Source organism: Tenacibaculum larymnensis (assembly GCF_028829235.1).
GTDB lineage: Bacteria > Bacteroidota > Bacteroidia > Flavobacteriales > Flavobacteriaceae > Polaribacter > Polaribacter larymnensis.
In genome coordinates this window covers 346030-403700 of sequence record NZ_JAIWJY010000003.1, presented here as the reverse complement: position 1 = coordinate 403700, position 57671 = coordinate 346030, and the positions used below count along the sequence as shown (strand labels likewise).

Here is a 57671-nt window from a genome sequence, read left to right as displayed (position 1 = left end):
AAAATATGGACGACTTATACATGCGTATAGGTGAACTTGAAAACTCTGACTGGTATTCTACGTTTTTAAATAGCGTAGTAAGCGGTTTTGACCCACATACAACTTATATGTCTCCTCGAATTAAAACACGTTTCGACCAAGAAATGTCTGGTAAATTAGAAGGTATTGGAGCTCGTTTACAGAAAAAAGGAATTTACACTCACATTGTTGAATTAATTTCTGGAGGACCTGCATGGAAACAAGGTGAATTAGAAGCTGATGATATTATTTTAAAAGTTGCTCAAGGAGATGAAGAGCCTTTAGATATTGTTGGAATGCGTTTGGATGATGCTATAAAGTTTATCAAAGGAAAAAAAGGAACAGAAGTTCGTTTAACTGTAAAGAAAAAAATTGACGGTTCTATTAAAGTTATTCCAATTATTAGAGATGTAGTTGAGCTTGAAGAAACTTTTGTAAAGTCAAGTATAGTTGAAAAAAATGGTAAAAAATATGGAGTCATTAACCTTCCTAGGTTTTATATAGATTTTAATGACTTAAGCCGTAGAGATGCAGCAAAAGACATGGAAAAAGAAATTGAACGTTTAAAAGAGGAAAATGTTCAAGGTTTAATTGTTGATTTACGTGATAACGGAGGTGGTTCTTTAAAAACAGCTATTGAAATTGGTGGTTTATTTATCAACAAAGGACCAATTGTTCAAGTTAAATATCGTGGTGAAGATCCTTTAGTAAAGGTTGACACTGATCCAAAAATTCAATGGGAAGGGCCATTAGTAGTGATGGTAAATGAATTTTCTGCTTCTGCTTCTGAAATTTTTGCTGCAGCAATGCAAGATTATAAACGTGGTGTTATTATTGGTGGTAAGCAAACTTACGGTAAAGGAACTGTACAAAATGTGTTACCTATAAACCGCTTTTATGAGCAATATCCTAATGATTTAGGAGCTTTAAAAATGACCATTCAAAAATTCTATAGAATCAATGGTGGTTCTACTCAAATTGAAGGAGTTTATTCTGATATTTCTTTACCTACCAGATATAGTTATATGGATTTTGGAGAACGTGATTTAGATGGTGCTTTACCTTGGGATAAGGTACAACAAGCTAAATATACCACTACCAACTCATATAGTAATTTTGCAGATGTTGTTTACAATAGTAAGCAACGTGTAATGAACAACGAAAAGTTTAATAAAATAAATGACTATGCTAAGTGGTTAAAGAAAAACCAAGACGAAAGAGTCTATTCTTTAAACTATGACGCTTTTAAAAAGGAAAGTGAAGCTAAAACTAAAGAAGGAGAACAATTTAAAGATATCTTTAAATTTGATTCACACTTAACATTTGTTTCTCCTAAGTACGAATTAAACCTATTTAAAAAGGATACTGTTCTAGAAGAAAAACGTGTTGCATGGCATAAAAATCTTCAGAAAGATATATACATAAATGAAGCACTAAACGTACTAAGCGAATTAAAAATGAACAACAACCATGTTGCTGTAAAACATTAAAAAAAGGGTTCAAATGAACCCTTTTTCTTTTTTACTCATTTTATGCTAAAAAATACTTTTTTAAACCTGTTAGCTACTTACTCAAACGATAACAATCTTAACATCCTGTTATGGCAAGAAGTTGTTGAGAGTTATTCTGATAAAAAGAGATACTACCATACATTGGAACATCTTGAGAGTTTACTTTTTCAACTTACTCCAATAAAAACTGAAGTAAACCATTGGAACACAATTTTATTCACGTTGTTTTATCATGATATTATCTACAACTCTTTAAAAAGTAACAATGAAGAAAAAAGTGGAAAGTTAGCTTCTAAAAGAATGAAACAACTTTCAGTACCAAACGAAATTATAGAAAATTGTTATTCTCAAATATTAGCTACTAAATCTCATAAAACCTCTGAAGATTCAGATACTAACTTTTTTACTGATGCTGATTTATCTATCTTAGGGCAAGACTGGGAAGTATATACTCAGTATTATAAAAATGTACGAAAAGAATACGCCATTTATCCTAATATGGTATATAACTCAGGGAGAAAAAAAGCATTACAGTATTTTTTAACGATGAAAAATATATTTAAAACAGAATATTTTTATCTAAAGTTTGAAGAAACTGCTCGTATAAATATTCAAAGAGAAATTGAGCTGTTATAAAATCTCAATTTTAACTACTAACCCTTCATTAGAACGAACATTAAACACTGTTTCATCCTCAAATATTAAGTATTGTCCTTTAACACCTACCAGTTTACCAGTGTATGTTTCTTCCTTTTCTAAATTTAAACTTTTAGGTTTTTTAGGAAACTTTTCAACTGGAAACTGAATATTCGTTTCAGTATTATTAGCTATATAGTATCCTTTAGCTTCATCAGGAATAAACTCTTGTAACTTTTCTCTCCATTCTACTAAGTTTTCATCCTTAATATCATTCTTTAGCATGGTTCTCCAATTTGTCTTATCAGCAACATGCTCTTTTAAGGCGACTTCGGTAATTCCTGCTAAATAACGATTCGGTACCTCAACAATTTCAATGGCTTCATGTGCCCCTTGATCTATCCAACGAGTTGGTACTTGTTGTTTTCTGGTTACTCCCACCTTTACGTTACTTGAGTTTGCTAAATACACTATATGTGGTTGCAATTGTACCTTTTTTTCGTACTCCAAATCTCTATCCTCTTCTCCTAAATGCGCTTTACTTAATTCAGGACGCATTATCCAATCACCAGCTGTTGGAGTTTCAAAAAAGCATTTTTTACAAAAACCTTGACGGTAGATTTTTTTTTCTAAATGGCAGTTTAAACACTCGTAAGTAACAAAACTTAAGGTTAGCTCCTTATTCAATAACTGATTCATATTCAAAAAATCACCTCTCATATCTAAATAGTATTGAACTGTACTTAAATTTTCAGTAGGCATTTTTTTTAAAACTCCTTGGTATTGCATGTCTTAAATTTTGTTACATTTAGCTTCACAAAATTACAGTAAAAAAATTGAATTAAGAGTTAATCTATGACGTTTCCATTTATAAATTCCATCATTTCTTGGTTCTTAAAAAAGCGTAAACATCAAGTAGAATTGTTTTTAAAATATCCTATTGATGTTCAGAATGAGCTATTACTAAAGCTTGTAAGCGCTGCTAAGAATACCGAATTTGGAAAACTGCAAGATTTCTCTTCAATTAAAAGTTATACTGACTTTGCTAACAATGTTCCTATTCAACGTTATGAAAGTATTGAACCACTTATTGAGCGTTGTAGAAAAGGAGAACAAAATTTATTTTGGCCTACGCCTATACGTTGGTTTGCAAAATCAAGTGGTACTACTAATGCAAAGAGCAAATTTATTCCTGTAAGTGATGAAGCTATTGAATATTGCCATTTTAAAGCAGGAAAAGACATGTTATGTTTATATATAAACAATAACGAAAACGCAAAGCTTTTTACTGGTAAGGGACTACGTTTAGGTGGAAGTTCAGCAGTATATGAAGACAACAATACTTATTTTGGTGATTTATCTGCAATAATTATTGAAAATATGCCTTTTTGGGCAGACTTTAGCTCAGCTCCAAGGCAAGAAACTGCTTTAATGAGTGAGTGGGAAACAAAAATGGAAGCTATTATTAATGAAACTATTCATGAAAATATTACAAGCTTAGTTGGTGTTCCTTCTTGGATGTTAGTTTTATTAAATAGAGTACTTGAAAAAACAGGAAAGGATAATATTTTAGAGGTTTGGCCTAACCTAGAGGTTTATTTTCACGGAGGAATAAACTTCAATCCATACAGAGAACAGTATAAGAAACTCATTCCAAGAGACGATTTTAAATATTATGAAACCTATAATGCATCGGAAGGTTTTTTTGCTATTCAAGACCGAAATGATTCTGATGAAATGCTATTAATGCTAGACTACGGAATTTTTTATGAGTTTATTCCAATGAGTGAATACAATGGAGAAAACTCTAAAGCTATTCCTCTTTCTGAGGTAAAAAAAGATGTTAATTACGCCATTATTATTACCACAAATGGTGGTTTATGGCGTTATTTGATAGGAGATACTGTTAAGTTTACCTCAACTGATCCCTATCGCATAAAAATTACTGGACGTACTAAGCATCATATTAATGTTTTTGGCGAAGAGTTAATTATTGAAAATGCCGAAGATGCTTTAAAAGTAGCGAGTGATAAAACTAACTGTGAAATTAAAGAGTATACCGTTGGTCCTATTTTTATGAATGGTAAAGAGAATGGTGCACATGAGTGGATTATTGAGTTTAAAAAGGCTCCTGAAAACCTTACCTTTTTTACTGAAGAGTTAGATAAAGCTTTAAAAAACTGTAATTCTGACTATGAGGCTAAACGCTATAATAATATGACTTTAGCAATGCCTAAAATACATTTAGCTCGTAAAGGTTTGTTTTACGATTGGATGAAGGAAAAAGGAAAATTAGGTGGACAACATAAAATTCCTCGTTTATCAAATAGTCGTGATTTTGTTGAGGAACTTTTGAAATTATAAACGTACTACTCTGTTTTAATTTTAATAGGCAATTGATATTTTGTTACTACTGGAATCCCCCTTTTAGTAGCAGGACTTATTCTTGGGAGTTTTTCTATTGCTAACTTTACAATACTATCTAATTCTGGTAATTGATTGGTAACAGTATCAGATGTAGTTAGTTCAACTAAAACAAACTCCCCTTCCTTATTAATCAGAATATCAATTAAAATTTCTTCATCTAAGTTGTTTTTAGTAACAAAATTATATTGTTTTAAATCCGTCGTTATTCTTTTATGAATTTCTTTTCTAAAACAATTCGCTTTGGCTTCATCAAGTAAATCTTTACACCTATTAAAAGAGGGATATACATCTACTTTTGTAAAATCTACAATAGTATCCAAAGCTTGTGCACTATTCTTTTTTGGGTATGAAAAGAAGTCGCAAGAAGAACATAGCAAAGCACAAATTAAAAAAGCCACATAGCGAAAACTCATCTTATTGATTTTAAGATGAATATACAAAATTAAATACTATTGTAAAATCTCTCCTTGTAAGAAATAGTACTTTTTAATTTCTTTTAACCTTTCTTTAGCATGCTTAGTTAATACAGAATCTTTTCTTTCAAAACGGTTTACATAATTTTTATAATGTTTGTAAGCTATTCGTTTATCCTTGTAATAATCTTCACTAGTTTTTGCTAGTTGATACAATGCTTTATAATTCTTTCTATTCTCTTCAAAAGCTTTTTTATATGATTTAAGTTCTTCTTTAGGGTTACCTAATTCTTTATAAACTCTTGCCAATTGATAATATTCAACATCTCTGGGTTCTTTACCAGCAAAAGTTGCCACCATATAATCTAACTGAGCTTTGTAAAATTTTTTCTTTTCAAAATTAATATCACCTAGATAGGTATAGGCTTTAAAATCTGATTTATCTATTCTTATGGCTTTATTAAAATACTTTTTTGCCTCTTCGTATTTCTTTAGATTAAAGTAACTACGCCCTAACATTTTTTGCGTGTAATGTTCGTTGGGTTCTATAGTATCTATTCTTTTTAAAAATTGAATAGCCTCAGTAAACTTTTCTTCTCTATATAAATTATTAATTTTTAACTTATTTAAATTAATATGATTAGGGTTTACTACCAAGCCTCTATTTATAAATATGTTTGCTGAATCTTTATCATGTAATAAAGTGTAAGCTAATGCTAAGTGATGAATAGATTTAATGTGGGTTGTATCATTTTTATAAGCCTCTAAAAAACTGTTTATTTTTAGATTTCGTTTTTTCAACATTCCGTAAGCAATTCCCAATCGGTAATGATAATTTGCATTCGTGCTATCTTGTTTAATAATGTTTTTAAAAGTATCAATCGCTTTGGCTGGTTGTTTCGTTTGTACATACAATTTTCCCAACTGATACTTAATAAATAAGTTTTCAGAATCCTCACTTATAATACCTTCATAAACATCTATAGCTTTTTGTAGCTTTTTCTCTTTTTTATATGCTTTTGCCAACCTTACTTTTACTGAATAATCATCTTTTAACTCCAATGCCTTTTCATAATATAAAGAGGCTTTTTTATAATTATCAATTGAAGCATAAATAGATGCTACTTTTGAAGTTGATTGAAAAGTAGTATCTAACTCATGTAACTTTGCTAATGCTGTTTGGTAGCGTCCTATATTTACTAAACTATCAATAGTTTTAAAAGTCGAAACTTGCGCCTCGACTTTTAAAAATGCTATTACAAAAACAATAAGTAAAATTTTATTTCTCACGTTTCTATTTTTGGTATTGTTCATTGGTTATTTGTGACCAATATAATTAATTTATTCTACGTTAAATGTGATTGGTAATACAAACCCAGTCGCCACAATTTTTCCATCTTTTTCTCCTGGTTGCATTTGAGGCAATTTATGTGCCAATTCTTCTGCATGTTGTTTTAATGTAGGATGCGGTGCTCTTGCCATTATGTCTGTCACATTACCTTTTTTATCTATTTTAAATTTAATATAAAGTCTTTTTTTACCTGAATCTAAACCTAATTCATTAGCTATAGATGTATCAAAATTCTCTTTTACAAATTTCTGCAAACTTCTATTAAAACAAACTTTATCTCCTTCAATACATCCAGGAAAAGTTGGTACTTTATCCAAAAGTGAAAAAGGTATATTATTTAAGTCAATCGATTTATTTTTTTGTTGAGACTTAAACTTTTTAAGTGAAGCTTGCATATCTAAAAACAACACTTTTCGTTCTTTATTTTCAATACCTTCAAAGACTCTAAGTTCAACATCATGTCCATTTTTCTTAAAACCATCGACCTTTTCATTGTATTCTGATAACTCTAAACTCGTTAAATCACTTAACTTAAGTTCTTTTGACTTTGGAGTTTCAAATCCCATATACATATCCATGTATGATTGTTTGGAATCAGAAACTCTTCTTTTCATCCCTTCAACTTCAGAATACATTACTGTATTTTCTTTTTTTTGCTCTAAACCACTGTTATCTTGAGAACACGACGTATACAAAAGCATAATTCCTAGAAGCGGTATTAACAGCAGATACTTTAGTTGTTTTACTTTTTTTGATTGTGTTTTTGTCATCATAATAATTCGTTTTTTGATTAATGAATGTTTGTAAAATTGATTAATGAATGAAATATGCTCGACCTGAAAAATATCAGCGAGTAAATGGTTTATATAGTTTTCTTTTTTATCTGATTTGCTGGCTATAGCATCTGAAATATATTCATGAACTAGAGAAATGCGGTTTTGATATACATACACCATCGGGTTAAACCACATGACTATTTTCAAGAACTCAAAAAACAACAGGTCTAACGTATGTTTCTGTTTGCTATGTACCAATTCGTGCTGAATAATTTTTTCTCTTTTCGAAGAAGGAATTTCGTTTCCTAAAAAAATATAATTGAAGAATGAAAATGCCTTAGTTTCATTTGGTAGTAATACCAATTTATAATTTTCTTTTCTAGCAACTCCATATTGTAAAACTAATCGAATAATACGTTCTAATTTTACTAAAAACACTACAAAAAATAATAAACATCCAATCCAAAATAGTACATCTAAATAATTAACAGATTGATACCAAGCAGCCTTTTCGATCACTTTTTGAGGTGATAACACTACCTCTGGTAATAAAGTGTAATATTCTTGAGGAACAACTTTTTGAACTGTCGAAATTTTAAATAAAGGCAACATAAAAGAAAGTAATGCAGTGCTTAACAAGTACCATCTATTTTTTGTAAAAAAGGTTTCTTTACTTAAAAAGAAATCATACACCGCTACAAAAAGAACTTGAAATAATACAACTTGAACAATGTAGTTTATCATGACTTCTTATTTTTATCCACCTCTTTTAAAATACTTTCTAGCTCTTGAATGTCCATTTTGTTTTCTTTCATAAAAAATGACACCATACTTTTAAATGAGCCTCCAAAATAACCATTCATTAACTTGTGTAAACTCTCATTACTATACTCTGACATTTCTACTAACGGATAATACACATAACCTCTACCCTTTGGCTCATGCCCTACAAACTCTTTCGTCTCCAAAATTCTTATAATAGTTGAAACTGTATTATATGCTGGTTTGGGTTCAGGTAATTCTGTTATTACTTCTTTTACTGAAGCTTTATTTAACCTCCATAACACCTGCATTATCTGCTCTTCTGCCTTCGTTAATTGTTTACTCATTATATATTTTTATGAAATGTTCTGAAACAAATATAACTAAAAAATTAGTTTAAACTAATTTTTTAGTTGATAAATATGTAACAAAGCTTTCATATCTTCGTCTTATCTATAAAAAAGTTAATGGATATATTTTTAGTTATACTCGGTTTTGTATTTGCTTGTCTAGGAATTATTGGCTCATTTTTACCAGTATTACCAGGTCCTATTACTAGCTGGGTAGGTTTGTTATTATTACATTTAACAAAAGCAGTTCCTCAAAATTGGACATTTTTAGGAATCACTTTAGCTATTGCGGTCATTATATTTTTTCTTGATTACTTTATCCCAGCAATGGGAACTAAACGATTTGGAGGTACGAAATATGGAGTATACGGTACCACTATAGGTTTAATTATTGGATTACTCTCTCCTATTCCTTTCGGAATTTTAATTGGTGCTTTCGTAGGTGCTTTGGTTGGTGAGTTAATTTATGATAGTAAAGATACTAACAGAGCTATCAAAGCATCGTTTGGTGCATTCTTAGGCTTTTTAGCTTCTGCTACAATTAAATTTTCAATATCTATGGTATTCTTAGTACTGTTTTTTGTTAAGTTCTGGGAGTATAAAGCCGCTTTTTTTTAAGAAAAAGTTTTTTTTATATTTTAATTCTAACTAATAACTCTAAGATTTCTCTCTTCGGTCGAAATGACAATTAATTATTTAGCCCCGATTGAAGCATTTGTTTGAGCTCCTCGTAGAGAGCGAGTGCGGAAAGCGGGAAATAGCTTCATAATAAACGTAAATAAAGTGCAAAAAAAAAGCAACCCATCTAAGGGAAGCTTTCCATTGGTTAACAAAACCATGATACTATTTAAAGTATCTAACAACACAACTAAATGCTGTCCTTTTAAAATTAGACAGCCTGCAAATATACATCCTTTTTTAAAACCTACAAATAAAAATTACTTTTTTTATAAAATCTATATGATACTACCGTTGTCTAATTTTGTAATAGATTGTATCTTTGCACCTTTAAACAAAAATTACTTAAAAATTAAGTCAATGCAATTATCAGAACAAGAAGTTGTACGTAGAGAAAAACTATCAAAATTACGTGAATTGGGTATCAATCCATATCCAGCAGATTTATTTCCATTAGATACGAATTCCAAACAGATTAAACAGGAGTTTAAGGAAGGTAAGAAGGTAGTTATTGCTGGTAGATTAATGTCTCGTCGTATTCAAGGAAAAGCTTCTTTTGCTGAATTGCAAGATAGTGAAGGACGCATTCAAGTATACTTTAACAGAGATGAAATTTGTACAGGTGAAGACAAAGCTTTATACAATGAAGTATACAAAAAATTATTAGATATTGGTGATTTTGTAGGTATTGAAGGTGAGTTATTTAAAACTCAAGTTGGAGAAATCACTGTAATGGTAAAAGATTTTAAATTATTAAGTAAATCTTTAAAACCACTACCATTGCCTAAAGTAGATTCGGAAGGAAATACTTTTGATGGTTTTACTGATCCTGAAATGCGTTACCGTCAGCGTTATGCTGATTTAGTGGTAAATCCGCAAGTAAAGGATGTGTTTGTAAAACGTACAAAGTTATTCAACGCCATGCGTCAGTTTTTTAACGATGCAGGATATTTTGAAGTAGAAACACCTATTCTACAACCAATTCCAGGTGGTGCAGCAGCAAGACCATTTATTACACATCATAATGCATTAGATATTCCATTATACATGCGTATAGCTAATGAATTATACTTAAAGCGTTTGATTGTTGGTGGTTTTGATGGTGTATATGAGTTTTCTAAAAACTTCCGTAACGAGGGAATGGACAGAACACATAATCCAGAATTTACCGCAATGGAAATTTATGTAGCTTACAAAGACTACAACTGGATGATGGAATTCACTGAAAAATTATTAGAGCACTGTGCTTTAGCTGTAAACGGAACTACTGAAGCTACTTTTGGAGAGCATAAAGTTGACTTTAAAGCTCCATATGCACGTGTTACTATGGCAGATTCTATCAAACACTTTACTGGTTTTGATATCAACGGAAAATCGGAAGATGAAATTCGTAAGGCTGCTCAAGACATGGGTATCGAAGTGGATGAAACGATGGGTAAAGGAAAGTTAATTGATGAGATTTTTGGTGAGAAGTGTGAAGGAAACTACATTCAACCAACATTCATTACCGACTATCCAAAAGAAATGTCTCCGTTGTGTAAAGAGCACCGTGACAATCCTGAATTAACAGAACGTTTTGAACTAATGGTATGTGGTAAAGAAATTGCCAATGCATATTCTGAATTAAACGACCCAATCGACCAACGTGAGCGTTTTGAAGCTCAGTTAAAGTTAGCTGCTCGTGGTGATGATGAAGCAGGAGAGTTTATCGATCAAGATTTCTTACGTGCGTTAGAATATGGTATGCCTCCTACTTCTGGATTAGGAATTGGAATGGATCGTTTAATTATGTATTTAACGAATAATCCGTCAATTCAAGAAGTATTATTCTTCCCACAGATGAAACCAGAAAAGAAAGCTCCTACTGTTGAATTAAACGACGATGAAAAAGCTGTATTAGCTTTGTTAGAAAAAGCTGAAAAAATTGGTTTAAATGATTTAAAATCTCAAAGTGGTTTATCTAACAAAAAGTGGGACAAAACTATTAAAGGATTAACCAAAAACAGTCTTGCTAAAGTTGAAAAAACTGAGGAAGGGTTGTTTGTTGAAATCGTATAAGTTATTTCTAAAACTGAATATAATTAAAAAGCAATCTCGTTTGAGATTGCTTTTTTTATTTGGTTTTTATGCTATTTTAAATAACTTAAAAAACATTAATAGATACTGTTGTAGCAACTCCAACTTGTATTTTACAACTCATTTAATGCAAAAAAGTTTAACTGTTATGAATAGACTTTAAGTGAAATAAAGGGTTAGGAGGTTCTGTCCAAATTAGCTAATCAATGATATAAACAAAAGAAACAGAAGTTGAATTTTAAAACCAAGTCTGAATTAATGCACAGCTGAAATTACAGCTATCTAATAGATTAATTTATTGACTTAGGTCAAATAGTTTCGTTTAAAAGAAGATTAGTTTTGTTGCCATATAAAAATTAAAAAACAATATGGTAATCGCAGATTTAGATAAACTAAAGATATTTGGTAACAATAGCCAAGAGCGCCTTGAAAGAGCATTAAAAAATCTTCAGAATGGTAATGGAATTATATTAGTTGATGATGAAGATAGGGAAAATGAAGGTGATTTGATATTCTCTGCTCACAATATGACTATTAATCAAATGGCCTTGATGATCAGAAAATGTAGTGGCATAGTTTGTTTATGCATGACAAACGAAAAAGCTGATTTTCTTAACCTTCCATATATGATAAAAGAAAATACTAGTAACTTTCAAACACCTTTCACTATTTCAATTGAAGCAAAAGAAGGTGTTACTACTGGAGTTTCTGCTAAAGACAGATTGAAAACTATCCAAGTAGCTTGTAGTGAAAATACTAAAAGTAGTGATTTAGCTAAGCCTGGGCATATCTTTCCTTTAAGAGCGAATAATAATGGTGTACTAACAAGAAAAGGTCATACCGAAGGAAGTGTAGATTTAATGAAGCTAGCTGGTTTAAAACCTGAAGCTGTTTTATGTGAATTAATGAATGATGACGGAACGATGGCAAAAAATGATTCTATTTTGCACTTTGCAAAAGAGCATAATTTAATTATACTATCAATTCAAGATATTATTCTATACCGTAAATTTGTAAGAGATTATAAATAGATGACTAATCATAAAGAACTTGCCAAGTTTATAAAAAGAAATATCAATATTGATAATGAAGATTTAAAAATCGTATTATCATATTTTAAAACAATTAAAAAAAACAAAAATCAAATTTTACTTCCAAGTGGAAAAAATAGTCAGGTTAGTTATTTTGTTATAAAAGGTTGTTTAAGGTTATTCTATATAGATGAAGAAGGGAAGGATATTACACGTTATATCGCATTTGAAAATCAATTTGCAACAGAGTTAGTTAGTTTTATAACAAATCAACCTGCTCAAGAATCTATTCAAGTCATTGAAAACAGTGAACTTTTATATATCACTCACAAGGACTTTAGATATCTCATGAAAATCATTCCAAAATGGAGAGATTTTTATAATATTTATTTAGAAAAAGCATATGTAAACAACTCTAAAAGATTAATTTCATTTACTACGCTAAATGCATCAGAGCGATATAAACAATTATTTAAAGTTAATCCAAATATTGTAAAACGCTTACCAAATAAGATTGTAGCATCTTATATTAATATATCACAGGAAACTTTAAGTAGAATCAAATCTAAATTCTTATCTCCATCACCAAATAAAACAAGTTAAAAAACAATATAAACCTATTATGAAAAGCACCAAAACTAACAAAATGTATCTTTAATTTCTAATTTAGTTCCGGGTTCCATCAACTAATCACAAACAAAAGATAACTGTTTTTTTCAAGTTCACTATTTTTTCATAACTTTAAAAGGCTATGAAAAAATTGTTAGAATACCCTCCTTTTCACTTTTTGGTGTGCCTTGTTATTGGCATAACATTCCAATTTCACACACAAATTTGGCAGTATAATTTTACATACTTGGCTTATTCTTTAATAGGATTTTTAATTATTCTTTATTTTTTAAAAAGAACTCAGGCACGAAAAGCATTTAGTATAGCCACTCTACTATTCTTTATTTTTATCGGAATTAGTACCGCGTATATTCACAATCCTAAAAGTTATTCAAATCATTACGAACATCAATTAGCTGAGAACTCTACTTCTATCCTCACTATACAAAAAGTATTAAAACCGGGAAATTACTATACAAAATATGTAGCTAAAGTTTCACAAGTTGATTCCTCTACAACCACTGGATATATTCTTCTGAACATTCAAAAGGACAGTTTATCACCTGTATTAAAGGTAGGTAATCGTATTTGTATTAAAACTCCTTTTAAAGTGCTGATTCCACCTTTAAATCCGCATCAATTTGACTACAAACAGTATTTAGCCAAACAGTATATTTATCATCAAGTGTTTTTAAGCAAACATGAGTTTAAACAACTTAACAATGCTAGTTTTTCTTTAATCACTTTATCGGCTAATATTCGAGAAAGCGTACAAACCTCTTTAAAAAAATATCACTTTACCAATGATGAGTTCGCCGTAATAAATGCTTTATTACTAGGTCAACGACAAGAAATTTCAAAAGACTTGTTAGAAAGCTACACAAATGCTGGTGCTATTCATATTCTTGCCATTTCTGGGCTGCATATTGGTATTTTACTACTACTTTTTTCCTATTTACTTAAACCCATAGAAAAGCTTCCTAACGGAATACTCGTAAAAACCATCTGTATTGTATTACTCTTATGGTGTTTTGCCTTTATCGCTGGTTTATCAGCCTCAGTAGTTCGTGCAGTAACGATGTTTACTTTTGTTGCTATTGGACAATCATTCAAGCGGAAAAAGATTATTGAATATTCATTAGTCAGTTCGATGTTCTTCTTACTCTTAATAAAACCGATGTTTTTATTCGATGTTGGATTTCAATTAAGTTATTTAGCTGTTTTTGGTATTGTTTGGGTACAACCATTACTCTACAATCTATGGAAACCTAAGTTTTGGTTACTAAATAAAGGTTGGAGTTTATTTACCGTTTCAATTGCTGCACAAGCAGGTATATTACCAATAAGTTTGTATTATTTTCATCAATTTCCAGGTTTATTTATTTTATCTAACTTAATCATCATTCCTTTTTTAGGAGTAATTTTACTCTTCGGAATTGTAATTATTTTATTAGCTACACTGAGCATACTACCTCAATTTATGGCTGATGGTTACGGATTTATAATCTCAATAATGAATTATTTTGTTGATTGGATTTCTCACCAAGAAGGTTTTTTATTGAAAGAACTCTCAATGTCTTTTGAAGCAATGCTAGCTTGGTATGTTTTTATTATTTTCTTGTATCTGGCTTGGATTCAAAAAACTTATAAACGTGTATTTTTACTTTTGGCTTCTACTCTCCTACTTCAGGGAATTTATTTTTATGAAAAGTTTCAAATTAACAGAAAAAGTGAATTTATTGTATTTCATAAAAGTAGACATTCTATTATAGGAAAAAGAAATGGTAACGAAATAAACATTTTTAGCTCTTTGAATGATTCTGTTCTTCGTCATCAAAAGCTACTACAATCTTATAGAGTTAATGAAGAGGTTTATTCTAAAAATACTGATTCAATTTTAAATATAACCTCCTATATGAACAAACATGTTTTGATTGTAGATAGTCTAAGTGTTTATCAAATAAAAGAACTTGAAAACCCAATAGTTATTCTGAAAGACAGCCCTAAAATTAATTTAGATAGACTTATTACTACCTTAAAACCTCAACAAATTATTGCTGATGGTAGTAATTATAAATCATATATTACTAGATGGAGAGAAACTTGTTATAAACAAAAAACACCATTTTGGTATACTGGCCAAAATGGTGCTTATATTTTTAAAGAATAGATTTTACATCGCGCTTTTAAAGTTTTTTTCAAACTCTTTCCATGGTGTATTCTTGTAATTATCCTTGTTAAAATATGCTAGTATTTTCTCAAACCTTTTTTCTTCTAAGTAACCAGGGACATTTTGTAACAACTGTCTTTCTGTATTAAAAAAAGCTGTTGAAGGATAACTTAACTGTCCTTTCATTATAGCAGCTGCCAATTGATGATACCCTCTTCTTCCTTGAGCTTGGTACTTAAACGTTTTTCCTTGAAACGTAATATCATCTTTTGTTTCCCCGTTTAACTTTACTGGATAATAATGTGTATTGATATACTCAATAATTACCTTGTTTTTATAAGTCGTTTTATCCATTTTTTTACACCAACCACACCAATCAGTATAAATATCTACTAAAATTGGTTTTGGTTCTTTCTCACTCATTTCCATCGCTTGCTCAAAGCTTAACCAATTTACTTTATCTTGTGCCTTGATCCCTAATGAAATAAAGGTTAAAACTGCTACTAATATTATTTTTTTCATACTTCTTAAGTCTCAATAAGTGTTCCAAATTTACAAAAAAACCTGCCAACATTTAAAATTGACAGGTTGTAAAAGATTGTTTTAACGTTTATTTAGAGTTATTTAACTCCATGCATTAATTTTTTTAGTAATGGATGTAGTAACAACGAAACAATACCTAATGCAAAAGGTATAATTGTAAATATCAAGAAGAAACCTGATAAACTATACTCTTGCGTGATTTTTTCAATGTCTCCTCCTACATAATGTGCTAGCTTGTTACCTATTGCAATAGCTAAATAATAAACTCCAAACATAAACGCAATCATACGAGTTGGAATTAACTTACTTAAGTATGATAATCCCATTGGAGATAAACATAGCTCACCTAACGTGTGGAATAAATATGCTAAAACTAGCCAAACCATACTTAAACTTGCTCCTTCTGCTCCTGCAGCTACATTTCTTGCTCCGAATGCAAGAAAACCAAAACCTAAAGCTAACAATGCTAATCCTAAGAAATATTTTACAGATGCTGGAGGGTTATATCTACTATCCCACCACTTTGTGAATAATGGGGCAAAAATAATAATGAATAATGAATTTAATATAGCGAACCAAGTTACTGGAACTTCTGTATTTGGGTCATTAAACTCTACATAAAGCTTATACAAAACAATAGCCCATACAATCAAGAAGCTTGTTCCTAATATAATATTTGCTAATCCTATTTTGCTAAATGTTTTTCTAAACAAACTAATTAATACGTAAGTAATTATACCTAATGGTACTACTGTTACTAATAAGTCAACTACTTTAAATACTGTTCCTGCAGTACCTTCTAAAATTCTATTCGTAAAGTCTCTGGTATAAATTGGAAGTGATCCAGCCGCTTGTTCAAATGCAGCCCAGAAAAATATTGTGAATAGAGAAAAAATAGAAAAAGCTATCATTCTATCTCTTTCTATTCTTGTATACCTAGGAATTCTAACAATTAACAAGACAATGAAACTAATTGCAGCCAATAGCGCAAAAAACAAAGAATCACTCATTCCTGCTACGGTAAAGTTTAATGTCTGTATGTTTCCTATTTTACTTAAAGGATCATTAAAAATAAAGATTAATGCTGATACGGTAAAAACTGCTATTAAAGCATAGTCTACTATTGAAAAAGGGTTTCTTTTTTCAGTATCAACATCAACCACTTCCTCAGTATTTTTCACATCTTTCTTTGCTGGCTTGTCTCCTAAACTTCCAAAAAGAGGTTGCGCAAAATAAAACTGTAACATACCTAATAACATAAAGATCCCTGCTAAACCGAATCCCCATGACCATCCTATTTTTTCTCCAACCCAGCCACAAAGCATTATTCCAATAAAAGCTCCAGCGTTGACTCCCATATAAAAAATGTTGTAAGCACCATCTTTCTTATCATCTTTACCTGCATACATTTTTGAGATAATCGAAGTCATATTAGGTTTAAAGAAACCATTTCCTACAATTAATAAAGCAATTCCTATATATAGAAAAGTAGGTGTTTCAACAGCCATTGCTGCATGCCCTAATGTCATTAGCAATGCACCAATAACTACCGCCATTCGATAACCAATTTTATTATCAGCTAACCAACCTCCTAAAAGAGGTGTTAGATAAACAAATAGTGCATATGTTCCTAAAAGTGATAATGCTGCTGATGTACTCCAGCCCCATCCAGGGTTGTTTCCTGTTATAGCTCCTGTTAAAAAGATAACTAAAATAGCACGCATTCCATAGTAAGAAAAACGTTCCCACATTTCTGTAAAAAACAAAACGAACAAACCTGCTGGATGCCCTAAAACTTTGTCTTTAAATAAATTTTCGATATCTGTACTCATTCTTTTAATGTATAGTTTATAATAGAACAAGCCTTGGAGTAACTATTATTATACTACCAAGGCTTTATTTTTTTAGTTATTGTCTGCTAATTCGAATCCTTCAGCTTCTTCATGTGAAGTTCCATTTAGTTCTTCTGCTCCATGTGTTAATCTCTTCAAAGGTTTTAAAATAGCTAAGATTAACAATCCAAAAACTGTACAAAAAATAGCAATCCCAGTAAACACTTGGAATTCTCCTGCTCCTTCTGAAAGTTCACCTACAAAACCAGCTACTTTATTTCCTAAACCTGTTGCTGCAAAATAGGCTCCCATCATAAATGAAGCATATTTAACTGGTGCCAATTTAGTAATAAATGATAATGCTACTGGTGAAGCACATAACTCTCCAACTGTATGGAATAAATATGCTAAAACTAACCATATCATTGCTGACTTTTCTACTATTTCATCTCCATCCATAACAACTTCCATACTAGCTTTACTCATAAAGAAAAAACCAAAAGCCATAATAATAACTCCTATAGCCATTTTAAATAAAGAAGATGATTCTTTACCTTTTTTCCCCCACTTGTACCAGAAGTTAGCCACTAAAGTTCCTAGTGTAATGATGAAAAATGCATTTATTGATTGAAAAACAGCTGCAGGAACTTCATTTCCTATAAGTGGTAATGAAAAAGAAAGTGCTCTATCTGTTTTCTGTTCTGTATATAAACTCATCAAACCTCCAGCTTGCTCAAACGCTCCCCAGAAAACAATGATAATTAAGAAAGATAAAAACATAACTAACATTCTATCTTTCTCTACTGCAGTAAGAGGTTTCTTCATTAAATCTTTATCTGGAGAATCTTGTTTTCCTAAAAAGTCACCTACTCCTTCTAAGTATTTTAGACCAAACATGTATACTACTTGCCCTAAAGCCATTCCTATACCTGCTAATCCAAAACCATAATGCCATCCCCATTTAGCTGCCACAGCTCCTACAATTAAAGCTCCTAAAAAAGCTCCTAGATTAATCCCTATATAAAAAATATAAAATCCTTTATCTCTTCTGTCATCTCCTTTTTTATAAAGTCCTCCAACCATTGTTGATATATTTGGTTTTAAAAAACCTACACCAATAACAATTAATATTAACCCTGTAAAAAACGCCCACTGAGCATCAATTGCCAAAATACCGTGCCCTAGACAAAGTAATACTCCGCCAAGCATAACGGCTTTTTTCTGACCAATAAATTTATCTGCAATCCAACCTCCAGGAATAGACATTAAATAAACAAACATTGTATATGTTCCGTAAAATGATAGTGTTTCTGCGTTAGACCAACCATAACCTGATTGTGGATTACCTAAAAGAACTGGTGCCGCTAAAAAAAGTGTTAGAATAGCTCTCATACCATAGTATGAAAAACGCTCCCACATTTCTACGAAGAATAAAACATAAAGGCCCTTGGGATGCCCCAAAAACTCACTTTGATTTGTTTGTTTAAGTGTACTCATAGTTGTCGAATTTTATAGGTTATTTTTAATAAAGTTAGTCATTTTGGTATACAAGTGTAAACGAGTGTTCCCTCCATAAATACCATGATTCTTATCTGGGTACATACCCCATTCAAATTGCTTATTAGCCTGAATTAAAGCTTCAGCCATTCTGTAAGCATTTTGAACATGCACATTATCATCTCCTGTACCGTGAATTAATAAATACTTTCCTTTTAATAATTCTGGATAATTTAAAGGTGAATTGTCATCATATCCTGCTGGGTTTTCCTCTGGAGTACGCATATAACGTTCTGTATAAATAGAGTCATAAAAACGCCATGTAGTAACTGGTGCAACTGCAATTGCAGCAGCAAACACATCATTTCCTTTTAATAAACAGTTAGTACTCATATGACCTCCAAAAGACCATCCCCAAATACCTATTCTATTTGCATCAACATATGATAATTTTGCTAACTCTTTAGCTACAGAAATTTGATCTTCAGTTTCATACTTCACCAAATTCATGTAAGTAACTTTCTTAAAATCACGTCCTTTAAAACCAGTTCCTCTACCATCAACACAAACAACTATATAACCATTTTGTGCTAACATTTGGTGCCAATAATCATTAGAACTATTCCAACTGTTTTTTACATTTTGAGAACCTGGTCCTGAATATTGATACATTAAAACTGGATACTTTTTATTTGCATCAAAGTTTGCAGGCTTGATAGTATACATATTTAAGTCGTTTCCGTTAACATTAATTGTAGAAAACTCTTTTTTACTTAAATTATATCCTGCAATAGTTTCTTTTAAAGCTGCGTTATCTTTTATAGTTTTTAATACCTTCCCTTCATCGTTTCTTAACGTATACACAGGAGGTGTATTTACATCTGAAAAAGTATTAATGAAATAATGCATGTTTTTACTAAAAGAAGCATTGTTTGTTCCTGAAGCGTTACTTAATAATTTTTTATTATTTCCATCTAAAGAAATACTGTATACTCCTCTATTAATAGATCCATTTTCTACCGATTGATAGTAAATAGTTTTCTTGTTAGCATTGTATCCGTAGTAAGAAGTAACTTCCCAGTTTCCTTTAGTTACTTGATTCAATAACTTACCGTCTTTATCATAGTGATAAATGTGGTTGTACCCATCTTTTTCACTTGTCCAAATAAAACTATTATCGTCTAAAAAAGTTAAATCATCTGTAATATCTACATAAGCTTTGTCAGTTTCATTTAAAACTATAGAGCTATTAAAAGTAGTCGCATCAACAAAATACATTTTTAAATCATTTTGGTGACGGTTCAATGTTCTAACTGCTAAAATATTTGGATTGTTTGTCCAGTTAATTCTAGGAATGTATTCATAGTCTCCAACTCTAATTTCTGCAGTTTTGTTCGTTTCTAATGAAAATATACGTAATGCTACTTTTGCATTTTCTTCACCAGCCTTTGGATATTTGAACACATGCTGTGTTGGGTATTTTTCTTTTCCATATACGTCCATTGAAAAAGTTTTAACTTTACTCTCATCAAAACGTAAATATGCTAAGTTTTTACTGTCTTTACTCCATTCAAATGCTTTTACGAAACCAAATTCTTCTTCATAAACCCAATCTGTAATACCGTTTATGATTTCATTCTTTTTACCACTATTAGTAATTTGAATTACCACATTGGCATCTGAATAATCTTTAATAAATAAATTGTTGTCTTTAGCGTATGCTATTTTTTTACTATCAGGAGAAAAAGTTGGTTCTTGAATATCTGTACCAATTAAGTCTAATGATTTTTTAGCAATATCATACACATAAAATGTACCTAAATATGAGTGACGGAAAATTTGTTTGAAGTTTGTTCCTAAAATTAATTTAGTTTCATCATTATTAAAACTATATGATTGAAAATATTTTAATCCAGCTAAATCTTTACTATCAACTATCGTTGCAACTTTTTCTAATGTTTCATAACTGTACTTATCTACAGTAGAACTTCCATTTTCATAATTCAATAGCGAATAAAAATCTCCATTCATAGAGTTTAAAGAGTTCATATAATCGGCTCTAAATGTGCCTTTTTTCCATATATCCTCTAAAGAAATATCTTTTTTTTGAGCTTGTACTAGCGAAGATATTCCTATAAACAATAATAATATTTTCTTCATCTTAAGTTGTTGTTTATCTAAAAAGTTTGCCAAGTTTACGGAAAAATAGCCAAAAATCCCCTCAAAAAAATCATAAAAACCAAATAACATAACCATTTTAACAGGATTCACGTATCTTTGAACCATCAAAAATGAATTGAGAATGTCTAAAACGATCTCTGGTTTTTCTAAACTTACCAAAGAAGAAAAAATAGACTGGTTGGCAAAAACTTACTTTAATAATCAACCAGAAATTATACAAACTATTACGCAATATTGGAATGTAGATGATAAGCTACAACAATTGCATGATGATTTTATTGAAAATACCATTTCTAACTTTTATATGCCTTACGGTATTGCTCCTAATTTTATTATTAATGGGCGTAGTTATGTAATACCAATGGTAGTTGAAGAAAGCTCTGTAGTTGCTGCTGCTTCGTTAGTTGCAAAGTTTTGGAGTACTCGTGGTGGATTTAAAACTGAAGTAATCTCTACCAACAAAATTGGCCAAGTACATTTTATGTATGCTGGTGATAAAAATGAGTTAGAAAACTATTTTAACCAACATAAAACTGAATTATATGCAGCCACGGCACCCATAACTAAGAACATGGAAAAGCGCGGTGGTGGAATTTTAGATATTCAATTAGTTGATAAAACTGATAAGCTTGCAAACTACTATCAATTACATGTTACGTTTGAAACAAAAGATAGTATGGGGGCTAACTTCATTAACTCTTGCTTAGAAGCTATTGCAAAGGCTTTTAGAAAGGACGATATTGAAATTGTAATGAGTATTCTTTCAAACTATGTTCCTGAATGTTTAGTTAGAGCTGAAGTAAGCTGTAAGGTAGAAGAGTTAGGCGGAAAGAACCCTGAGAAGTTTGCTCAAAAATTTGAACAAGCTGTTAAAATAGCTGAAATAGAACCTTACCGTGCAGTAACCCATAATAAAGGAATTATGAACGGAATTGATGCCGTTGTACTTGCTACTGGTAATGACTTTAGAGCAATTGAAGCTGGTGCGCACGCCTATGCTTCAAAAGACGGCCAATATAAAAGCCTAACACACTGTGAAGTAAAAGACAGTATTTTTAAGTTTTGGATTGAAATCCCTTTAGCATTGGGAACTGTTGGTGGTTTAACTGCTTTACATCCGATGGCTAAATTATCGTTAGACATGATGCAAAAACCAAGTGCACGCACCTTAATGCAAATTATTGCTGCTGCTGGTTTAGCTCAAAATTTTGCTGCTTTACGCGCCTTAACAACCAAAGGTATTCAACATGGGCATATGAAAATGCATTTAATGAATATCTTAAATCAACATAAAGCAACTAATGAAGAAAAAGAAGTAGTAGTTGCTTATTTTGAAGACAGAACAGCATCACATAGTGCCGTAGTTGAAAAACTAAACGAACTACGTAAACCAAAAGTACAATGGGTAGATTTTTTTAACGAAGAAGAAATACGCAGTACACTAGCCAATTTAAAAGCTGATACTAAACCTTTGTTTGGAAAAATGAACGGACAGCAAATGGTAGAGCACTTAAGCGCGGTTACCCAAATTGCAAATGGAAACTGGAATGTAGACATCTATGTTTCTGATGAAAAAACAGCTCGTAGAAAACCTTTTTTAAATTCTGATAGTGAATTACAAATAGGTTTTAAAGCTCCGTTTTTATCAGAAGATCCAACTCCATTGAAGTTCAGTTCGAAGGAAGAAGCTATTGACGATTTAATTGAACAGGTTCAACTATTTGAACAAGTTTTTACCGAAAACCCAAATAGAACAGTTGTACACCCGTTTTTTGGTGAGCTAGATTACGAGTATTGGAAAAAATTCCAAGTGAAGCACTTTACACATCATTTTAAACAATTCGGATTGGTATAATGCGACACTATTCTAACGGAAAATTATTACTCACTGGAGAGTACGTTGTTTTGGATGGCGCAACCTCTTTGGCTGTTCCAACAAAATTTGGGCAAGATTTAGTAATTGAGCCCATTAAAGAACTACAACTTATCTGGGGAAGTTTTACACACACTGGAGATTGTTGGTTTGAAGCTTCTTTCGATTTACCTAAACTTAGATTAACCTCAGCTACTTTTAATTCAGATAAAGAAGGAAGCGCTGAGTTTATTGCTGAAACTTTACGAGATCTCTTACAAGAAGCAAAACGTTTAAATCCAGAGTTTCTAACTACTGAAAATGGTTATATTATTAAAACTAACCTGACATTTCCACAAAACTGGGGATTAGGAAGTTCTTCAACCTTAATTAATAATATTGCTACTTGGGCAAATGTAAATCCGTTTACCTTGCTTTGGAATGCATTTTCAGGAAGCGGTTACGATATTGCTTGCGCAAAGCATAACTCTCCTATCCTATATCAATTAAAAGAAAAACAACCTTTTGTTGAAGAGGTAAATTTCAACCCAAGTTTTTCTGAAGAATTGTTTTTTGTGCATTTAAACCAAAAACAAAACAGCAGAGAGGGAATTGCACATTATAAAAAATACAGAGAAGAAGCTTTACTATTAATTCCAGAAATTAACAGCTTAACTCAGGAGTTTTTAAACGCTAACACTTCAAAAGATTTAGATAAAGTAATTATTGAACACGAAAGAATTATCAGTTCTATACTAAAACTTAAAACGATAAAAGAAACTGGATTTTCCGATTATTTTGGTGAAGTGAAAAGTTTAGGAGCTTGGGGAGGTGATTTTGTTTTAGCTACTGGAAATGAAGACACAATAAGCTATTTTCAACAAAAAGGATTTCATACCATTCTTCCTTATAAAGAAATGATTTTATAATGAAAAAAGTAGTTATAATAGGTGGTGGAGCCGCTGGTTTTTTTACAGCGATTAACGCAAAAGAGCTCAATCCTGAATTAGACATTACCATTCTTGAAAAAGGAAAAGAGGTTTTACAAAAGGTGAAGATTTCTGGTGGAGGTCGCTGTAATGTTACTCATGCATGTTTTGAACCCAAAGAACTAACAAAATTCTACCCAAGGGGTGAAAAAGAACTACTTGGCCCATTTCATAAATTTATGACTGGTGATACTTTTGAATGGTTTGAAAATCGTGGAGTTCCTTTAAAAATTGAAGCAGATAATCGAGTATTTCCTGAAGCTAATACTTCTCAAGCTATTATAGATTGTTTTCAAGATGCTGTTGATAACCTCGGAATTACAGTGTTAAAAAACCATGGTGTAAACTCCATTTATCAACAAGATAAAAAGTGGTTTATCAACACAAAAAATCAAGATTTTGAAGCTGATTTTGTGGTTGTTGCTGCAGGAAGCAGTAAAAAAGTTTGGGATTTATGTAAAACCCTAGACCATACTATTATTGAACCCGTTCCTTCTTTATTTACTTTCAACATAAAAGACAAACGAATTATTGATTTAGGCGGAATTTCGGTACCTAATGCAGAAGTAAAAATAGCTAAAACAAATCTTGAAAACTCTGGTCCGTTATTAATTACCCACTGGGGTTTAAGTGGACCTGCTATATTAAAATTATCCGCTTTTGGTGCCCGTATTTTAGCTGACAAAAATTATCAATACAACGTATTGGTAAATTGGTTAGGACAAGATACAAGTACTGTTCTCGAAGAATTACAAGGACTAAAGAAATCACAGGCTAAAAAACAGATAATTTTAAAATCACCTTTTAGTGATATTCCACGCCGATTGTGGGAACGATTGGTTACAGCTTCAGAAATAAAAAACAATCTAAATTGGGCTGATATAAGTAATAAACAGCTTCAAAACTTAGCTAACGAACTTACCAAAGGGTTATTTAATGCTAATGGACGCACTACTTTTAAAGAGGAGTTTGTTACTGCTGGTGGTGTGGATTTAAAGGAAATCAACTTTAAACGTTTTGAAAGTAAAAAACATCAAAACTTATTCTTTGTAGGTGAAGTATTAAATATTGACGCCGTTACTGGTGGTTTCAATTTTCAAAATGCTTGGACAGGTGGTTTTATTTGTGCTAATGCAATTGCTGAATAAAAAATCATTTCGAACAAAGTTTTAAGAGTTCTTTCTTCGTTCGAAATGACTTTACTTTTTTTAGTCTTCGTCTTCTCCTTCTTCTTCGTAGCAGTTAAAAATGATAGAGTACCCATACTCTACAGCTTCTTCATACAATTCTTTTTGCTCATCATCTTCTACATCATCAATTGAATCTAACGTAAAATATTCGTCTTCTATTTCTACTACTTTCCAATCTTCATTTTTGATGTAAAATTTTGCTAATCGCATAGCTCCTTCAATATCTTTATAATCGATATATAAGCTTACGTAAGCTCCGATAACTTCATCGTAATGTTCAGAAGATTTTTTAGGTTTTGCTAAGGCATTAATTAAAAACATAGATCTATTTTTTTTGTGTTATATTATGCTAATTCTCCTCTATGAGGTTTTAATGCATCTCTAAAGGTTTTCATGTATTCCTCATCAACCACAATAAAAGCAATGGTGTGCATTTCGTTTAAAGATACAAAATTTACTTCATGATATGGTAAACTATCAATCTGAGCAAATTCTTTTAAATGGATACAATGATGCTTTGCGGTTTCAAGACCATCTGGACCTTTAAAATCCCAAATCAGTTTAATTTTTCTCATAAAACAAAAATACCCATTTCTGAAATAGAAACGGGTATTTTATAGCTAGATTGACTGTTTTACTTTTGTTCTATATTCCAAGTATAATTAATCATTCTTTTTAAATATTCTTCTTCCTAAAGGCATCGCCTTTGTTTTCTTGTTAACCAAACAAGTTATATGGAAACATTATAAAATATATTACACTTTTTTCATAGTCATTATTTCTTTGCTTCTGATGAAAGATAGGTTTGTAATATTTGAATAGCTGTTGGGGTTGTAGGTACATTAGTTGCATTGAATGTAAAAGCTATTGATATTTTTTGCACAGGCAGATACAGTGCTAAAGATTGGAACCCATCAATTCCCCCATCATGTCCGTAAATAATCATATCTTGAAAGTTTACTACAGATATTCCTAACCCCCATTCATTCTCTGGTGTTGTCATTTTTTTTATCATTTCATCTGAAATAATTTTACCAGTAAACAAAGCATTAAAGAATTCATTTACTTCTTGAGCGGTAGAAGATATACCTCCAGCTCCCATAGTTGACTTTAAGTTTGTCTCCTGATAAATTGGAGTCCAAACATTTTTATTTGAATAATAAGAAAAAGCTTCGTTTTTATTCGGGTTCAATTCAGCACCAAAAGAGGTTCTTTCTAAATTAAGAGGCTCAAAAATTCTTTCCTTCAAAACTCTTGCAAACGGTTTCTTTTCTATATCCTCTACAATATAAGACAGTAGTATGAAATTAGAATTTGAATACGCTGTTTGTGTTCCTACTTCAAATACCGTTCCTCCTTTTACAACTTTACCTATCATCTCTTTTCTATTTCTTGGTTTACGAATCCAAGTATCAAAGCCTTCTTCATCGGTAATGTTAAATAGTCCACTTTGATGGCTTAACAAATGTTTTATCGTTATCTTGTTTGAATTAGGTATTTCTGAAAAATATGTACTTAACCGTGTACTTAATTGCAACTTCTTTTCTTCAATAAGTTTTAGCACTATACTAGCTGTAAAAACTTTTGATATAGACCCTATTCTATATATAGTATTTTCATTAGCTATTTTATTTAAAGCTAAGTTTGCTTTACCAAATGACTTATTATATACCTCGGCTCCGTTTTTAAAAATAGAAACCGTACCCATTGCCTTATGCTCTACTTCAAAAGAATGTAAAAGTTGATCTAAATTTACTTGTTGTCCGTAGGTAATAATAGAGCATACCAATCCTATAAAAACAATTAGTTGTTTCTTCATTTTGTTTATTTAATAAGTTATTTGATTATTTTAAGCTTCTTTTTTCTTGAGAGTTAACCCAATTATACCTAATCTAGCGATTAAAAAAACTAACATTCCAAAAGACGGGGCTAACAAACCTATTTTTAAACCTGCTGCTAAAACAGGAGTTGCTATATCTCCTTGCATTGAACTAATATTATCAAACGCACCAATTAACCCAAAAAACAACCCTAAAAACCCATAGACTAAAGCAAATAAACTTATATGTTTAAGTAAGTTAATTGTTTTACCATTACTATCTTCCTTTAAGAATAGTTTTAATATCAATGCTATACAAATTAATAGCATTAACAGTATTGGATACATAAACATTGATCCTCCTTCATTTAAAAGGTTTGAGAATAAGAATTTCATAATTTTAATTTTTAAAGTTATTTACAGCACAAACCTATGTTTATAATTCATTTGAGTTTTGTAATATCGACAGTACCTCTTTTCTGTTCCTCAAACTACATATTAAATTCCCTTTTCAACCAAATAACAGAAAACCGTTGTTCGTCTACAATTTCAGGGATTTTACCGCAAAAACCTATCTCTTTATTCAAAAAATAAGATATTGCAACTTAATGAAAAGATTTACATCAATAGCTAAACGCTTTATATTCTTCTTATTCAATATTATATTTTGGGTAGGTGTTTATTTCTTTTACACCTACTTCCTAGGCTATGGAAGTTCTAACACTACTTATGTAAACACTTTTTCAGCATACTTAATGCCTGTAACCATATGCTTAAGTTATTTCATTATTTTATATTTAATTCCAAAATACCTACTTAAGAAAAAGTATTTTCTTTTTATTTTATATAGCTGCTACACCTTCATTATATCATTTACAGCTATTTTGCTCTCTATTTTCTTTGGCTTGGTATTTTCCTCTTTTTTAGAAGGAACCAACACAAAGACCTTAACTAAATCTTTACCATTAGTCATAATTGGTGTGTACTTTATTGTTATTATAGCAACCTCTTTAGGTTTAATTATTTACAATTATCTATCTAGCATAAAAAACGAAAACTTAAAAAACAAATTCCTGCAAACCCAACTACAGCTAAAAGAACAAGAGCTGAAATTTTTAAAAATGCAGATTCATCCACATTTTTTATTTAATACCTTAAACACCTTATACGGATTTACTTTAAAAAAATCAGAAGAAGCTCCTGATATGATTTTAAAGCTCTCTAATTTGTTAGACTATATTTTATACCAAGTAGACAAACCTTCTGTTCTTTTAAAAAATGAAATACAACATATTGACGATTATATCTCTTTAGAAAAAGTGCGCTTTCAAGAGAGTTTACAAGTTGAATTCTCTAAGAATTTATATAACGAAACCACCCAAGTATCTCCCATGCTACTATTACCTTTTGTTGAAAATGCTTTTAAACATGGTGTTCAGATTGACGGTGTATTAAGTGTTAATATCAACTTAAAAACAACTAAAGATTCCTTGTTTTTTCGTATTAAAAACACTTCCCCCCAAAAAAAAATAGATAAAAATGGAATTGGACTAGAAAACATTCAAAAAAGATTAAAAATGCTTTACAATAACCAGTTTAAGCTTCATTTAGCATTAGAAGAAAACCAATTTATAGTAGATTTAAAAATTCCTTTAATAAATGGCTAATAAAACAACTTGCGTAATTGTTGACGACGAACCCATAGCAAGGGAAATTCTAGAATCATTCATAGATAAAACCCCTAACCTAGAATTAATTTCTAGTTGTAAAAATGCTATGGAAGCACTACAAGTTGCACAAACAGAAAATATCGATTTATTTTTTCTAGATATTAATATGCCTGAAATTACTGGATTAAGTTTAGCTAAAATTATCAATAATAAATCACAAATAATATTTACCACTGCTTACAGAGATTATGCGGTTGATGGTTTTAACCTAAGTGTAATAGACTACTTATTAAAACCTATTGCTTTTGATCGATTTTTACAAGCAATTCAAAAGGTTACTAATAACAACATGAAAATTTCTATAGAAAATGATAACAAGAAGGATTTTATGTTTGTAAGAGCCGATAGGAAAATGGTTAAGATTAACTTTAAAGATATTTTATACATTGAAAGTTTAGGTGACTATGTTAAAGTTTTTACCAATAACGACACTGTAATAACTAGAGAAACTATTAGTAACTTTCAAACCACATTACCAAGTGATTGCTTTATAAGAGTTCATCGTTCTTATATTGTTTCAATATCTAAAATTTCCTCATATACTAACGAATATATTGAGATTGCTAAAAAAACGGTATCAATAAGTAGGAGCTACAAAGAAAGCGTCTTACAAAAATTAGCACAAGTGTAAGCGAAATTCTATCTTTACAGCAAAATTTTTACACGTTGAATACATCAGATTTCTTATTTCTTTCTCAAGATAAAAAAGTAGATAACTTAACTGTTACTTGGCAAACACCTAGTAATATTGCTTTAGTAAAATACTGGGGAAAAAGCGAACCTCAAATTCCTAAAAATGCCTCAATAAGCTTTACATTAAACAATTGTCACACAACTACAAAAATTGAGTTTACAAAGACACTCCCAAAAAATCAAGCAGAATTTGAGTTGTTTTTTGAAGGAAAAAAGAAAGATGATTTTAAACCTAAAATAGCCAAGTTCTTTGAAAGAATTCAAAAATACTGTACGTATATTTTAGAGTATAAGATGGTTATTTCTTCTGAAAACTCTTTTCCACATAGTAGTGGTATTGCTTCTTCTGCAAGCGGAATGAGTGCTATTGCCATGTGTTTAATGAATTTAGAAAAAGAGTTAAACCCGAATTTAACTGAGGAGTATATTAACAAAAAAGCTTCCTTTTTAGCTCGTTTAGGATCAGGGAGCGCTAGTAGAAGTATAGAAGGTCCATTAGTAGTTTGGGGAAACCACCCTAATATTGTGGGAAGTTCAGATTTATTTGGTATAAAATTTCCTTATACAGTTCATCCTATTTTTGAAGATTATCAAGATGCTATTTTATTAGTTGACAAAGGAGAAAAACAAGTTTCAAGTACAGTTGGACATAATTTAATGCACGATCATCCGTATGCAGAAAATCGTTTTACACAAGCTAATCAAAACTTGGAAAAACTTTCAAAGATTTTTCAAAATGGAGACATCAAGGCTTTTGTTAACCTTGTTGAAAGTGAAGCTTTAACATTACATGCCATGATGTTAACTAGTAATCCGTATTTTATTTTAATGAAACCTAACACTTTAGAAATCATTAATAAAATATGGGAATACAGACAAGAAAACAATAGTAATGTTTGTTTTACATTAGATGCAGGTGCAAATGTACACGTATTATACCCTCATTCAGAAAAGTCTGAAATTGAAGTATTTATTAAGGATATTTTGGCTGCATACTGCCAAAAAAATCATTATATTTGTGATAGTGTGGGTTTTGGCGCGAGACCTATTTTAACCTAAATTCCCAACTATTATGAGAACTTCAACATTAATAATTGCCCTTTTTATTGGTTTTATAACCAATTCTGTTACTGCACAAGACACTATTTGGTTCGATAAAAATTGGCACGAAACAACAAAAGAAGAGCATGTGTTTTACAGACCTGCTCCTAAAAGAATGAATAACGGTTTTTGGATTGTAGACTACTACAAAAACGGACAAATTCAAATGGAAGGTTTTAGTACAGTAAACATTCCTAACGAGGAAGTCTTTGACGGTTTAGTACTATATTATCATGAAAATGGAAAACCTTTTCATAGAGCTAACTACAAAAATGGAAAACTTCACGGAATCAGAAAAGTATATTATGAATCTGGTGAGTTGAAAGAAGAAGGAAAGTATGAAGAAGGTGAAAGAGAAGGTATATGGAAAACTTTTTATAAGAATGGTAAAATAGAAACAAAAGGTAAATATCGAGACAACGAAAAAGTTGGTGTTTGGAAAACTTTTTACAAAAACGTGTACTAGTTTGTAAACTAGTAGTTTTACCCGTATGTTTGCATTGTAATTAAAACACCTATGAAAGGACCCTTATTTTACGCAAAAATATTACTCTTCGGAGAATATGGAATCATTAAAGATTCCAAAGGATTAGCAATACCTTTTAGTTCTTATAAAGGAGCGTTAAAATCTGCAAAAAACTTAACTGGAGAAGCTGAAAAATCAAATCAAAGCTTAGCTAATTTTTATACATATTTAGCTAACTTAAACTCTGATATTGTTTCTTTCGATTTAGATTCTTTAAAAACCGATGTTGATAGCGGAATGTATTTTGACTCTTCAATACCTCAAGGGTATGGAGTAGGAAGTTCAGGTGCTTTAGTAGCTTCTATCTACGACAAATATGCAAATAATAAAATTACAATTTTAGAAAACTTAACAAGAGATAAGCTTTTAACTTTGAAACAAATTTTTTCTTTGATGGAGTCTTTTTTCCACGGAAAAAGTTCTGGGTTAGATCCTTTAAACTCATATTTAAGTTTACCTATATTAATCAATTCAAAAGAACATATTGAACCAGCTGGAATTCCTTCTCAAAAAGAAGGAAAAGGCGCTGTTTTCTTATTAGATTCTGAACAAATTGGTGAAACTGAGCCTATGGTTAACATCTTTATGAATAAGATGAAGAACGAAGGTTTCAGAAAAATGATTAGTGAAGAGTTTGCAATGCATACAGATGCGTGTATTGAAGACTTTTTACAAGGAAACGTTAAATCGTTGTTTGGTAATGTGAAGAAATTATCAAAAGTAGTTTTAGCTAACTTTAAACCAATGATTCCTACTGCTTTTCATAAAGTATGGGAAAAAGGTATACAAACCAACGATTACTATTTAAAGCTTTGTGGTTCTGGTGGTGGAGGTTACATCTTAGGGTTTACTGAAGATTATGAAAAAGCAAAAAACAGTTTAAAAGATTATAAATTAGAACTAGTGTATCGCTTTTAAAATGCTACTATGAGTACATTTAAAAACAATACATTTTTCTTAAAAATATTTAGCCTTTTATCTGTCATAAGAGGTTACAACATTTTAGTACTAATAGCAGCCCAATATTTGGCTGCTATTTTTATTTTCTCTGATACAAAATCAGTTAAACCTGTAGTTTTTGATTGGCATTTACTCTATTTAGTTATTGCTACCGTTTGTGTTGTTGCCTCTGGTTACATCATCAATAATTTTTACGACAAAAAGGCTGATATTATTAACAGACCTATAAAAACAGGGTTAGATTCTTACGTAAAACAGGAAACAAAACTAAGTTTATATTTTACGCTAAACTTTATTGGTTTTTTCTTTGGATGGTTAGTTTCATGGCGAGCAGCATTGTTTTTCTCTGTATATATTTTTGGTATTTGGTTCTACTCTCATAAATTAAAAAAACACCCATTAATAGGATTAATAACGGCTACTGTATTAACCATACTACCCTTTTTTGTAATATTCGTACACTATAAAAACTTTTCAAAGGTAATTTTTATACACGCAATCTTTCTTTTTTTAGTTATCATGATTCGTGAACTCATGAAAGATTTAGAAAATATTAAAGGAGCTATTGCTAATAATTACAATACTTTTCCTGTAAAATACGGAGAGCATAACACAAAGAAGTTAATTGTTTTATTAATGGTGTTAACCTTAGTACCCATTGGAGTATTATTTAACTATCCCGCTATTGAGTACATGAAGTACTATTTTTATTTAGCGGCTATTACCTTAATTTTTGTTGGTTTTTACACTTGGAAATCGACAAAAAACAATCAATACCGTTTGGCTCACAACATCTTAAAGGTTTTATTATTAATAGGTGTGTTTAGCTTATTGTTTATTGATAAATCTTTAATTGTAGATAAAGTAGTAGAGGTTTTAGATTAAAAACCAAATAATTACCGTAAATTTGCAAACTTTTAAAATTTAATTATGAATTCAAAAAACTCGTCGAGAGGACGACAAGCTGGGCGTAACAGCAATCCTCAAGGAAAAAATCAATTCAAAAAAGATTTCAGAAAACCAAAAAGCAACAAACCTGCTCAGAAAAAAACTGAGAATACAGGAATTCGCTTGAACAAATTCATCTCTAATTCTGGTATTTGTTCTCGTAGAGAAGCTGATACTTATATTGAGCATGGAAGTGTTTCTGTTAACGGAAAATTAGTTACAGAAATGGGTTATAAAGTTCAACCGACTGATGAAGTTCGTTTTGACGGAACTTTAATTTCTATGGAGCAGAAGCGTTATGTTTTATTAAACAAACCTAAAAACTACATTACTACCATGGAAGACGATCGCGGTCGTAAAACTGTGATGGAATTAGTAGGAAACGCCACTAAAGAACGTATTTATCCTGTTGGAAGGTTAGACAGAAATACTACTGGTTTATTATTATTTACTAACGACGGTGAATTAGCAAAAAAATTAACTCATCCAAAGCATAACGTTCGTAAATTATACCATGCTTCTTTAGATAAGAAATTAAGCATTGCCGATTTAGAAAAGTTACGTGGTGATGTAATTATTGAAGGAAGAAAGGTATTTATTGACGCTGTTTCTTATGTAGAAGGAGAACGCAAAACAGAAGTAGGTATTGAAATTCACTCAGGGAGAAACCGTATTGTTCGTAAGATTTTTGAACATTTCGGATACACAGTTATTAAGCTTGACAGAGTAATTTTTGCTGGTTTAACTAAAAAGAATTTACCCCGTGGTAGATGGCGCGAATTAACGCAGCAAGAAATTAACACATTACAAATGTTATAAAATAAAAATCCCGAGTTAAACTCGGGATTTTTTTTATTACTTCTTTACCTTTTTATGGTCTTCTTGTACTTCTTTATCACGATATTTACAACATTCATGTAAATTATCATACGCTTCTTTAGGTGCTTTAAAATCTTTCGTATCGTGACCTACACCTGCAATAGTTTTTTTAACTGCTTCTGTATTCGTCTTACGTTCATCAATAATTAAACTCAATTCATGTGTATTAACATCCCATTTTGCATACTTTACACCTTTAGTTTTTAGTGCTGCTTTTTCAATACGTTGTTTACACATCATGCAAACGCCATCTACTTCAAAAGAAACTTTAGCATTTTTTTTCTGAGCAAATGCTGATGTACTTACTAGTAAAACTACTGCTAATAAAAATATATTTTTCATCTATTCTTTATTTTTTATTTATTAATCTATTTTAAATCGTAATCCTGCATAGAAGTTACTTCCAAAAACTGGCGCATATATAATTGTAGTATCAAAATTTGCACCAAACGGATTATCACTTTCTAATATAGGATTTTTTTGTTTGTAATTTGTAATGTTTTCAGCCCCAACATAGACTTCAAACTTTTTTGAAAATACTTTTGTTATTTGAGTATTTAACAAGTTATAGCTATCCGAATGCGTCGGCAACTGGTTATTTGTATTGGGTAAACGTTGTTCTCCAATCCAATTATAAGTTACATCAAACTTCCAACTAGCATCACTTTCTTCGTTTTTAGTTTCGTAAGATACATTAGCAAAAAAGCGATGTTTTGCTTGTAAAGCCTTTGCTAAGTTTCCTGATTTATAATCTGTAGAAACATCATAAAACTTATACGAAAATCGGGTATTGAAGTATGGAATAATGTTTTGATTCACCTCTATCTGAAAGCTATTCGCTATACTTTTTCCTTCTAAATTATAGAAAGAAATTTCTTGTGGGTTTTCCCAATCGACTACCACCTGATTTGAGAAGTTTGTTTGATAAAAATCAAATGTTATATCTCCTTTTCTTCCAAATAACTTATAGCCTTGTAAAAAAGACATTCCGTAATTCCAAGCCACTTCTGGGTCTAAACCATAAATATTTCCACCTACGTTTTCAATAGTAATTGCTCTTGATGAAGCAAAAAGCTGTTGATTCTCTGCAAAAATATTAGCACTTCGTTTTCCTCTTCCTACAGAAGCTCTTAATACACCTCTTCCCCAAGGAACATAACGCATGTGCAACCTAGGCGTTACAAAGGTTCCTAATAAGTTATGGTAATCTAATCGAAGCCCTGCAGTTACACTTAAATTATCCGCATTATCATAAGCGTATTCAAAAAACGTTCCTACAGAGTTTTCCTTTCTATCAAAATTTGAATTCATCGCTGCACTAACAAATTCATCATATTTATCATAGGTAAAGCTAACCCCTGTTTTAAATTTATTACGAGTATCTCCAATAATAGAACTAAACATGAAGTTGCTATAAAAACTTTGATGCTGAATATTATAGTCTCTCAGTCCAAAATACGAATCTTGTTTATGATTACTGTAAGCTGCTTGAAACCCCATATTTTGAAAAGGCATATCTGGAAAAACATATCCTATTTTTAACGATGTATCAAAACGCTTGGTTTTAATTTCACTTCCCCAAACAGTACTAGACCCTTTATCCACTTCTGGATTAAAGCTGACCTCTCCTACTTGCTTTGAATCGTCTAAATACCTAAAGTTGATAAAACTTACCCAGCCTTTTTCAGCATCTGTATACTGCCAACGATTCATCACGTTAATTTGTTCTGCTAAAGGATTATCTAAAAAATTGTCGTTGTTTTTATCAAACTTCTCTCCTCTATAATTTCCATGAAAATACAAACCTGTTTTCCATTTCTCACTTACTTTCTGATTAAAATGAGTGTTTAATTCTAACCTACCTCCTACTGCTCCATAAGCATTAAGGTAAAACTTATGATTGGTTGATGGTTTTACTAACTCTGTATTTATTTGGCCTGAAATGCTTTCAAAACCATTTACAACACTACCTGCCCCTTTTGTTATTTGAATACTTTCTACCCAAGTTCCAGGTATAAATGTTAATCCGAATGCTTGTGCTGCTCCTCTAATCGACGGAATGTTTTCTTGAGTAATCAACAAATACGGACTTGTTAACCCTAACATTTGAATTTGTTTTGTACCCGTTAATGCATCAGAAAAATTAACATCAATAGATGGGTTGGTTTCAAAGCTTTCGGATAGGTTACAGCAAGCCGCTTTTAACAACTCATCACTATTAATAGTCACCAAATTCTGTGTTTGTAAATACGACTGTTGAGTTGAACTTTTTTTAGCTGAAATAGCAACTTCTTCTAATGTGTTACTTTCAGTTAAATAGTGATTGATTGGTTTTGTACTGTTAACATTTATTGTATCTGTCTTATAACCAACAAAACTTATTATTAATTTTTTATACTCCTTTTTATACGGAATTTTAAACTCTCCTTTTTGGTCTGTTGTAGCTCCGACACTAGTATGTAACCAGTATACATTGGCTCCGAAAATTCCTGAATTCTTTTTTGGATTATTTTTATCTTTAATAGTTCCTGTTAACACTTCTTGAGCAAATAACATGGATGGTATCAGTAAGCATATACTGATTAAAAATTTATTTTTCATTTTTTATCTATCACACTGTATTTTATAATTCTTATTTACTTGTAAATAGAGTTATAAAATCATATGATAAAAACTTCGTGAAGTACCTGTATATCAGAAAACAGTTTGGGTGGTATATACAACCTGTGTGGAACAAACTGTTTTTCTAAATTTAGAAATAATTGTTTGTTATAAATATATGAAGTAACTGCTGTGGCAATCTTTGCAAAGATTACTTTTTCAACAGGTGATTTTTGAATTTGAGTTTGTCCTTTTAAAAACTCTGTGTCGTCTTTACAGCATGAAGGCTCTATTGTTTTACTCTCACAACTGTCTTTCTCTAAATCATTACAGCTATCTACATTACCTACATAAGAAATTGCCACTAAAGAATCTCCACAAAAGTGTTTTTCTACATTAAAAGAAAATGTAGATAGTAACACAACTAATGCTAAGAGTGTAGCTATTATTTTAGAAACGTATTTCTTCATGTTCTGCAAATGTACAAAATTTTAAAACTCTGTATTTTACTACTCTTAGGATATTACTCATTTTATAGTTTTATTAAAACCAACAACTTTCCTTAATTTGATCTTTTTACCACCCTCCAATACGTTTACGTTCTGCTTGTTGTTCTTTTGTAGCCTCTGGTGTTGATATTTTACTTGGGTATAAAGGTTTAGGGAAACCTGCTGCTTTTCTTCGTTCGAAATCCTGTTGACGATATGGATCAAAGGCATCTCCTGGAGGTAATGGGCGGTTTTTATCCATATACCACAATATAAAAGACAAATCTTGATAACAATTTTCTCCTCCTATAGAACAATCATACTTAGTATATAATTTATCAGGCCTTTCAATTAATAATCGAAATGCTCCTCCTCCTTGTAAGCTACCTGGACCTGACATTGTAAAAATAATTTTCTCTATGGGCATCGTAATATTTTCATACCACATAAAACCAGAAAAAGTTATTATACCATCTTCTCTATTAAATATATTCTCTTTTAAAGGCATGGTGAAATAATAGGCTACATAAAATAAAAACCCAAAAAGGGCAATTATAGATGGAATTATAAAAGAAACTGTAGTTATTTCATTTGGAAACTTAAAACCTCCAATAATAATGATAATAATAATCAATAAAAAAAAACCTCCCATTACAATAGGAGTAACCTTTTGAGGATCAACAACCTCTACAAACTTATCAGAAGCATATAAAAAAGTCTTTTTGCTTTCCAACCTTTTATTCGTTAATTTTATTGCATTATCTGTAATTACAGTATGCAACCTTCCTTTTAAACCTCCTTTTTTTACTTTTCTATCACCATGTTTATATTGAGTATGAGTAATTTTTCGTTGGTATATAAATTCTTCTTGCATAATTATGACACTCTACTTCCATCAACATATTTTACCATCCACCAATACGTTTACGTTCTGCTTGTTGTTCTTTAGTAGCCTCTGGCGTTGATATTTTACTTGGGTACAAAGGCTTAGGAAAACCTGCTGCTTTTCTTCGTTCGAAATCTTGTTGACGATATGGATCAAAAGCTTCTCCAGGAGGTAGTGGACGGTTTTTATCCATATACCATGTGATAAATGACATGCTTTCATAACATTCTTTTCCACCATATCCAAAAGAATCAAAAGTCTGCCATTTATTTGGACGAATAACCTCTAATATAAAAGCTCCAACCATATTTTCTCCTCCTGTGCTGTATGCAAACTCTGCTTTTTTAAATGGCATTGTGATGTTTTTTTGCCAAAAAAAACCTGTCATCGTAATCAATCCATCTTTACGATTTAAAATTTGCTCTTTTTTAGGCTTAGTCAAGCCATAAATTAAAAAAAAACAGAAACCAGCGCAACAAAAAATATAAAATATAATACTCCCTAAACTCTGAAAAGCATCATTCGCAAAAGGCAAAAATGTAATCAATGACAAGAACACCCCTCCTCCCAAAAAAGGAACTACAGTACCTTTTGTATGATAAAACATAAAATTATCATCTTTATAGTCATATTTTAACAATCTATGCGAATCACTATTAACAGAATTTCTAGGCTTAACATATATCTTTTTTTCTACCCTATGGTAATATTTTTTGAGTTTTTCTGGGTTTTTATAGCTCTGGTGGGTTATATTTCGGGTAAAGTCTACCATCCACCAATACGTTTACGTTCTGCTTGTTGCTCTTTAGTAGCCTCTGGCGTTGATATTTTACTTGGGTACAGAGGCTTAGGAAATCCCTCAGCTTTTCTACGCTCAAAATCTTGTTGACGATATGGATCAAAAGCTTCTCCAGGAGGTAGCGGACGGTTTTTATCCATATACCAAGTAATAAAAGACATATCTTCATAACACTCGCTTCCTACATAACCAGTAATAGCAAATGTTTGCCATTTATTGGGACGTATGATTTGTAATTGAAAACCTCCAACTAAATCCTCTCCTCCTGTACTATAAGCAAATTCTGTTTTTTTAAACTCCATCGTTATATTAGGTTGCCATAAAAAACCAGTAAAAGTTACTAATCCGTCTCTACGATTTAAAATATTTTCTTTTTTAGGCATCGTCAATCCAAAAATGATAAAAAACATAGTAGAACAAACCGAAATAATTAAAAGAGACCAGTCGGCAGTATCTCTTGGTTCATTTAAAGGAAAAATAAGTAATAAAGATAAAATTAATGACGCTCCTCCAAAAATTACTGGTACTATAAAATAAGCAGTTTTAGTTACTAAAAATTTATCATTATAAATAATATAATCAGATCGTTTCCTTTCAATATAGCCTTTGTCAAGCTTACTTGGTTTAACATGAATTTTTTTTACAACTCGATGGTAATACTTTTTGAGTTTCTCTGAGTTTTTATAATCTTGATGGGTTATTTTTCGGGTAAAGTCTACCATCCACCAATACGTTTACGTTCTGCTTGTTGTTCTTTAGTAGCCTCTGGCGTTGATATTTTACTTGGGTACAAAGGCTTAGGAAACCCCTTAGCTTTTCTTCTTTCAAAGTCTTGCTGACGATATGGATCAAAAGCTTCTCCAGGAGGTAGCGGACGGTTTTTATCCATATACCAAGTAATAAAAGACATACTCTCATAACATTCTGCTCCCCCATACCCAAAAGAGTCAAAAGTTTGCCATTTATTTGGACGAATAACTTCTAACCTAAAAGCTCCCACCATATTTTCTTCACCTGTACTATAAGCAAACTCTACTTTTTTAAATGGCATTGTGATGTTTTTTTGCCAAAAAAAACCAGTCATCGTAATCAATCCATCTTTACGATTTAAAATATGTTCTTTTTTGGGTTTCGTTAGACCGTATACCAAGAAAAAAACAGTTAATAATACTGTTACTATCAAAAAAAACCATTCAATTTCATCTCTTTGTTCTTCTAATGGAAACAGAAAAATTAATAGAAAAGCAAAAGATATTCCACCCCCTAATAAAGGCACTACTGTACCCTTCGTATGGTAATAAATAAAATTGTTATCCTTATAATCATATTTCAATAGCCTATGCGAATTACTATTTACAGAATTTCTAGGCTTTACGTATATTCTCTTTTCTACCCTATGATAATATTTTTTTAGTTTTTCTGATTTTTTATAGTCTTGATGAGTTATTTTTCGGGTAAAGTCTTTTACCATGGTTTGTTTGTTTTTAATTCTTTTAATGGTGCAATCATAACTTCTTCATTTTGGTCTAAATCTGTAATATATAATCCCGCACTTAATGCTCGTAGTTTTATTTTAGCTCCTAAATAACGTTCTTTTTTTTGTAACGAATATGGAAAGTATAATTGTTCACTCTCATCTATCTTTAATCGTAGAGCGAATACTGCTTCTGACTGTGAGGTTATTTTATCCTCATGTGATTTTGGCACCCAAAACTTTACCTCTAAAGCCTCCCTGTTCTCTAAATCGTAAATTTTACTCACCGTACCAATATTCATATTTATGGGGTTTCCATTTTTTACTCCTTTTGGGTAAAAGAACACGTGAGTTTCTACTTGATCAGGATGGTTGAAAAATCGACTAAACACCATTTTAGCACTAAAATACGACGCTGTTTCTATAGATGATGGCATTGTTCCTCCAAACGAAGGGATCATTTTAGATTTTGAATTTATCGGTTTAAACCCTATCTCTTTACATACGATACAATCAAACAATTTGGTTTGAGCATCAATAGGGTTCATAAGTGTATCATGATAATCATCATCTGTTAACAATTTTCTGTTTTCTAAAATTCTACGAGCGTAGTCCATGGGTAACTCTTTTGAGCGCTTAGGAAAGCCTTCCCCATATGAATCACTTAATAAAAAGTTTTTAAAAAAAGTTTCTAACTCACTATCGGTAAGTAATGATGCTATAAGTAATAGTCCTACTCCTATTGCTGCTGCTATCCACCCTACAGGTCCTGTAGAAGCAAAAACAATTCCTACAGATGCCATTGAAGACACCCCAAAAGCAACCCCAGCACCCATCATAGCAAAACCAGCATCCATATCTCCTTTATCCATTGCCTTAAAACTATCATAAAGACACCATCCTACTGTAATTATCCCTCCTACTACACCTAACGGCTTACCCCACTTTACAGCTATACGTTCTGCCAGACCCTTTTTTATTTCACTTTCAGAAGCATTTAAAAAAGCTATTCTTAAGTTAACACTAGCTTCTGTTAACTTTACAGCGGTACCCAAAGCAGATACTTTATCTTTTTTAGAACTTCCTTCGCTTGTTACTTTAACTACTGCCATGCTAAAATTATATAATTCCAACAAAGCAAATACTCCATTAAAAGCTCTACCATTAACCATCTGGCTAATTTTATAGTTTTTAACAGCTCGGGCATCATCACTTACATTTTCTGCTACTTTTACTTTTATTTCGTAAGTTGTACTTCTACCATTTTTAAGAGTACGATAGGTAAAACCATCTTTTCCATGGCTTTCCTTTAAGATACGTAATACATCCGCACGTTTACCAGTATATTTTCCTTTTTTAACATATTCTGGGTCTAACTCTACCCCTAGCTCTTGTAATCGTAAGTGAATATCTCCATCACGTATTTCAAACATTTTTTCACCAAAAACCTCAAGGTTTTTGTTTAACTTATCTACAATAAACTTTTGTCGCTCTTCTATAGATCGGAGTAATATTCCATCTACTTCCTTAAAACTTGATGCTTGGCTCGCACGATACTTTAAGTTTTTTTCGTAAACCCCAGCTAAGTTTTGCGCAAAACTCTCCCCTTTACTAATTACTTCTTTAATATTTAAAGGCGCTGCTAATAAAGCTAATAAAGGGTCTAAACCTTCAAATCCTTTTGCTTTACTTTTAGTTCCTTTATTTTTTACTCGTTCAGGGTATTTATCGTCTATGACATCATACAACCAATTTACCCATTTATCATTTTCTACATAATCTTTATCAAGTAATAAATGTGCATCAAACTTATAAGGGTGATAACTTAAAGGGTCTATTATATTTAACATAAAATCTCTCCCTTCTACAATACGTTCTGGGTGATTTCCTAAAAAATCGTCTAAATAGGTTCTTACATATGTAGAACTTAATAAAACACCTAAATCTTCTCTATAATTTAATAAGATTTTTCTTGCTTGCTTACGTTCCTCAACTCCTAAAATACCTTTTAGTTTTTCATGGTCTAAACCATAACCTATATGGCCACTATTTTTTCTATAGACTGTTCCTTTTTCAGCCATACTGTAATACTCAGAATACATGGGCCTTGGATCTAACGAATGCCTATCATTAAAATTAAACCAACCAGGTGAACCTCCATCAAATTTTAAGATCGCTTTATCATCGTTATACACCATCTGATAACAAGTGAGTGCCAATGTAAATAAATGCCCATACTCTTTATCTTTAGGCTCAGGTGCTTGTATTTCTTTTCTTTCTAATCTACCTAACGCCTCTTTTACCGATTCACCTGATTGTATTGCTTGAGTTAATGCTTGAAGCTTTAATGTTTTATCACTTACAACCTCACTTATATCTGCTGCACAACCTGCTGGATCATGTAATGTGATAAACATATCTTCAAAAACCTCATTATCTCCTTTTTCATCTTGTTTCTTTTCATCTGATAATATTGAGTCTAGCATCTTTTCAAGTGCTCCTGCCCTTGGATGGTTACCAGGAAACGTTGCTCTTACATTTGTAAATGGTATAACATTTTCATGTTTTTCTTCTTCTCCTTTTTTTATACCACTACAATCTATCAACTTCATACGTTCTTTACGCTTATTAGCATCCGTATTCAGCTCATTATGATAATCTCTACTCCATTGTACAGGAGAGTATGCTACCCAATATTTTTTTCCTGGTTCTATTATTAACTTATATTCGCTCTTGTCTCCAGATGGTTTTCGAATATCTTTATAATTTCCTTTTTCATCTTTGTTGTATGCCCATATAATATGCTGTAGCTGTCCACTTTCATCAACATATAGTTCGTGGTAATCGTTTTGATCTTCATCGTTAATTAGATAAATATATCCTTTATTTAGAGCAGTTCGGGCTACATAAAAATTATTAATTTGAGGCAACTCTTTTAGTGATAACACCTCTACTTCTTCTAACTCAAGCGTACTGTTTTCTGCTGCATTTGTATTCTGGGTATTAGAATTACAAGTAGCTACATTTTTACATACTGCTTTATCATCTTGTATTAAAACCCCTTTGGTTATTCTCGGATCGTTATATTTAGGCGCATCTACATCTTCTTCTGTTTGGTTTTCCGAATTCTTATCAAATAAACCATAACGTAAAAAATGTAAACGAATACCCGGTTTTAAAGCTTCTTTTTCTGGGCTTTTTACAGGTTCCATAACACCACCTCCAGTACACTCAAAAAAATACCTAGCAACTACTTCATTATATTCTGTTAGTTGGTTTTTTTCTAAAATATCGTTAGCCATTTTTTGTTTTTAGTTTTTAGTTTTTAAAAAATACTTTAAGATACTTTCCTCTTTCAAAATATTTTATTCTGAAAATAAATTTGTTTTTGTATAAAACATCGTAATTGTAAATATTCGAAGTAAAGTGAGGTTTGCTATTTTTTGCCAGCTCTAAGCTCTTAGAAAATGAATTATAATTTAATAATGTATCTTCTAAATATATGTTAGATAAAGTATCATTTACTGATTCAATTTTATACTCATCTTTTTTTATCTCCGTATTCGTAAATCTTGATATAATACTTTCTATATCTCCTTTTTCTTCGTCTATTATAAATTTAAATATTAAGTTCTCTCTATCATTGGGGTTTGCATTTTCAACAGGTCTTAAAAACTCATAATCAAAAAAGCTTGCCTTTATTTCTTCTTCTGTTAATGACGTTTTTTCAATTAGCTCTTTTGCAGATTTATTTATTGCTACTTCCCCCTGTATGCTGTCCGCTTGAGGTTTCTTCTGTTGTTTTGTTTTTCTTTCTTTTAGATCGTTATAAACATACTGAAATATACTTTTTATTTGTTGAGCGTTACCTTTAAAGTTAAACACATAGTCTGCTTCATAATCGTTTATGGTAAGCTGTTTTATTTCAAAAGCTTCGTTTTTATTTTCTACTTCTTTTTCTGCTAAAAGAAATGCCCAAAAAACAGCTAGAAGTGCTACAATAATTGTAATAATTTTTATGAATTTCTTTTTTGTTTTAAAAAAAAGAATGAACATAATAGTTATTACAACCAAAAGAATAAAAATTAGATTCATAATTATGAAGGTTTAATATCTACAAACACCGTAAAAGGTCTAAATTTATTAGGGCTTTTTAAATTCTTAAAATGTTGTAAACAAAACATTGCTACCAAACCTGGCACCCATTGTTTTGCTTTTCCATTGGCTCCACCATCTTCCCATCCTGCTCCAAAAGTATCTAAGAATAATACTCGTTCTATTTCAACTTTGACTTCTTGTGTTTTTTCATTTTTTAAGACTTTGTACTTTGCTACACAACCTTGAATACCTCCTATAAATGTTGCTGACTCATTTACATTGGGGTTTAATGAAGATGATACACCATAATAAGGAAGTGAGGTTCTTATACTATATAAGTTAACTCCGGTTGATCCATTTATTGTTCCGTCTTTTTCATACTTTTTTTTGAGTTCTTCTTTTAAAGAAGACACGAACGACTTAAACCTTTCTGAGTCACGCATTTCTATAGAAGGGTTTGAACTTTGGTTAAATTCAAAGTCTTTTCCTCCTCCTGAAAAAAAGTGGTTTGCTAATCGTATTCCATTTTCTCCAAAGCCATCTTCTATATCAGAAAACAACCAAAGTGTAACTTTCATTTCTGCTTTTAGATACGCTTCAGGATAAGATTTTGTTAGCTTTACATTGAAAATATCATAATCTGACATTCCATTTTGCTTCATTTTAGCTTCATCAGGATTGTCTGCATACTCCCAATCATAAGCTCTTTGCCCATTTCTATTAACAATAACCGTATTTCCTTCTTCTGTAATCCAATTTCCTTTTTTTACTTCTCCTGTTTCTACCTCGACAAAACGATCTTCCTTATCTTCTCCTGAAGCAGGAGTAGCTACTACATTATTGGATGGTGTTGTATTACTTTCTGCTTGCGTACTTACTATTGTATTGTTTTTTTTTTGTGTATTACTTGTACTCTCTCCTTCTTCTGAAACATCTTCAACCTCCCAAGTAACTTCTACTTTTTTATCTTGTACTGTTCCTGTTAATTCTACCACTTCTTCTTCATTTATGGCTGTACTACCATTTTCATCGGTAGTTTCAACAGGTTTCTTTACTTTAAACGTAATACTTTCTCCTTCTGGAATATTATAAACATAAGCTCGTAGTGTTACTTCTTTTAACACTTTTGACTTCCGTATTATATTCTTTTCTTTTAGCCATTGTAAATTATAAATTCGCGGTTCTCCTTGCTCTTCTTCTTTTAGTTTTTCTTGATTTTCTTCCGCTTCTTTTATTTTACTATTGTGAGCTAACCTATCTACAATACTAATTTTTGGAAATGGTATCTTGTTTACAGGCATATTAACTGAAGGAACTGGCGCAGCACTACCTACTATAATATTAGCTTCTCCTGCTGTTATTGTTCCTCCGTGGGCTGTTAGGTCTCCCAAACATGCTACGGGTTTTCCGTTAATTAAAATATTAGGAAATCCTTGTGCTATGGTATCCGGTGGTCCTACACAGGTACACATACTACCTATAGTGGCCACGGGTTTCCCGTTAGCTAATACATTTGCTTCTCCTTGTGCTATTGGTCCTCCAACATGAGGTGTTGTTCCACTACACATAGGACATACATGCATACTACCTACTGTTGCTACTGGTCCTGGCATATGTTTTTGTTTTTTAAAAAGATTACATTATATCAAACTTACCGCTTGCTCCTTGTACTACAGTCATTTGCCCTTGTACTTTTGTTTGCTGTCCTTTTAATTCGGCTGCCGCTTGACCTTCAATAGTTGTATTTTGCCCTTTAATAGTAGCTTTACTACTTGCCTCAATAGCCACATTTGCACTACTTGTAATGCTAGCATCTTTATCTGCCTGAGCTTTAATTGCTCCTTGAGATAAAATTGAAGTGTCTTTTTCTGACGCTGTTTTTATTTCTCCTTTTGCTTGTAGTTCAATATTTTCTTCTGCAATTATTTTCACATTCTTAGCAGAAAACTCCATAGTTTCAGCAGACTGAACAAACAATGATTTTTCTTTAGTATCAAAAGTTATAATACTTCCGTCTTTGTCTTTTATGGTTATTTTCTCCTTATCTTTTGTATCGTCTAACTCAATCGTATGTCCACCACGTGTAATAATGCTCTTTCTTACATTTTCTTCATCTCCTCCTGCTCCATTTTTACCTGTAAACATGCTTCCCATTACAAAAGGACGATTAGGGTCGTTATGTTCAAAACCTACCATTACTTGATCGCCTATTTCTGGAATAAATACAAATCCTCTATTAGTTTTAGTAAGGTCACTGCTTCCCGCATCTGGTGTCATTACACGAATAAAATCTGTTTTTGCTCCTATAGCTTCTTGCCAGTAAAACTGAACCTGTACACGTCCTTTACTTTCTGGATCTTTATTACTTACTACCTTAGCTACTTGATTATTAGCTATAGCTGGTGCTATATTTTCGTTTAATGGTAAACTTTTTGTGTTTGCAGGGACAGCTTCAAAGGTATTATGATATGCTCCTCCAACATCAGCATAATGACTTATTTGAGTTATAATATATTCTCCATACTGTTTTACAGTATACTTTCCTTCATCATACTTTGCTGCGCTTACTTTTATTATAGTTCCTAAACAAAGTCCTTTTGTTACCCCACTTGCTTTAAGCACATTACCTCCTGCACTTAACCCTTGTAAACGCTTTTGTAAGTACTCATCTAATGATGATTTATCTTGTAAAAACACATCACTTACCCCAAAGTCTTTTACTTCTTTATAAACTTGTTCTGATGCTTTTAGTGCTGTATTGGCTAAATCGTTTAACCCTTCATTATTTGCTTTTAAATCTCCTTCAAAAAACTGATCATTTAACGAATCGTAACTATAAGTCGCTAAAGTAGGATTATACGTTTTGGTTTTTATTTGTAGTTCTTTTAAATCTTTACTGTATTCTAGCTCTATTGGTTTTTGACCTTCAGATTCAGGCTTTCCAAAAATAACGTCTACTCCGTCAAAGTAAAACCATTCATTATATTGATACGCTAATCTTTGAAGGTATTTATAATCACTCTCTGCGTATTGACATTGATAAGGGATTACCGTAGTATATGTTGGACTTACCTTATTTTTGATGGTGGTAGCATCTAGGATTTCTGAAACAATACTTCCTAAGTCTTTTTCTAACCAAGATTTTTGTTGCTTTCCATTTTCCAACAAGACTGTTTGAGACAATCCTTTAAGTATTAATTCGCCGTGTAATCCTATTTCATTATGACGCATTGATACATCTAACACAACTCCTACAAAAGCTTTCCCAGAAACATTGGTGGTAAGTTGTTTCCCTAACCATTCTTTTGATTTATCTAGTGTGTAACTTCCCGCTTCTTCTACGGTTTCTATGTCTACCACTACTTCAAAAGTATGATGCTTATATAAAAATTGGTTAATTGTAATTGTTTTATAGCTCTTTACAAAATTACCATCAATGGTAATTTGCTTATCTAATGCTTCTTCTTTTATCTTATGCATGGGGGTATTTTTTCTTTGTTATAGTTAACTATCAACGCTTTTTTTTGACAAAAAAAAGACCTTCCTTTATAAAAAAGAGAAGGTCTTTAATAAATAAATTATATAAAACTAAAAGTTATTTAGTCCTTCTCATTAAGCTACTGGCCAACGGTTATCTAAGTTAGCATTACCAATAAGTAATTCTTCAGCAGAGAAAGTAACTGTTAATTTCATTGGAATTTCATTGTTCACATCTAACTCTTCTTTGAAATAAACGATGTAAGCGTTTTTGAATTCCACTTCTTTCATTTTTGAATCTTCATCAGTTTTCTTGAAAACAATTTTTCCATCAACAGACTTAAATTGGCTATTTACCATTGCCTCAATAACAGAGGTATCTGATGTAGATTCGATAGTTAAAGTAACTCTTCCTCCATTTACACTTGAAGATGGTTTACCTTTTGTGTCTGTGTTTCTGTTTAAGCTGTATTCAGCTTCTAATACGTCGAATTCTTTTCCTGCGAATTCGAAACTTGCTCTAAATGATCCCATAGTTTCTTTTTTTTGGGTTAAATAATTAAATTAAAATACTTTTTAGAGCTTTCTCCATAAAAAAAGAGAAAGCTTTAAACAATATAAAACCTTCTCTTTTTTTATTTTTTGGCGCCATTCTATAAGAAGAAAGAAGATAACAAATATTGCCTTATGTGATGTAAATGTATGTTATAGTTTTCTTACTACCAAATTTTTATGCAAATAAATTGTTACTTTTTTTAAAAAAACTTAGCCTTCTGTATTAAACAAAGACTATTGCTGATTAAATTGACTTTGCGTTCTTTAAAACTATTGGGCTTTTGAAAAGTGTTTCATTTTAAACCCCATATTTTCATACAAAGTAATAAGCTCATCTTTATCATTATAATCTTTAATGTCTTTTACTTTCCAACTAACTTTTTCTTTTGTGGCTTCATCAACAAGGTTAAATAAATGCATCATTGCAACTTCTTCAAGTCCTTTTTCTTTTCCATTTCTATCTTGCAAAAAAACCTCTTTACTTCTAATTTTATCCCACATCTTTACCCATAATCCGGATTCTTTAACTGAAGGTGTGTTCATCGTATCAATATCAAAAACTTCTATTTCATTTTCTTTAGAGTTTATTGCTACTAACACAGCTACTCCTTTATTAGTTGTTTCTATTACGCATTTTGCTCCTTCACCTACTCGTTCATCTAATAAATACTTAACTTTTTTTAAACGGTTTCTTTCTAACTCTATTCCTTGTTCTCTCTTTTTTAACTCTTTTAATTTTTTTCTAAATATCAGTTTAAAAATCATATATATAAATTTAATTGAAAAACTGCTATTAAGACGTTTATAGGTTGTAAGAAGAAAGAATTGTATTATATAAATTGGCAGCTACCATACTATAATTTTGTAGGAGCCTTTTTCTTCTTCAAAATATAAGGTTAATCTTTTTTTAGCAGCTTCACAAAAGTAGTAAGTTTTTTATATTGACTGACAGTAATTACTAATAATATATAGAATTAAAGATGTTAAGGTTTAGTTGCTAATTACAATGGTTCACCTTAGCAAAAACTAATCTTGCAGTATTGTTACCTCAGATTTTTTTAAATATCCAGAGGTGATTTTTACCCCATCATAATACACTTTTACAGAGTTATCATTAATTTCTTCTAAGTATGCCTTATCATTTTGAATCAAAAAAGCTCTTTTTTTCACTTCTAAATTTTCGTCTTCATAAAAATAACTCTTTGGAACATTTACAACCACCATTGAAGAAAGTTCTGCAATGTTAAAAGCTTCCACCTCTATTGCAGAAATCCCTTTCAATTCCTTGTAAACCTCTACTGGAAGTGCTAATACTTTTTTAAACTGAACTTTTTCTACAACTCCAAAGTTTTTGTAATTAAAACCATCGTCTAAAAGTTCATATGTATCGTAATTCCTTTGTATATTTTGACTCACTTCAAATTCCTCAATAAACTTTTGAGTTCCCTCCCCTTTTTGAAATACACCTTTTAAGTTTCTAACTAAAAAACTCCCTTTAGTTTTCAAAGGAGGCTTTTCCATTCCTTTCTTATATTGATTTTTATTATCTATAAAACCTAGTTCGTAGGTCTTATACAATATACTATCCATTTCATGCTCTCTTAGAATAATATCTAAACACTTAGACTTTGAAACTACTTTATAATACTCATTTTTATGCTCATCTTTATCATCTTGTTCATGCTCTAAATAGTAAGAAAAACTTTTCCATATACCTTGAAGTTGATCTAAGTCATATTCATTAAGCGTATCTTCTGTAGTAGACAACACGTCATAATTCTCGGTAATTATTTCATCTTTTTTTTCTATTGATTTTTTTTCCTGTTTTTTACAACTAACTATAAAAACTAATAGAATTAGAGTAAGTATTTTATTTCTCATTTTCTTTTTTTAAAATTTCGTAAGCTTTTTTTGTAAATTTCTCTCTATGATTTAATCCATTGGTACCTCCATTTACATCCTTTGTTACCGCTATAATAGCTGCTTTATTATTTCCTTTATCCGCCTCATTATTAGTACCTACTTGAACATGAGTCCAAATAATCATCGATGCCTTCATAGCCACATCCACATCAGTCTTCAATAAACTAATATCATCCCCCATAAAATCCTTTTTATCATTAGGGTACAACTCATTCCATTTATCATGCAATGCTTTATATTTATTTTTACCTGTTAAATGTATAAAACCAACACCAAAGTAATCAGACCCGTCTTCTGTTGACCTTTTACCATTTCCCATTCTACAACCGTAGACATAATCAAAAAGTTTTTTATCTTTAATGTATTCATCTTTGATACTGTATAGCTCACTAAATTCATCATAACTCCAAGAAGCTTTACCATTCTTTTTAGTTACTTCAATTGGATCTTCAACATCTCGTTTATGTCCATAATTCTTTTCAGATGAAGTCTTAGGACTTGAATATTCACATGTTAAAGTAGCATCATACCCTTCTATCAAATCATGATACTTGAATGTATATTTTTTTGAATTAGTAGGATGTTTTATAAGAACTTTTCTTAAAAAGGTGTTATAGATGTTTTTTGCTGAATAATTATAGCTTTCTTTAAGTGCATTCAATTGACTTGTTTCTGTCCCTATTTGCCCTAAAAAATGAGCCATTCTATCTAAATTATTTATTTCAAACTCACACTTATATTTATTTATGGCATCCGCAACTTCTTTCCTTCTTGTTGATTTAGATTTTGGAAAAATTTGTTTTAAAATTTCTGAAGTTATTTCTATACCACATCCCTTTTTCAATTCAAACCACTTACCGTCTATATCTAGCCAATAGTTAGGCGTATTTCGCTTGTCTGGTTCTCCTTCTTTATCTGGATTTTTGCCATTGTATACTACTTTTACATTGTTAGGACTGTGAGCATCTATCAATAAATACATAAATGCCTTTTTCCCTTTCAGTTTATCCAATGCTTCTCTTTCCTTCTTCGTATCTTTTCCGCCTAACGTAATTTTAAAAATTGCCCAATCTTTAAAATCAGTTTTGTTGGTAATTTTATCATCTTTTGCATAGGCTCCTACAATTGCTTCGGGTCTTGTCAATTCTTTACCTTCATGCTGTAAAGTCATGGGAGTATCTTTTTCTACAACTCCTTTTTCTTTACCTTGATTAACATTCAACCAAACTTTTTTATTTGCTAAGTTTGATGTTTTTACAACTACATAAACTTCATCGCCTAAATTTGCTGACTTTAAACTCTTAAAAGTCACTTTATCTCCTATTTTTTCTTTTTTAGGTTGTGAACCAATACTTAAAGTTTTTCCTACATAAATAGTATCACTGGTTAAACCGTTATCTGCTTTTATCTTTGCTACTGTAGTACTATACTTCTTTGCTATTTTACTTAGTGTATCACCTGAAACAACTTTATGCTTTACAGGTTCTTTTTCATCACTACTTTTGTATTGAGGTGTATTTATTCTCTCTGCAAAATAAGCATCTAAAACTTTATGATGTCTTATTTTCAATGTATTACTAGGTTTGATAATCATTTTCTTAGCTATTTTTATTCAATATTTATAGGCTCTGGTTGTTGTGCTACAACTTTTAGTTTAAGCTTGTGTTCACTACTAGTTACCTTAAAATCTTTTATAATATCGTTTTCTATAACCTTATCGTTGTATACAAAATCTTTTGTGTGGTTACTTAAATCAATATCTATTGTTTGTCCTATAGCATTTTCTGTTTTCAATACTAAGTACACTTCTTCTCCTGTATGTGGTTCTGCCTGTTTATTACCTTGAAGGTCGGTATAATAACAAGTAAAGCGTGGTGTTGTATCTTCTTTAGCTTTGTATGGTGCGGCTTCTTTTATTGGTATAAAACTTTCTTGCCAGTGTTTTATATAGCGTGTAGTAGTTTTTTTACTCCAACTAGAGTTGTTAAAAAATCGGTAATCTTGCATGGCTGGAGATATGGTTAAAGTAACCTGCATACCTAATTGATTACAAAATTTTTCATGATAATTTATAAGGGTAGCATCTTTAAAGCTGTATTCAAAGATTTCTAATCCGTCAAAATCATCTTGATAAAAAACAACTTTTCCTTCTCTTAACTGATATAAGTTAAAGGGATATGATACTTTTTTGTTCTCGGTTCTGTCGGCAATAATCCATTCTAAAAAACTATCGTCATACATTTGTGATTCAAATGTAACCGAGATGGTTCCTCCCATTAAGGCAGAGGTAGGTTTTCCGTTCCAATCAATAAGTCGATCGTAATTTAAATTTGTTTTGAAAAGTTCTCGCTCTTCTCCACATACAAATAGCTTTGCTTTAACATTCATTTTTAGGCAATTTTCGGGGTTCTTCCTAACTATTAACTAGGGCAATAGTTCTAAAGGTATAAAGTACACTTCACTTTTATAACCTTCTTCTACTTTTTGCAACTTATTTTTTAAAAATAATTCCTCTAATTTATCTATTTTTTCATACTGTTGAAAATAAAATTTCTCAAAACCGTTTTTTTCTACTCTTTTTCTTGGTAGTTTATGTATTCGTAAACAATAATAACCTTCGTGATTTAGAGGGATTCCTGATTTAAAGTAAAATAGATCGGCAATTGTTGCTTTTCTACTTAAAACATATCTATAGGCTGCTTTGTTTAATATTTTTATTTGTTTTTGGTATAGGCGTTTTATTACTCTTCGTTTTTTTCTCGTAATTGGTTTTGCCATTTGAGGAAATGTACTACGGTAATTTTCTATCAACTCTATAATTTCATCCTTATCAAAAACATATCCTTTTTTAATAATACTATCGTTAAGTAATGATACTTTTTGATATAACACTTCGTGTAAGTTATTTCTACTTAACTGAAAGAGTCGTAAACTATCCGTGTTTAACTCTTTATACCTTGTTTTTATCGTAGCACTTGGTTCACTTCTTAAAACTCCTAATTTTTTGTTGAAGTAATTTAACGAGGATATAAGTTTATCATTGGTTAAAACAGACCTTTTTAAAACAGTATCTATCGTTTTTTCTAAAGACAAAGGAGTTAAGGAGCTTTCTATTCTTGGAAAAACAACTCCTCCATTAAACAAACTATTATCTGGTGCATCATACACATAGATATTATCTTCATCTGCAGGTACTTTTTTAAGTATATTATTTTCTACAATAATTTCATTATCTACAATAAAATTCTTGATAAATTCATTATAAAACTTCCCTGTTTTATATAAAAACTCTTTACTTCCTAATATGTAATTTTGAGATCTTACACTTTTATTATTGTCTAATTGAGCAAAAATAATTTTAGGTGATTTTTTAGCTATTTTTTCAAAAAAAGCATCTTTTTGCCTTTTAATATCATTTGTACTCTCTTTACTTGAAGCTATGATAAAGAAGTTGTTTTCAAAACGCTTTTTTTCACCTGAAAAATTATCTATTGCATAATTAACTGCCTTTGGAATAGACATTGTTTTTTCTGTATATTCTAAAGCTAAATTATTTTGATTACTTTCTATAAAAGACTCAACAAAACTAATCCATTCTGAAAAGGAACTTGTTTTTTCTAATATAGCTGTTCCTTTTTTATCCACTAATATTGCTGAAAAACTGTATTTAGTTTCGGTAGGTTCTTGAAATAAGGTTATGTATAAACTTTGTAAAGAGTTTAGTATTTTTTTTAGGTGCTCGCTTTCTTCGTTTTTAGAAATAAAGTGGAAGTTTACTACTTTAGATTCCTCTTTCATAAACTTTATTTCTTTTGTGTAGAAACTGTTTCCTTTTACATTGATAAGTTTGTTTTTATCATGATTCCAAACATGTACTGGAGCTATTAGATCTTTAGTAACATCTATTTTCAAATTTTTATATCCTGTATATACATATTTTGACAATACATCTTCACCTGTAAGTTGAATTGTATCTTTATTACTAACTGCTAATAAACTATCAGTATTATTTACAACGTATACTTGATTTTGTCCTATGCGAGTAATTAAGTTTGATGGTATCCAGCCTACTGTTTGAGAAGTTGAATCTTTTAAAATAGGCTTATCCGAAACAAATACTGCTTTTCCTTTTTCATCATACTTATAAGGATATACTATTTGATTGGATACTAACTTCTTATTTGACTTTGTTCTAAAAAAAGGATCTTTAAATACATTTACAGAATCTACTTCCATATAAGGTTTTAAGTCAAAAAGCCTTAACGTTTTATCAGTACCTACTTTGTATTTTATTGGCTTATTGTTACAGGTTTCTATAAAAGAGTGATTATACTCTATAACATTATTTGCAGGTATCCAGCCTAAATATTCTACTTGCTCTGCATCTTTAAAGTTAAACTTATCTCCATATAACATCGAGAATAAGCCTTTTGGTTTCCCTATTTGGTCTGGATTAGCTACTACTACTTCATACGAATTTTCTTTTTCATCAATCACATACAAAGGAGTTAGCAATCCTTTTTTCTTAAACTTTTCTTGAATGTATGGGCCTTTATAAAAAGAATTGTTTTCTCTGTCTGAAAAAACCATTTTTAACGAGGCATCGTGCTTTGTTTTTACTTTTTTAAGATAGTTAAACCTATTTTCTTTTACTTCTTTTACTTTTTCATATTTTCCTATAGTTTGTGATATGATAGGAAAGGAATATAGCGACAGAAAAAAAATAAAAAGTGTTATTTTTTTTTGCATTATTATCTTAGTAAACTTTGTGTTACATTTAATCTTTTGAAACATTTAATTGTATCTATTTCAACTTTATTAATTATTATTTTGCTTCTTTTTTTATTTTCTAAATAGTGTAAACCTTGACAATAACTAAAGAAGTCATTATACCTTCCTCCATTAACAATTACAAGTATGTCTTCTGCTTGATTACATGTGTAATTGTTCTTTATATAATTTAAGTTCTTATAAAAAGTTCCCCGATCGGTAACTTTACTATCGGCTATTGCTTGAAGTCTTTTTCTAATATCATTTTGAACAACCCCTAAAGAATCAACTTTTTCTAATTCTTCAACTTTTTCAAATCTTGGTAAGATTCTTATGTTATGATATATGGGGTATTTTAATGTGTTTGTTTGAAGCTTTACCCTGTAATCCCCTGGTTTGCTGTACCTATAAATAACTTGTTCTTCATAAGCATCAACTGTTCCTGTTTCTCCAAACTCCCAATACCAAGTATTTATTCCTTTTCCTTCGGTAAAAAACACTAATTCTTCACCTACATAACCCTCATCTACACCATGTAAGGTTACCAAAGAGTCTCTTGGCGACAATTTCGGCAATGAAACTACTCCTATTTGTTTTGATACTGTGAACTTATCGTTTATTTTGATTGACACAAGATATTTACCTTCCTTATGGTATTTATAGTCAATATTACCTCGTTTCATGATAGAATCTCCATTCCCCATGTGCCACACTACTTTTCTCCCCTCAACTAAACTGGTATCGTTTAGAAGGAAAAACAATTTTTCTCCAACTTCAAATTGATAATTACTATTAGACTCAGACACATAAAAATCTAAGTTACTAAGTCTTGATTTATAAGGTGCAAATATTGCTAGTATAAGTACTAATAGCGCTATAAAAATTAAAGCCGACAATTTAAATTTATTAGACATACTCTTATATTTAAATGTTAGCTTTACATTCTTCTAAATTCTCTTTCAAAACTTTATTATTTCTTTTTAAAGCATTGTATTCTTCACTCAAATCGAAAAACATTTTAAGCGTTTTTGATGATTGAACTCCAAAAATGTATCGGTTATTCATATCGTTATCTCTATAGATTTTTTTATATAGTTGGATTTCTTTATCTAATTCATCTAACACCTGAATTTGAATAACATCAAAAGGTATTTCTTGAATTTTTTTATGTGTTTTCTTTATTCTTTTTGTGTAGTCTTCTTGAACATCAAAAATTTCTTCTGAAGCATCAATACTATTCAGTAACTCTTTACTCTCTACTACAGGTACTTTAAAAATAAATTTAGTTAGTATTATAAACACCACTGTAGAAATTATTATAAATAGAAGAGAGAATCTTATTTTTTCCCAAAAAACTTCGTGTTTATCCATAGCTTAATCTTTATTTAAGTCTTTATTTAAGTCCTTATACTTTTCCCTGCATTTTTCTAATTGTTCTTTATTAGCTTCTCTTGTACTAACTTCTTTATTGTAACTTTCAAGAAGTGACTGTATATTTCTTATTTCCGATAAAAACTCACCGTAAATTTTATAGTAATTATTTTCTTTTTTTGTACTATCAATACTTTGTCTTATCTCAACCCTAGTATTGGTAATAATCTTTTGCATTTGCCTATACTCCCCTATATTTCTTCGCTTATTTTTTAAGCTGTATAAATTTTTAAAAAGTTCTTCCATTTTAAAATTTAACATTGCTTGCTTTTTAAAAACTTCATTATAGTGAGATTGTTTACTTTCAATTAAAACAACTCCTTTTTCTGCAATAATTAAAGTGACATATAAACAGAAAAATACAACTATTGCTGTTAAAGAAAATGACGCAAAAAATTTAAGAATTTGTTTTTTTCTTTCTTTGTGATTTAAAGCCTTCATAAGAAACTAGTGTTAATCAATTATACTCCAAGTGCTATTATTACCTCTATTTCTATTGAACTGTGAACCTGACTCTTCGTTAATTACAATATTATCTTTTCTTTGTCCTATATACTCTAGTTCACTCATCTTTTTAAACACACGCTCTAACATAGCCACAAACCTATTTAACACATCAAAGGTTTCTGCAATTTCTATATGATTATACTTAACATTTACAGCATCTACTATAGCATCTAGAAAATCTGAAGGTTTAATATCTGTCCATTGATAGTAATATTGTAATAGTTGCTCTTTTTCTTTGTCATCCATTATACTTAGACAAATAGAAAGTTTGTTTGCTAATACAACTAGCCTATCTACTAAATACATAGGAGATCTACTAACCGAAATATTTTCTAGGTTAAAGATGTTATCACTATAATACTCTTGTAGTTTTGCACAGATTGAAAAAGTATTAGCCACTAATTTGTTACTGCTCTTTTGTCCATTATTCTTTTTAAATATTTTAATCGAATAATTTTTAGATTTAATAAGAACCTGTAGCAAACCTTTACTAAAACCTTCTAATCTTTCATTTGAAGATAAATTAACTACTGGAGGCACATATCCTTCGTCAATTGAAAACAACCCGTTAGTCCACAAAACTTTTCCTATAACTAAAAAATGTTCTTTTAAAAAGCTTGTATTAATTTTTGAAACAGGAAGTGTATGTAATTCTAATTTTGGTAAAACATTTGGATGGTGTAGTGGTATAACTTCAGGATCAGGGACACCCACTGGCAAATACTCAAAAGGAGACAAAGACAGCATTATATAAAACTCTTCACTTTCTGTCTTGTCAAAATCAGACGTTTTTAATGTTACAGAAGGTGAATTCGCTCCATATAAATCATAATGATACATAATTCTATATCCTTTTTCTGTAATCGCATTACATGATTTAAGTTTTATTACTAAAGAATTATCCCCGTCACTTAAAACATCTAATTGTAAGTTTTCAAAACCAGCTCCACCTTCTATTAAACCATACTCATAATTTTTAAGAGAAACCGAATTATAATCCTTTATAGTTTCAATTGTATTATTATAATTTTTAAAAAAATGTTCCGCAGATATTTTTACTCCGTCAGTCCAGTTTATAGGTAAATAATTCATTTTATTATTTTTCTTATTCATC

General features: G+C 30.8%; 53 protein-coding genes (3 of these 53 cut by a window edge). 18 read left to right on the top strand and 35 right to left on the bottom strand.

Going from position 1 to position 57671, the window contains the following annotated elements; translation table 11 throughout:
- Both LCI24_RS06835 and LCI24_RS06830 read left to right on the top strand, forming a co-directional pair.
- A protein-coding gene (locus LCI24_RS06835; RefSeq protein WP_274639701.1) for a carboxy terminal-processing peptidase crosses the window boundary here: on the top strand, positions 1–1508 show its 3' portion. The gene continues 613 nt to the left of window position 1, outside the view; 1508 of the gene's 2121 nt are visible here — the last part of the coding sequence; its start codon lies beyond the left edge, outside the window; it ends in the stop codon at positions 1506–1508.
- Between the two features lie 42 nt (positions 1509–1550).
- Positions 1551–2165, top strand: a complete 615-nt coding sequence (locus LCI24_RS06830; RefSeq protein WP_274639700.1) for an HD domain-containing protein — start codon at positions 1551–1553, stop codon at positions 2163–2165.
- Here LCI24_RS06830 and LCI24_RS06825 read toward each other — a convergent pair.
- Positions 2160–2954 (bottom strand): DUF2797 domain-containing protein, encoded by a 795-nt coding sequence (locus LCI24_RS06825; protein WP_274639699.1) that lies wholly within the window; start codon positions 2952–2954, stop codon positions 2160–2162. The genes LCI24_RS06830 and LCI24_RS06825 overlap by 6 nt on opposite strands.
- A gap of 66 nt (positions 2955–3020) precedes the next feature.
- On the opposite strand from LCI24_RS06825, the gene LCI24_RS06820 reads away from it, so the two are divergent.
- Complete coding sequence (locus LCI24_RS06820) at positions 3021–4529, top strand: GH3 auxin-responsive promoter family protein (RefSeq protein WP_274639698.1); 1509 nt, start codon at positions 3021–3023, stop codon at positions 4527–4529.
- A 5-nt stretch (positions 4530–4534) separates the two neighbouring features.
- Here the strand turns inward: LCI24_RS06820 and LCI24_RS06815 are convergent, their stop codons facing one another.
- Genes LCI24_RS06815 through LCI24_RS06800 form a run of 4 tightly spaced genes read right to left on the bottom strand, consistent with a single transcriptional unit; the run spans position 4535 to position 8241 of the window.
- Entirely contained in the window at positions 4535–5005 is a 471-nt protein-coding gene (locus tag LCI24_RS06815) for an SAM-dependent methyltransferase (protein WP_274639697.1), read from the bottom strand.
- 36 nt (positions 5006–5041) lie between these two features.
- Positions 5042–6295, bottom strand: a complete 1254-nt coding sequence (locus LCI24_RS06810) for a tetratricopeptide repeat protein (RefSeq protein ID WP_237270844.1) — start codon at positions 6293–6295, stop codon at positions 5042–5044.
- A gap of 51 nt (positions 6296–6346) precedes the next feature.
- The gene (locus LCI24_RS06805) at positions 6347–7876 is read right to left on the bottom strand and encodes a M56 family metallopeptidase (protein ID WP_274639696.1); all 1530 of its coding nucleotides are present in this window, start codon (positions 7874–7876) and stop codon (positions 6347–6349) included.
- A complete protein-coding gene (locus LCI24_RS06800) occupies positions 7873–8241 on the bottom strand; it encodes a BlaI/MecI/CopY family transcriptional regulator (RefSeq protein WP_274639695.1) in 369 nt (122 codons plus the stop codon). The genes LCI24_RS06805 and LCI24_RS06800 overlap by 4 nt, the downstream gene beginning before the upstream one ends.
- 120 nt (positions 8242–8361) lie before the next feature.
- Between LCI24_RS06800 and LCI24_RS06795 the strand changes: the two genes are divergently transcribed.
- From LCI24_RS06795 to LCI24_RS06775, 5 genes are all read left to right on the top strand, one after another.
- Complete coding sequence (locus tag LCI24_RS06795; protein ID WP_099215456.1) at positions 8362–8862, top strand: DUF456 domain-containing protein; 501 nt, start codon at positions 8362–8364, stop codon at positions 8860–8862.
- A gap of 420 nt (positions 8863–9282) precedes the next feature.
- Entirely contained in the window at positions 9283–10980 is a 1698-nt protein-coding gene (gene lysS / locus LCI24_RS06790; RefSeq protein ID WP_274639694.1) for a lysine--tRNA ligase, read from the top strand.
- Positions 10981–11366: 386 nt separating this feature from the next.
- A complete protein-coding gene (ribB, locus tag LCI24_RS06785) occupies positions 11367–12029 on the top strand; it encodes a 3,4-dihydroxy-2-butanone-4-phosphate synthase (protein ID WP_274639693.1) in 663 nt (220 codons plus the stop codon).
- A complete protein-coding gene (locus tag LCI24_RS06780; protein WP_274639692.1) occupies positions 12030–12632 on the top strand; it encodes a Crp/Fnr family transcriptional regulator in 603 nt (200 codons plus the stop codon). It begins immediately after the preceding gene.
- Between the two features lie 148 nt (positions 12633–12780).
- A complete protein-coding gene (locus tag LCI24_RS06775; RefSeq protein ID WP_274639691.1) occupies positions 12781–14808 on the top strand; it encodes a ComEC/Rec2 family competence protein in 2028 nt (675 codons plus the stop codon).
- A gap of 3 nt (positions 14809–14811) precedes the next feature.
- Here LCI24_RS06775 and LCI24_RS06770 read toward each other — a convergent pair whose 3' ends face one another.
- From LCI24_RS06770 to LCI24_RS06755, 4 genes are all read right to left on the bottom strand, one after another.
- The gene (locus tag LCI24_RS06770; protein WP_274639690.1) at positions 14812–15330 is read right to left on the bottom strand and encodes a thioredoxin family protein; all 519 of its coding nucleotides are present in this window, start codon (positions 15328–15330) and stop codon (positions 14812–14814) included.
- 98 nt (positions 15331–15428) lie between these two features.
- Positions 15429–17183 (bottom strand): peptide MFS transporter, encoded by a 1755-nt coding sequence (locus tag LCI24_RS06765; protein WP_274639689.1) that lies wholly within the window; start codon positions 17181–17183, stop codon positions 15429–15431.
- Positions 17184–17255: 72 nt separating this feature from the next.
- Positions 17256–18680 (bottom strand): peptide MFS transporter, encoded by a 1425-nt coding sequence (locus tag LCI24_RS06760; protein WP_274639688.1) that lies wholly within the window; start codon positions 18678–18680, stop codon positions 17256–17258.
- Between the two features lie 12 nt (positions 18681–18692).
- Entirely contained in the window at positions 18693–20840 is a 2148-nt protein-coding gene (locus LCI24_RS06755) for a S9 family peptidase (protein ID WP_274639687.1), read from the bottom strand.
- A gap of 142 nt (positions 20841–20982) precedes the next feature.
- Between LCI24_RS06755 and LCI24_RS06750 the strand changes: the two genes are divergently transcribed.
- The 3 genes from LCI24_RS06750 to LCI24_RS06740 are packed head-to-tail and all read left to right on the top strand — an operon-like array spanning position 20983 to position 24850.
- On the top strand, positions 20983–22716 hold the full coding sequence (locus tag LCI24_RS06750; protein WP_274639686.1) for a hydroxymethylglutaryl-CoA reductase, degradative: 1734 nt from the start codon (positions 20983–20985) through the stop codon (positions 22714–22716).
- Positions 22716–23642 carry a GYDIA family GHMP kinase gene (locus tag LCI24_RS06745; protein ID WP_274639685.1) on the top strand — a complete coding sequence of 309 codons (927 nt, stop codon included), beginning with the start codon at positions 22716–22718 and terminating at the stop codon, positions 23640–23642. Before LCI24_RS06750 ends, LCI24_RS06745 begins: the two co-directional genes overlap by 1 nt.
- Positions 23642–24850 (top strand): BaiN/RdsA family NAD(P)/FAD-dependent oxidoreductase, encoded by a 1209-nt coding sequence (locus LCI24_RS06740; protein ID WP_274639684.1) that lies wholly within the window; start codon positions 23642–23644, stop codon positions 24848–24850. Before LCI24_RS06745 ends, LCI24_RS06740 begins: the two co-directional genes overlap by 1 nt.
- A gap of 60 nt (positions 24851–24910) precedes the next feature.
- On the opposite strand, the gene LCI24_RS06735 is transcribed toward LCI24_RS06740, so the two are convergent.
- From LCI24_RS06735 to LCI24_RS06720, 4 genes are all read right to left on the bottom strand, one after another.
- Complete coding sequence (locus tag LCI24_RS06735; protein WP_274639683.1) at positions 24911–25213, bottom strand: hypothetical protein; 303 nt, start codon at positions 25211–25213, stop codon at positions 24911–24913.
- 23 nt (positions 25214–25236) lie between these two features.
- Positions 25237–25467 (bottom strand): hypothetical protein, encoded by a 231-nt coding sequence (locus LCI24_RS06730; RefSeq protein WP_274639682.1) that lies wholly within the window; start codon positions 25465–25467, stop codon positions 25237–25239.
- A 200-nt stretch (positions 25468–25667) separates the two neighbouring features.
- The gene (locus LCI24_RS06725; protein ID WP_274639681.1) at positions 25668–26711 is read right to left on the bottom strand and encodes a serine hydrolase domain-containing protein; all 1044 of its coding nucleotides are present in this window, start codon (positions 26709–26711) and stop codon (positions 25668–25670) included.
- A gap of 30 nt (positions 26712–26741) precedes the next feature.
- On the bottom strand, positions 26742–27107 hold the full coding sequence (locus LCI24_RS06720; protein WP_274639680.1) for a hypothetical protein: 366 nt from the start codon (positions 27105–27107) through the stop codon (positions 26742–26744).
- A gap of 212 nt (positions 27108–27319) precedes the next feature.
- Here LCI24_RS06720 and LCI24_RS06715 point away from each other — a divergent pair, with 212 nt between their 5' ends.
- From LCI24_RS06715 to LCI24_RS06685, 7 genes are read left to right on the top strand one after another with little or no spacing between them, the layout of a single operon-like run.
- Positions 27320–28378: a sensor histidine kinase gene (locus LCI24_RS06715; protein WP_274639679.1), complete on the top strand. Its 1059-nt coding sequence runs from the start codon at positions 27320–27322 to the stop codon at positions 28376–28378.
- A complete protein-coding gene (locus tag LCI24_RS06710) occupies positions 28371–29072 on the top strand; it encodes a LytR/AlgR family response regulator transcription factor (protein WP_274639678.1) in 702 nt (233 codons plus the stop codon). Before LCI24_RS06715 ends, LCI24_RS06710 begins: the two co-directional genes overlap by 8 nt.
- Positions 29073–29107: 35 nt before the next feature.
- Complete coding sequence (locus LCI24_RS06705) at positions 29108–30193, top strand: diphosphomevalonate decarboxylase (RefSeq protein ID WP_274639677.1); 1086 nt, start codon at positions 29108–29110, stop codon at positions 30191–30193.
- A gap of 13 nt (positions 30194–30206) precedes the next feature.
- Positions 30207–30701: a toxin-antitoxin system YwqK family antitoxin gene (locus LCI24_RS06700; RefSeq protein ID WP_274639676.1), complete on the top strand. Its 495-nt coding sequence runs from the start codon at positions 30207–30209 to the stop codon at positions 30699–30701.
- Positions 30702–30752: 51 nt separating this feature from the next.
- The gene (locus LCI24_RS06695; protein WP_274639675.1) at positions 30753–31679 is read left to right on the top strand and encodes a mevalonate kinase family protein; all 927 of its coding nucleotides are present in this window, start codon (positions 30753–30755) and stop codon (positions 31677–31679) included.
- Between the two features lie 9 nt (positions 31680–31688).
- On the top strand, positions 31689–32606 hold the full coding sequence (locus LCI24_RS06690) for a geranylgeranylglycerol-phosphate geranylgeranyltransferase (protein ID WP_274639674.1): 918 nt from the start codon (positions 31689–31691) through the stop codon (positions 32604–32606).
- Between the two features lie 45 nt (positions 32607–32651).
- Positions 32652–33488 carry a pseudouridine synthase gene (locus LCI24_RS06685; RefSeq protein ID WP_273693936.1) on the top strand — a complete coding sequence of 279 codons (837 nt, stop codon included), beginning with the start codon at positions 32652–32654 and terminating at the stop codon, positions 33486–33488.
- Between the two features lie 36 nt (positions 33489–33524).
- On the opposite strand, the gene LCI24_RS06680 is transcribed toward LCI24_RS06685, so the two are convergent.
- Entirely contained in the window at positions 33525–33890 is a 366-nt protein-coding gene (locus LCI24_RS06680; protein WP_274639673.1) for a heavy-metal-associated domain-containing protein, read from the bottom strand.
- Positions 33891–33911: 21 nt separating this feature from the next.
- Positions 33912–36149 (bottom strand): TonB-dependent receptor, encoded by a 2238-nt coding sequence (locus tag LCI24_RS06675; protein ID WP_274639672.1) that lies wholly within the window; start codon positions 36147–36149, stop codon positions 33912–33914.
- Positions 36150–36208: 59 nt separating this feature from the next.
- Positions 36209–36619 carry an HYC_CC_PP family protein gene (locus LCI24_RS06670; protein ID WP_274639671.1) on the bottom strand — a complete coding sequence of 137 codons (411 nt, stop codon included), beginning with the start codon at positions 36617–36619 and terminating at the stop codon, positions 36209–36211.
- Between the two features lie 106 nt (positions 36620–36725).
- Positions 36726–37511: a hypothetical protein gene (locus LCI24_RS06665; RefSeq protein ID WP_274639670.1), complete on the bottom strand. Its 786-nt coding sequence runs from the start codon at positions 37509–37511 to the stop codon at positions 36726–36728.
- Positions 37512–37542: 31 nt separating this feature from the next.
- Complete coding sequence (locus LCI24_RS06660; protein ID WP_274639669.1) at positions 37543–38295, bottom strand: hypothetical protein; 753 nt, start codon at positions 38293–38295, stop codon at positions 37543–37545.
- Complete coding sequence (locus tag LCI24_RS06655) at positions 38289–39044, bottom strand: hypothetical protein (protein WP_274639668.1); 756 nt, start codon at positions 39042–39044, stop codon at positions 38289–38291. Before LCI24_RS06655 ends, LCI24_RS06660 begins: the two co-directional genes overlap by 7 nt.
- Entirely contained in the window at positions 39038–39793 is a 756-nt protein-coding gene (locus tag LCI24_RS06650; RefSeq protein ID WP_274639667.1) for a YdbT family protein, read from the bottom strand. Before LCI24_RS06650 ends, LCI24_RS06655 begins: the two co-directional genes overlap by 7 nt.
- Entirely contained in the window at positions 39787–43098 is a 3312-nt protein-coding gene (locus LCI24_RS06645) for a toxin VasX (RefSeq protein ID WP_274639666.1), read from the bottom strand. The genes LCI24_RS06650 and LCI24_RS06645 overlap by 7 nt, the downstream gene beginning before the upstream one ends.
- Positions 43099–43114: 16 nt before the next feature.
- Positions 43115–43891, bottom strand: coding sequence for a hypothetical protein (locus tag LCI24_RS06640; protein ID WP_274639665.1), 777 nt, complete (start codon positions 43889–43891; stop codon positions 43115–43117).
- A gap of 2 nt (positions 43892–43893) precedes the next feature.
- Positions 43894–45507, bottom strand: a complete 1614-nt coding sequence (locus LCI24_RS17005; protein ID WP_313813324.1) for a PAAR domain-containing protein — start codon at positions 45505–45507, stop codon at positions 43894–43896.
- A gap of 22 nt (positions 45508–45529) precedes the next feature.
- On the bottom strand, positions 45530–47374 hold the full coding sequence (locus LCI24_RS06630; RefSeq protein WP_274639664.1) for a type VI secretion system Vgr family protein: 1845 nt from the start codon (positions 47372–47374) through the stop codon (positions 45530–45532).
- Positions 47375–47506: 132 nt separating this feature from the next.
- Positions 47507–47905: a type VI secretion system tube protein TssD gene (gene tssD, locus LCI24_RS06625; protein ID WP_073184365.1), complete on the bottom strand. Its 399-nt coding sequence runs from the start codon at positions 47903–47905 to the stop codon at positions 47507–47509.
- Between the two features lie 291 nt (positions 47906–48196).
- On the bottom strand, positions 48197–48691 hold the full coding sequence (locus tag LCI24_RS06620) for a hypothetical protein (protein ID WP_274639663.1): 495 nt from the start codon (positions 48689–48691) through the stop codon (positions 48197–48199).
- A 261-nt stretch (positions 48692–48952) separates the two neighbouring features.
- Positions 48953–49807: a hypothetical protein gene (locus tag LCI24_RS06615; RefSeq protein ID WP_274639662.1), complete on the bottom strand. Its 855-nt coding sequence runs from the start codon at positions 49805–49807 to the stop codon at positions 48953–48955.
- A complete protein-coding gene (locus LCI24_RS06610) occupies positions 49797–51443 on the bottom strand; it encodes a LysM peptidoglycan-binding domain-containing protein (protein ID WP_274639661.1) in 1647 nt (548 codons plus the stop codon). The genes LCI24_RS06615 and LCI24_RS06610 overlap by 11 nt, the downstream gene beginning before the upstream one ends.
- A 14-nt stretch (positions 51444–51457) precedes the next feature.
- A complete protein-coding gene (tssD, locus tag LCI24_RS06605; protein WP_274639660.1) occupies positions 51458–52237 on the bottom strand; it encodes a type VI secretion system tube protein TssD in 780 nt (259 codons plus the stop codon).
- 36 nt (positions 52238–52273) lie between these two features.
- Positions 52274–54598, bottom strand: a complete 2325-nt coding sequence (tssR, locus tag LCI24_RS06600; protein WP_274639659.1) for a type VI secretion system protein TssR domain-containing protein — start codon at positions 54596–54598, stop codon at positions 52274–52276.
- A 2-nt stretch (positions 54599–54600) separates the two neighbouring features.
- Positions 54601–55533: a PKD domain-containing protein gene (locus LCI24_RS06595; RefSeq protein ID WP_274639658.1), complete on the bottom strand. Its 933-nt coding sequence runs from the start codon at positions 55531–55533 to the stop codon at positions 54601–54603.
- A 10-nt stretch (positions 55534–55543) separates the two neighbouring features.
- On the bottom strand, positions 55544–55990 hold the full coding sequence (gene tssO, locus LCI24_RS06590; protein WP_274639657.1) for a type VI secretion system TssO: 447 nt from the start codon (positions 55988–55990) through the stop codon (positions 55544–55546).
- 3 nt (positions 55991–55993) lie between these two features.
- Positions 55994–56491, bottom strand: a complete 498-nt coding sequence (gene tssO / locus LCI24_RS06585) for a type VI secretion system TssO (RefSeq protein ID WP_274639656.1) — start codon at positions 56489–56491, stop codon at positions 55994–55996.
- A 12-nt stretch (positions 56492–56503) separates the two neighbouring features.
- Positions 56504–57671, bottom strand: partial view of a hypothetical protein gene (locus LCI24_RS06580; protein ID WP_274639655.1) — the 3' portion only. It continues 2 nt past the right edge of the window; the window shows 1168 of its 1170 coding nt (coding positions 3–1170); only part of the start codon is in view: it crosses the right edge, with 1 base visible at position 57671; the stop codon is at positions 56504–56506.
- A protein-coding gene (locus LCI24_RS06575; RefSeq protein WP_274639654.1) for a TssN family type VI secretion system protein crosses the window boundary here: on the bottom strand, positions 57663–57671 show its 3' end. The gene runs 870 nt beyond the window's last position; only the last 9 of its 879 coding nucleotides appear in the window; its start codon lies beyond the right edge, outside the window — the gene reads right to left on this strand; its stop codon occupies positions 57663–57665. The genes LCI24_RS06580 and LCI24_RS06575 overlap by 11 nt, the downstream gene beginning before the upstream one ends.

Coding starts and splice junctions, on each gene's coding strand:
- LCI24_RS06655 (WP_274639668.1), bottom strand. CDS start 39,044: ATGGTAGACTTTACCCGAAAAATAACCCATCAAGATTATAAAAACTCA.
- LCI24_RS06765 (WP_274639689.1), bottom strand. CDS start 17,183: ATGAGTACAGATATCGAAAATTTATTTAAAGACAAAGTTTTAGGGCAT.
- LCI24_RS06615 (WP_274639662.1), bottom strand. CDS start 49,807: ATGAGAAATAAAATACTTACTCTAATTCTATTAGTTTTTATAGTTAGT.
- LCI24_RS06730 (WP_274639682.1), bottom strand. CDS start 25,467: ATGAGAAAAATTAAACTGATTTGGGATTTTAAAGGTCCAGATGGTCTT.
- LCI24_RS06825 (WP_274639699.1), bottom strand. CDS start 2,954: ATGCAATACCAAGGAGTTTTAAAAAAAATGCCTACTGAAAATTTAAGT.
- LCI24_RS06640 (WP_274639665.1), bottom strand. CDS start 43,891: ATGAATCTAATTTTTATTCTTTTGGTTGTAATAACTATTATGTTCATT.
- LCI24_RS06795 (WP_099215456.1), top strand. CDS start 8,362: ATGGATATATTTTTAGTTATACTCGGTTTTGTATTTGCTTGTCTAGGA.
- LCI24_RS06770 (WP_274639690.1), bottom strand. CDS start 15,330: ATGAAAAAAATAATATTAGTAGCAGTTTTAACCTTTATTTCATTAGGG.
- tssR (WP_274639659.1), bottom strand. CDS start 54,598: ATGCAAAAAAAAATAACACTTTTTATTTTTTTTCTGTCGCTATATTCC.
- tssO (WP_274639657.1), bottom strand. CDS start 55,990: ATGGATAAACACGAAGTTTTTTGGGAAAAAATAAGATTCTCTCTTCTA.
- LCI24_RS06805 (WP_274639696.1), bottom strand. CDS start 7,876: ATGATAAACTACATTGTTCAAGTTGTATTATTTCAAGTTCTTTTTGTA.
- LCI24_RS06775 (WP_274639691.1), top strand. CDS start 12,781: ATGAAAAAATTGTTAGAATACCCTCCTTTTCACTTTTTGGTGTGCCTT.
- LCI24_RS06720 (WP_274639680.1), bottom strand. CDS start 27,107: ATGAAATTCTTATTCTCAAACCTTTTAAATGAAGGAGGATCAATGTTT.
- LCI24_RS06595 (WP_274639658.1), bottom strand. CDS start 55,533: ATGTCTAATAAATTTAAATTGTCGGCTTTAATTTTTATAGCGCTATTA.
- LCI24_RS06650 (WP_274639667.1), bottom strand. CDS start 39,793: ATGGTAAAAGACTTTACCCGAAAAATAACTCATCAAGACTATAAAAAA.
- LCI24_RS06630 (WP_274639664.1), bottom strand. CDS start 47,374: ATGCATAAGATAAAAGAAGAAGCATTAGATAAGCAAATTACCATTGAT.
- lysS (WP_274639694.1), top strand. CDS start 9,283: ATGCAATTATCAGAACAAGAAGTTGTACGTAGAGAAAAACTATCAAAA.
- LCI24_RS06685 (WP_273693936.1), top strand. CDS start 32,652: ATGAATTCAAAAAACTCGTCGAGAGGACGACAAGCTGGGCGTAACAGC.
- LCI24_RS06820 (WP_274639698.1), top strand. CDS start 3,021: ATGACGTTTCCATTTATAAATTCCATCATTTCTTGGTTCTTAAAAAAG.
- LCI24_RS06680 (WP_274639673.1), bottom strand. CDS start 33,890: ATGAAAAATATATTTTTATTAGCAGTAGTTTTACTAGTAAGTACATCA.
- LCI24_RS06700 (WP_274639676.1), top strand. CDS start 30,207: ATGAGAACTTCAACATTAATAATTGCCCTTTTTATTGGTTTTATAACC.
- LCI24_RS06665 (WP_274639670.1), bottom strand. CDS start 37,511: ATGCAAGAAGAATTTATATACCAACGAAAAATTACTCATACTCAATAT.
- LCI24_RS06695 (WP_274639675.1), top strand. CDS start 30,753: ATGAAAGGACCCTTATTTTACGCAAAAATATTACTCTTCGGAGAATAT.
- LCI24_RS06610 (WP_274639661.1), bottom strand. CDS start 51,443: ATGATTATCAAACCTAGTAATACATTGAAAATAAGACATCATAAAGTT.
- LCI24_RS06800 (WP_274639695.1), bottom strand. CDS start 8,241: ATGAGTAAACAATTAACGAAGGCAGAAGAGCAGATAATGCAGGTGTTA.
- LCI24_RS06760 (WP_274639688.1), bottom strand. CDS start 18,680: ATGAGTACACTTAAACAAACAAATCAAAGTGAGTTTTTGGGGCATCCC.
- LCI24_RS06755 (WP_274639687.1), bottom strand. CDS start 20,840: ATGAAGAAAATATTATTATTGTTTATAGGAATATCTTCGCTAGTACAA.
- LCI24_RS06660 (WP_274639669.1), bottom strand. CDS start 38,295: ATGGTAGACTTTACCCGAAATATAACCCACCAGAGCTATAAAAACCCA.
- LCI24_RS06745 (WP_274639685.1), top strand. CDS start 22,716: ATGCGACACTATTCTAACGGAAAATTATTACTCACTGGAGAGTACGTT.
- tssO (WP_274639656.1), bottom strand. CDS start 56,491: ATGAAGGCTTTAAATCACAAAGAAAGAAAAAAACAAATTCTTAAATTT.
- LCI24_RS17005 (WP_313813324.1), bottom strand. CDS start 45,507: ATGCCAGGACCAGTAGCAACAGTAGGTAGTATGCATGTATGTCCTATG.
- LCI24_RS06750 (WP_274639686.1), top strand. CDS start 20,983: ATGTCTAAAACGATCTCTGGTTTTTCTAAACTTACCAAAGAAGAAAAA.
- tssD (WP_274639660.1), bottom strand. CDS start 52,237: ATGAATGTTAAAGCAAAGCTATTTGTATGTGGAGAAGAGCGAGAACTT.
- LCI24_RS06675 (WP_274639672.1), bottom strand. CDS start 36,149: ATGAAAAATAAATTTTTAATCAGTATATGCTTACTGATACCATCCATG.
- tssD (WP_073184365.1), bottom strand. CDS start 47,905: ATGGGATCATTTAGAGCAAGTTTCGAATTCGCAGGAAAAGAATTCGAC.
- LCI24_RS06830 (WP_274639700.1), top strand. CDS start 1,551: ATGCTAAAAAATACTTTTTTAAACCTGTTAGCTACTTACTCAAACGAT.
- LCI24_RS06725 (WP_274639681.1), bottom strand. CDS start 26,711: ATGAAGAAACAACTAATTGTTTTTATAGGATTGGTATGCTCTATTATT.
- LCI24_RS06645 (WP_274639666.1), bottom strand. CDS start 43,098: ATGGCTAACGATATTTTAGAAAAAAACCAACTAACAGAATATAATGAA.
- LCI24_RS06670 (WP_274639671.1), bottom strand. CDS start 36,619: ATGAAGAAATACGTTTCTAAAATAATAGCTACACTCTTAGCATTAGTT.
- LCI24_RS06740 (WP_274639684.1), top strand. CDS start 23,642: ATGAAAAAAGTAGTTATAATAGGTGGTGGAGCCGCTGGTTTTTTTACA.
- LCI24_RS06815 (WP_274639697.1), bottom strand. CDS start 5,005: ATGAGTTTTCGCTATGTGGCTTTTTTAATTTGTGCTTTGCTATGTTCT.
- LCI24_RS06690 (WP_274639674.1), top strand. CDS start 31,689: ATGAGTACATTTAAAAACAATACATTTTTCTTAAAAATATTTAGCCTT.
- LCI24_RS06620 (WP_274639663.1), bottom strand. CDS start 48,691: ATGATTTTTAAACTGATATTTAGAAAAAAATTAAAAGAGTTAAAAAAG.
- ribB (WP_274639693.1), top strand. CDS start 11,367: ATGGTAATCGCAGATTTAGATAAACTAAAGATATTTGGTAACAATAGC.
- LCI24_RS06715 (WP_274639679.1), top strand. CDS start 27,320: ATGAAAAGATTTACATCAATAGCTAAACGCTTTATATTCTTCTTATTC.
- LCI24_RS06780 (WP_274639692.1), top strand. CDS start 12,030: ATGACTAATCATAAAGAACTTGCCAAGTTTATAAAAAGAAATATCAAT.
- LCI24_RS06735 (WP_274639683.1), bottom strand. CDS start 25,213: ATGTTTTTAATTAATGCCTTAGCAAAACCTAAAAAATCTTCTGAACAT.
- LCI24_RS06710 (WP_274639678.1), top strand. CDS start 28,371: ATGGCTAATAAAACAACTTGCGTAATTGTTGACGACGAACCCATAGCA.